At 51.7% G+C, this 57,671-nt stretch carries 48 protein-coding genes, 2 tRNA genes and 3 rRNA genes (2 of these 53 running past the window's edge); 30 read left to right on the top strand and 23 right to left on the bottom strand.

Translation table 11 applies throughout. The features are described 5' to 3' along the window. The 9 genes from udp to tatD form a co-directional block, all read left to right on the top strand. A protein-coding gene (gene udp / locus QEN31_RS23005; RefSeq protein WP_000045169.1) for a uridine phosphorylase crosses the window boundary here: on the top strand, window positions 1-566 show its 3' portion. The gene continues 196 nt to the left of window position 1, outside the view; only the last 566 of its 762 coding nucleotides appear in the window; the start codon falls outside the window, past its left edge; the stop codon is at window positions 564-566. A gap of 139 nt (window positions 567-705) precedes the next feature. Beyond that, window positions 706-2,136 (top strand): DNA recombination protein RmuC, encoded by a 1,431-nt coding sequence (rmuC, locus tag QEN31_RS23000; RefSeq protein ID WP_000355562.1) that lies wholly within the window; start codon window positions 706-708, stop codon window positions 2,134-2,136. A gap of 95 nt (window positions 2,137-2,231) precedes the next feature. After that, the gene (gene ubiE, locus QEN31_RS22995) at window positions 2,232-2,987 is read left to right on the top strand and encodes a bifunctional demethylmenaquinone methyltransferase/2-methoxy-6-polyprenyl-1,4-benzoquinol methylase UbiE (protein ID WP_000229009.1); all 756 of its coding nucleotides are present in this window, start codon (window positions 2,232-2,234) and stop codon (window positions 2,985-2,987) included. 9 nt (window positions 2,988-2,996) lie between these two features. After that, complete coding sequence (ubiJ, locus tag QEN31_RS22990; protein ID WP_001116086.1) at window positions 2,997-3,602, top strand: ubiquinone biosynthesis protein UbiJ; 606 nt, start codon at window positions 2,997-2,999, stop codon at window positions 3,600-3,602. Further along, entirely contained in the window at window positions 3,599-5,239 is a 1,641-nt protein-coding gene (gene ubiB / locus QEN31_RS22985; RefSeq protein ID WP_000187559.1) for a ubiquinone biosynthesis regulatory protein kinase UbiB, read from the top strand. Before ubiJ ends, ubiB begins: the two co-directional genes overlap by 4 nt. Window positions 5,240-5,444: 205 nt before the next feature. Continuing rightward, window positions 5,445-5,699 (top strand): Sec-independent protein translocase subunit TatA, encoded by a 255-nt coding sequence (gene tatA, locus QEN31_RS22980; protein WP_000508972.1) that lies wholly within the window; start codon window positions 5,445-5,447, stop codon window positions 5,697-5,699. Between the two features lie 3 nt (window positions 5,700-5,702). Beyond that, on the top strand, window positions 5,703-6,251 hold the full coding sequence (tatB, locus tag QEN31_RS22975) for a Sec-independent protein translocase protein TatB (protein ID WP_000459612.1): 549 nt from the start codon (window positions 5,703-5,705) through the stop codon (window positions 6,249-6,251). A gap of 2 nt (window positions 6,252-6,253) precedes the next feature. Continuing rightward, on the top strand, window positions 6,254-7,033 hold the full coding sequence (gene tatC, locus QEN31_RS22970) for a Sec-independent protein translocase subunit TatC (protein WP_000257554.1): 780 nt from the start codon (window positions 6,254-6,256) through the stop codon (window positions 7,031-7,033). A 41-nt stretch (window positions 7,034-7,074) separates the two neighbouring features. After that, the gene (tatD, locus tag QEN31_RS22965; RefSeq protein WP_000459635.1) at window positions 7,075-7,857 is read left to right on the top strand and encodes a 3'-5' ssDNA/RNA exonuclease TatD; all 783 of its coding nucleotides are present in this window, start codon (window positions 7,075-7,077) and stop codon (window positions 7,855-7,857) included. Window positions 7,858-7,864: 7 nt separating this feature from the next. Here the strand turns inward: tatD and rfaH are convergent, their stop codons facing one another. Further along, on the bottom strand, window positions 7,865-8,353 hold the full coding sequence (gene rfaH / locus QEN31_RS22960) for a transcription/translation regulatory transformer protein RfaH (protein WP_001192410.1): 489 nt from the start codon (window positions 8,351-8,353) through the stop codon (window positions 7,865-7,867). Between the two features lie 185 nt (window positions 8,354-8,538). Here rfaH and ubiD point away from each other — a divergent pair, with 185 nt between their 5' ends. The 3 genes from ubiD to QEN31_RS22945 all read left to right on the top strand — a co-directional run bounded on the left by ubiD (window position 8,539) and on the right by QEN31_RS22945 (window position 12,881). Continuing rightward, a complete protein-coding gene (gene ubiD, locus QEN31_RS22955) occupies window positions 8,539-10,017 on the top strand; it encodes a 4-hydroxy-3-polyprenylbenzoate decarboxylase (protein WP_000339764.1) in 1,479 nt (492 codons plus the stop codon). 85 nt (window positions 10,018-10,102) lie between these two features. After that, window positions 10,103-10,804 carry an NAD(P)H-flavin reductase gene (gene fre, locus QEN31_RS22950; protein WP_000209831.1) on the top strand — a complete coding sequence of 234 codons (702 nt, stop codon included), beginning with the start codon at window positions 10,103-10,105 and terminating at the stop codon, window positions 10,802-10,804. Window positions 10,805-11,057: 253 nt separating this feature from the next. Then, window positions 11,058-12,881: an aryl-sulfate sulfotransferase gene (locus QEN31_RS22945; protein ID WP_000669905.1), complete on the top strand. Its 1,824-nt coding sequence runs from the start codon at window positions 11,058-11,060 to the stop codon at window positions 12,879-12,881. Window positions 12,882-13,077: 196 nt separating this feature from the next. Here the strand turns inward: QEN31_RS22945 and fadA are convergent, their stop codons facing one another. Both fadA and fadB read right to left on the bottom strand, forming a co-directional pair. After that, a complete protein-coding gene (fadA, locus tag QEN31_RS22940) occupies window positions 13,078-14,241 on the bottom strand; it encodes an acetyl-CoA C-acyltransferase FadA (RefSeq protein ID WP_000438778.1) in 1,164 nt (387 codons plus the stop codon). A gap of 9 nt (window positions 14,242-14,250) precedes the next feature. Next, window positions 14,251-16,440 (bottom strand): fatty acid oxidation complex subunit alpha FadB, encoded by a 2,190-nt coding sequence (fadB, locus tag QEN31_RS22935; RefSeq protein WP_000965998.1) that lies wholly within the window; start codon window positions 16,438-16,440, stop codon window positions 14,251-14,253. Between the two features lie 189 nt (window positions 16,441-16,629). On the opposite strand from fadB, the gene pepQ reads away from it, so the two are divergent. From pepQ to rrf, 9 genes are all read left to right on the top strand, one after another. Further along, window positions 16,630-17,961, top strand: a complete 1,332-nt coding sequence (pepQ, locus tag QEN31_RS22930) for a Xaa-Pro dipeptidase (protein WP_000444529.1) — start codon at window positions 16,630-16,632, stop codon at window positions 17,959-17,961. Then, window positions 17,961-18,575 (top strand): IMPACT family protein, encoded by a 615-nt coding sequence (locus QEN31_RS22925; RefSeq protein WP_000378902.1) that lies wholly within the window; start codon window positions 17,961-17,963, stop codon window positions 18,573-18,575. Before pepQ ends, QEN31_RS22925 begins: the two co-directional genes overlap by 1 nt. 38 nt (window positions 18,576-18,613) lie before the next feature. Then, window positions 18,614-20,065, top strand: coding sequence for a Trk system potassium transporter TrkH (trkH, locus tag QEN31_RS22920; protein WP_000545688.1), 1,452 nt, complete (start codon window positions 18,614-18,616; stop codon window positions 20,063-20,065). 11 nt (window positions 20,066-20,076) lie between these two features. Next, window positions 20,077-20,622 carry a menaquinone-dependent protoporphyrinogen IX dehydrogenase gene (gene hemG / locus QEN31_RS22915; protein WP_000853952.1) on the top strand — a complete coding sequence of 182 codons (546 nt, stop codon included), beginning with the start codon at window positions 20,077-20,079 and terminating at the stop codon, window positions 20,620-20,622. A 377-nt stretch (window positions 20,623-20,999) separates the two neighbouring features. Next, window positions 21,000-22,541 (top strand): 16S ribosomal RNA (locus QEN31_RS22910). Between the two features lie 69 nt (window positions 22,542-22,610). After that, window positions 22,611-22,687 (top strand) — tRNA-Ile (locus QEN31_RS22905). A gap of 111 nt (window positions 22,688-22,798) precedes the next feature. Then, window positions 22,799-22,874, top strand: a tRNA-Ala gene (locus QEN31_RS22900). 180 nt (window positions 22,875-23,054) lie between these two features. After that, window positions 23,055-26,041, top strand: a 23S ribosomal RNA gene (locus QEN31_RS22895). Window positions 26,042-26,134: 93 nt separating this feature from the next. Beyond that, window positions 26,135-26,250 (top strand): 5S ribosomal RNA (gene rrf, locus QEN31_RS22890). Together the 16S, 23S and 5S rRNA genes with 2 tRNA genes alongside form the textbook arrangement of a ribosomal RNA operon. Before the next feature lie 264 nt (window positions 26,251-26,514). On the opposite strand, the gene mobB is transcribed toward rrf, so the two are convergent. Together mobB and mobA are read right to left on the bottom strand one after the other, a co-directional pair. Beyond that, window positions 26,515-27,030, bottom strand: a complete 516-nt coding sequence (gene mobB, locus QEN31_RS22885; RefSeq protein ID WP_010989085.1) for a molybdopterin-guanine dinucleotide biosynthesis protein MobB — start codon at window positions 27,028-27,030, stop codon at window positions 26,515-26,517. Then, window positions 27,027-27,611 carry a molybdenum cofactor guanylyltransferase MobA gene (gene mobA / locus QEN31_RS22880; protein WP_001046887.1) on the bottom strand — a complete coding sequence of 195 codons (585 nt, stop codon included), beginning with the start codon at window positions 27,609-27,611 and terminating at the stop codon, window positions 27,027-27,029. Before mobA ends, mobB begins: the two co-directional genes overlap by 4 nt. 69 nt (window positions 27,612-27,680) lie before the next feature. Here mobA and QEN31_RS22875 point away from each other — a divergent pair, with 69 nt between their 5' ends. From QEN31_RS22875 to dsbA, 3 genes are all read left to right on the top strand, one after another. After that, on the top strand, window positions 27,681-27,950 hold the full coding sequence (locus QEN31_RS22875) for a YihD family protein (RefSeq protein ID WP_000649858.1): 270 nt from the start codon (window positions 27,681-27,683) through the stop codon (window positions 27,948-27,950). A gap of 76 nt (window positions 27,951-28,026) precedes the next feature. Then, window positions 28,027-29,013 carry a serine/threonine protein kinase gene (locus QEN31_RS22870; RefSeq protein WP_000999249.1) on the top strand — a complete coding sequence of 329 codons (987 nt, stop codon included), beginning with the start codon at window positions 28,027-28,029 and terminating at the stop codon, window positions 29,011-29,013. A 16-nt stretch (window positions 29,014-29,029) separates the two neighbouring features. Next, a complete protein-coding gene (dsbA, locus tag QEN31_RS22865) occupies window positions 29,030-29,653 on the top strand; it encodes a thiol:disulfide interchange protein DsbA (RefSeq protein WP_000725364.1) in 624 nt (207 codons plus the stop codon). A 12-nt stretch (window positions 29,654-29,665) separates the two neighbouring features. Here the strand turns inward: dsbA and QEN31_RS22860 are convergent, their stop codons facing one another. After that, window positions 29,666-30,574 (bottom strand): acyltransferase, encoded by a 909-nt coding sequence (locus QEN31_RS22860; protein WP_000196890.1) that lies wholly within the window; start codon window positions 30,572-30,574, stop codon window positions 29,666-29,668. Window positions 30,575-30,961: 387 nt separating this feature from the next. Here QEN31_RS22860 and polA point away from each other — a divergent pair, with 387 nt between their 5' ends. Then, complete coding sequence (gene polA, locus QEN31_RS22855) at window positions 30,962-33,748, top strand: DNA polymerase I (RefSeq protein ID WP_000249972.1); 2,787 nt, start codon at window positions 30,962-30,964, stop codon at window positions 33,746-33,748. Window positions 33,749-33,914: 166 nt separating this feature from the next. Then, window positions 33,915-33,962 (top strand): spot 42 RNA, inhibition of DNA synthesis, encoded by a 48-nt coding sequence (locus QEN31_RS25500; RefSeq protein ID WP_071892919.1) that lies wholly within the window; start codon window positions 33,915-33,917, stop codon window positions 33,960-33,962. Between the two features lie 120 nt (window positions 33,963-34,082). On the opposite strand, the gene yihA is transcribed toward QEN31_RS25500, so the two are convergent. After that, window positions 34,083-34,715, bottom strand: coding sequence for a ribosome biogenesis GTP-binding protein YihA/YsxC (yihA, locus tag QEN31_RS22850; RefSeq protein WP_000183327.1), 633 nt, complete (start codon window positions 34,713-34,715; stop codon window positions 34,083-34,085). A 239-nt stretch (window positions 34,716-34,954) separates the two neighbouring features. Here yihA and QEN31_RS22845 point away from each other — a divergent pair, with 239 nt between their 5' ends. From QEN31_RS22845 to hemN, 3 genes are all read left to right on the top strand, one after another. Beyond that, window positions 34,955-35,179 (top strand): hypothetical protein, encoded by a 225-nt coding sequence (locus QEN31_RS22845; protein WP_001541209.1) that lies wholly within the window; start codon window positions 34,955-34,957, stop codon window positions 35,177-35,179. Window positions 35,180-35,297: 118 nt separating this feature from the next. Then, the gene (yihI, locus tag QEN31_RS22840; protein ID WP_000743292.1) at window positions 35,298-35,813 is read left to right on the top strand and encodes a Der GTPase-activating protein YihI; all 516 of its coding nucleotides are present in this window, start codon (window positions 35,298-35,300) and stop codon (window positions 35,811-35,813) included. 188 nt (window positions 35,814-36,001) lie between these two features. After that, the gene (hemN, locus tag QEN31_RS22835; protein WP_000003520.1) at window positions 36,002-37,375 is read left to right on the top strand and encodes an oxygen-independent coproporphyrinogen III oxidase; all 1,374 of its coding nucleotides are present in this window, start codon (window positions 36,002-36,004) and stop codon (window positions 37,373-37,375) included. A gap of 89 nt (window positions 37,376-37,464) precedes the next feature. On the opposite strand, the gene QEN31_RS22830 is transcribed toward hemN, so the two are convergent. The 4 genes from QEN31_RS22830 to glnA form a co-directional block, all read right to left on the bottom strand. Then, on the bottom strand, window positions 37,465-37,575 hold the full coding sequence (locus QEN31_RS22830; RefSeq protein WP_001578131.1) for a YshB family small membrane protein: 111 nt from the start codon (window positions 37,573-37,575) through the stop codon (window positions 37,465-37,467). 112 nt (window positions 37,576-37,687) lie between these two features. Further along, window positions 37,688-39,097, bottom strand: a complete 1,410-nt coding sequence (glnG, locus tag QEN31_RS22825) for a nitrogen regulation protein NR(I) (protein WP_001188783.1) — start codon at window positions 39,095-39,097, stop codon at window positions 37,688-37,690. 8 nt (window positions 39,098-39,105) lie between these two features. After that, entirely contained in the window at window positions 39,106-40,155 is a 1,050-nt protein-coding gene (glnL, locus tag QEN31_RS22820; protein ID WP_000146194.1) for a nitrogen regulation protein NR(II), read from the bottom strand. A 274-nt stretch (window positions 40,156-40,429) separates the two neighbouring features. Then, entirely contained in the window at window positions 40,430-41,839 is a 1,410-nt protein-coding gene (gene glnA, locus QEN31_RS22815) for a glutamate--ammonia ligase (RefSeq protein ID WP_001271699.1), read from the bottom strand. Between the two features lie 375 nt (window positions 41,840-42,214). Between glnA and typA the strand changes: the two genes are divergently transcribed. Beyond that, complete coding sequence (gene typA / locus QEN31_RS22810) at window positions 42,215-44,038, top strand: ribosome-dependent GTPase TypA (RefSeq protein WP_000572067.1); 1,824 nt, start codon at window positions 42,215-42,217, stop codon at window positions 44,036-44,038. A gap of 54 nt (window positions 44,039-44,092) precedes the next feature. Here typA and QEN31_RS22805 read toward each other — a convergent pair whose 3' ends face one another. From QEN31_RS22805 to yihS, 12 genes are all read right to left on the bottom strand, one after another. Next, on the bottom strand, window positions 44,093-44,827 hold the full coding sequence (locus tag QEN31_RS22805) for a Cof-type HAD-IIB family hydrolase (protein WP_001270592.1): 735 nt from the start codon (window positions 44,825-44,827) through the stop codon (window positions 44,093-44,095). Continuing rightward, window positions 44,812-45,690 carry an STM4011 family radical SAM protein gene (locus tag QEN31_RS22800; RefSeq protein WP_099949740.1) on the bottom strand — a complete coding sequence of 293 codons (879 nt, stop codon included), beginning with the start codon at window positions 45,688-45,690 and terminating at the stop codon, window positions 44,812-44,814. Before QEN31_RS22800 ends, QEN31_RS22805 begins: the two co-directional genes overlap by 16 nt. Then, window positions 45,687-46,928: an STM4012 family radical SAM protein gene (locus QEN31_RS22795; protein WP_001062055.1), complete on the bottom strand. Its 1,242-nt coding sequence runs from the start codon at window positions 46,926-46,928 to the stop codon at window positions 45,687-45,689. Before QEN31_RS22795 ends, QEN31_RS22800 begins: the two co-directional genes overlap by 4 nt. A 1-nt stretch (window position 46,929) precedes the next feature. Continuing rightward, complete coding sequence (locus tag QEN31_RS22790) at window positions 46,930-47,805, bottom strand: STM4013/SEN3800 family hydrolase (RefSeq protein WP_000282794.1); 876 nt, start codon at window positions 47,803-47,805, stop codon at window positions 46,930-46,932. After that, a complete protein-coding gene (locus QEN31_RS22785; RefSeq protein ID WP_014343927.1) occupies window positions 47,798-48,823 on the bottom strand; it encodes an STM4014 family protein in 1,026 nt (341 codons plus the stop codon). Before QEN31_RS22785 ends, QEN31_RS22790 begins: the two co-directional genes overlap by 8 nt. Window positions 48,824-48,835: 12 nt before the next feature. Then, complete coding sequence (locus tag QEN31_RS22780; RefSeq protein ID WP_001042093.1) at window positions 48,836-49,684, bottom strand: STM4015 family protein; 849 nt, start codon at window positions 49,682-49,684, stop codon at window positions 48,836-48,838. 156 nt (window positions 49,685-49,840) lie between these two features. Next, window positions 49,841-50,533, bottom strand: coding sequence for a porin OmpL (gene ompL / locus QEN31_RS22775; protein ID WP_000838828.1), 693 nt, complete (start codon window positions 50,531-50,533; stop codon window positions 49,841-49,843). A 67-nt stretch (window positions 50,534-50,600) separates the two neighbouring features. Further along, entirely contained in the window at window positions 50,601-52,022 is a 1,422-nt protein-coding gene (locus QEN31_RS22770) for an MFS transporter (RefSeq protein WP_000064888.1), read from the bottom strand. 45 nt (window positions 52,023-52,067) lie between these two features. After that, window positions 52,068-53,450 carry an MFS transporter gene (locus tag QEN31_RS22765; protein WP_000084251.1) on the bottom strand — a complete coding sequence of 461 codons (1,383 nt, stop codon included), beginning with the start codon at window positions 53,448-53,450 and terminating at the stop codon, window positions 52,068-52,070. A 45-nt stretch (window positions 53,451-53,495) separates the two neighbouring features. Continuing rightward, complete coding sequence (locus QEN31_RS22760; protein ID WP_099949739.1) at window positions 53,496-55,532, bottom strand: alpha-glucosidase; 2,037 nt, start codon at window positions 55,530-55,532, stop codon at window positions 53,496-53,498. 43 nt (window positions 55,533-55,575) lie between these two features. Beyond that, window positions 55,576-56,433, bottom strand: coding sequence for an aldose-1-epimerase (locus QEN31_RS22755; protein WP_001675468.1), 858 nt, complete (start codon window positions 56,431-56,433; stop codon window positions 55,576-55,578). 3 nt (window positions 56,434-56,436) lie between these two features. Then, window positions 56,437-57,671, bottom strand: the 3' portion of a protein-coding gene (gene yihS, locus QEN31_RS22750) for a sulfoquinovose isomerase (RefSeq protein WP_000870946.1). 7 nt of this gene lie beyond the right edge of the window; only the last 1,235 of its 1,242 coding nucleotides appear in the window; its start codon lies beyond the right edge, outside the window; its stop codon occupies window positions 56,437-56,439.

Here is a 57,671-nt window from a genome sequence, read left to right as displayed (position 1 = left end):
CTACCGGTATCGGTGGCCCGTCTACCTCTATTGCCGTGGAAGAACTGGCGCAACTGGGTATTCGTACCTTCTTGCGTATCGGCACCACGGGGGCTATTCAGCCGCACATTAACGTCGGCGACGTTCTGGTAACGACCGCATCCGTACGTCTGGATGGGGCGAGCCTGCATTTTGCGCCGATGGAATTCCCGGCGGTTGCCGACTTTGCCTGCACCACTGCGCTGGTTGAAGCCGCGAAATCGATTGGCGCCACGACTCACGTTGGCGTAACCGCCTCTTCCGACACTTTCTATCCGGGTCAGGAACGTTACGACACCTATTCTGGCCGCGTTGTTCGTCGCTTCAAAGGCTCTATGGAAGAGTGGCAGGCGATGGGCGTGATGAACTACGAAATGGAATCCGCTACGCTGTTAACCATGTGCGCAAGCCAGGGTTTACGCGCAGGTATGGTGGCGGGCGTTATCGTCAACCGTACCCAACAAGAGATTCCGAATGCGGAAACGATGAAACAAACTGAAAGCCACGCGGTGAAAATCGTCGTGGAAGCGGCCCGTCGTCTGCTGTAATTCTCCTCTCTTTTGCAAAGGCCGACGCGTTCGGCCTTTTCTTTTTGCGTGGCGCCTCGCAGGAAATCCCTTTTAAACTGGACGTTTATACAGCACAATTCTATTTTGTGCAGGACAGTGTGGTTCCAGGAGAGGTGTTGTGGATATTACTCTTATGATAAGCGCCGTCGTGGCGCTGGCGGCTGGGGCGGTGATTGGCTGGCTGGCGACGAAAGCGCACGCCGATCAAATCCGCGCCGATCTTATCGAAGAACGGCGTGAGCTGGATATCGAACTTAGCGCGGCCCGGCAGCAATTAGCGCAAGAAGCGCACTGGCGCAGTGAATGCGAGTTACTTAATAACGAACTGCGTAGCCTGCACAGTATTAATACCTCTCTGGAAGCCGATCTGCGTGAAGTCACGACCCGTCTGGAAGCGACTCAGCAACACGCGGAAGACAAAATCCGTCAGATGATCAACAGCGAACAGCGTTTAAGCGAGCAGTTTGAAAATCTGGCGAACCGTATCTTTGAACACAGTAATCGTCGCGTAGACGAACAAAACCGACAAAGCCTGAATAGCCTGCTGACGCCGCTGCGTGAGCAACTGGACGGTTTTCGCCGCCAGGTTCAGGAGAGTTTTGGCAAAGAAGCGCAGGAGCGGCATACGCTGGCGCACGAAATTCGTAATTTGCAGCAGCTTAACGCGCAAATGGCGCAGGAAGCGATCAACCTGACGCGCGCCCTGAAAGGGGACAATAAGGCGCAAGGAAACTGGGGCGAAGTTGTGCTGGCGCGGGTGCTGGAGGCATCCGGACTGCGTGAAGGCTACGAATACGAAACCCAGGTCAGTATTGAGAACGATGCGCGCTCACGGATGCAGCCGGATGTCATCGTCCGCTTGCCGCAGGGCAAAGATGTGGTCATCGACGCTAAAATGACGTTGGTCGCCTACGAGCGTTACTTTAACGCTGAAGATGACTACACGCGCGAGGCCGCTTTACAAGAGCACATCGCCTCGGTGCGCAATCATATTCGCTTACTGGGGCGTAAAGACTACCAGCAGCTTCCCGGCCTCCGCTCGCTGGACTATGTTCTGATGTTTATCCCCGTAGAACCCGCTTTCCTGCTGGCGTTAGATAAACAGCCCGAACTGATAACCGAGGCGCTGAAAAATAACATTATGCTGGTAAGCCCCACGACGCTGCTGGTGGCGTTACGGACAATCGCCAACCTGTGGCGCTATGAACACCAGAGCCGCAATGCGCAGCACATCGCAGACAGAGCCAGTAAGCTCTACGATAAAATGCGGTTGTTCGTTGATGATATGTCAGCGATCGGTCAGAGTCTGGATAAAGCGCAGGATAACTACCGCCAGGCGATGAAAAAACTTGCGTCGGGGCGTGGCAACGTTTTGGCGCAGGCGGAGGCCTTCCGGGGGCTAGGCGTGGAAATCAAACGCGAGATTAATCCGGATTTAGCGGAACAGGCCGTTACGCAAGATGAAGAATATCGTTTACGATCGATCCCTGAAGGGCGGCAGGATGAACATTATCCCAATGATGAACGGGTGAAGCAGCAGTTAAGTTAACCCATACGGAGTAGTTTAGTCCTGGCGCAGAGTAGGGCAAATTGGCCCAATCTGTTACACTTCTTGAACATTTTTATCGATAAGCAGGCACTGAGATGGTGGAAGATTCACAAGAAACGACGCACTTTGGCTTTCAGACCGTCGCTAAAGAGCAGAAAGCTGACATGGTGGCCCACGTTTTTCATTCTGTGGCGTCAAAGTACGATGTGATGAATGACTTAATGTCATTTGGCATTCATCGTTTGTGGAAGCGCTTCACCATTGATTGCAGTGGCGTGCGTCGTGGACAAACCGTTCTCGATTTAGCGGGTGGTACGGGCGATCTTACCGCGAAATTTTCACGTATGGTCGGGGAAACTGGCAAAGTTATCCTGGCGGATATTAATGATTCCATGCTCAAAATGGGGCGTGAGAAGCTGCGTAATATCGGCGTGATCGGCAACGTAGAGTATGTGCAGGCGAATGCCGAAGCTCTGCCTTTCCCTGATAATACGTTTGATTGCATTACCATTTCGTTTGGTTTGCGCAATGTAACGGAAAAAGAAAAAGCGCTGCGGTCAATGTTCCGTGTGTTGAAACCCGGCGGACGTTTACTGGTGCTTGAATTTTCCAAGCCTATCATTGAGCCGCTGAGTAAAGCGTATGACGCCTATTCTTTCCATATTTTACCGCGTATTGGCTCGATGGTCGCAAACGATGCGGATAGCTATCGGTATCTCGCGGAATCCATCCGTATGCATCCCGATCAGGATACCTTAAAAGCCATGATGCAGGACGCCGGATTTGAGAGCGTGGATTATTACAATCTGACGGCGGGCGTTGTGGCATTGCACCGTGGTTATAAATTCTAGGAGGGTGGAATGCCTTTTAAACCCTTAGTGACCGCAGGAATTGAAGGTCTCCTCAATACGTTTCTGTATCGTTCGCCAGCGCTGAAATCAGCCAGAACGCGCTTACAGGGAAAAGTACTGTGTGTGAAACTAAAGGGATTTTCGATGCCATTAGTCCTGGTATTCAGTGAACGCCAGGTTGATGTGCTGGGGGCATGGGAAGGCGAAGCGGACTGTACGGTAATCACTCAAGCTAGCGTTTTGCCAAAACTACGCGATCGTCAGCAGTTGGCCACGCTTATTCGCAGCGGCGAACTGGAAGTGCAGGGCGATATTCAGGTCGTGCAAAATTTTGTGGCGCTCGCCGATCTCGCCGAATTCGATCCTGCGGAGCTGTTGGCGCCATACACGGGTGATATTGCGGCGGAAAGTATCGGTAAGGTCGTGCGTGGCGGGGCTAAATTCCTGCGCCACGGGTTTCAACGCCAGCAGCGTTATGCCGCTGAAGCGATCACTGAAGAGTGGCGTATGGCGCCTGGCCCGCTGGAAGTCGCATGGTTTGCCGAAGAAACCGCGGCTGTTGAGCGCGCCGTAGATTCTCTGACCACACGGCTGGAAAAACTGGAGGCCAAATGACGCCAGGTGAAGTACGGCGCCTATATTTCATCATCCGCACGTTTTTAAGCTACGGCCTTGATGAACTCATCCCCCGAATGCGTCTTACACTGCCACTCCGATTATGGCGCTATTCGCTGTTCTGGATGCCAAACCGGCATAAAGATAAATTGCTGGGTGAACGATTAAGACTGGCGTTGCAAGAGCTGGGACCGGTCTGGATCAAATTTGGTCAGATGCTCTCCACGCGCCGTGACCTGTTCCCGCCGCAAATCGCCGATCAGCTCGCTTTGCTCCAGGATAAAGTCGCGCCATTCGATGGTCGGCTGGCGAAAGCCCAGATTGAAGAGGCGATGGGGGGGCTACCTGTCGAAGCCTGGTTTGACGACTTTGATATCCAGCCTTTAGCGTCGGCGTCAATCGCCCAGGTACATACCGCGCGATTGAAATCAAACGGTAAAGAAGTGGTTATTAAGGTCATTCGCCCGGATATTTTGCCGGTAATTCAGGCAGACCTGAAACTGATTTATCGCCTTGCTCGCTGGGTACCACGCCTGTTGCCGGATGGGCGTCGTCTGCGCCCGACGGAAGTGGTGCGTGAGTATGAGAAAACGCTGATCGATGAGCTGAATCTGCTGCGGGAATCGGCCAACGCGATTCAGTTACGCCGCAATTTTGAAAATAGTCCCATGCTGTATATCCCGGAGGTGTACTCCGATTACTGTAGCCAGAACATGATGGTGATGGAGCGGATATACGGCATTCCTGTTTCGGATGTGGCGGCGCTGGAAAAGAACGGCACCAACATGAAACTGCTGGCGGAACGCGGGGTTAAAGTTTTCTTCACCCAGGTTTTCCGCGACAGCTTTTTCCATGCGGACATGCATCCGGGAAATATTTTTGTCAGCCATGAACACCCTGAAAACCCGCAATATATCGGCATTGACTGCGGTATCGTCGGGTCGCTAAACAAAGAAGATAAGCGTTATCTGGCTGAAAACTTTATCGCGTTTTTTAATCGCGATTACCGAAAGGTGGCAGAACTGCATGTCGATTCAGGCTGGGTTCCGCCAGATACCAACGTTGAAGATTTTGAGTTTGCCATCCGCACCGTCTGTGAACCTATCTTTGAAAAGCCGCTCGCGGAAATCTCGTTTGGTCATGTGTTGTTAAACCTTTTCAATACAGCGCGTCGATTTAACATGGAAGTCCAGCCGCAACTGGTGTTGTTGCAGAAAACATTATTGTATGTTGAAGGGGTTGGGCGGCAACTTTATCCTCAGCTTGATTTGTGGAAAACGGCGAAGCCGTTTCTTGAGTCCTGGATCAAAGATCAGGTGGGTATTCCGGCTCTCACGCGGGCTCTTAAAGAAAAAGCGCCGTTCTGGGTCGAAAAAATGCCAGAAATACCTGAACTGGTGTACGACAGTTTGCGCCAGGGCAAATATTTACAGCACAGTGTTGATAAGATTGCGCGCGAGTTACAGGTAAACCATGTGCGCCAAAGTCAGTCTCGTTATTTATTGGGAATTGGCGCAACGCTGTTACTGAGCGGGTCATTCTTACTCGTCAACCGCCCTGAATGGGGATTGATGCCTGGCTGGCTCATGGTCGGCGGCGTAGTTGTCTGGCTGGTTGGCTGGCGTAAAACTCGTTGAGATTTTTTATCGCTCAACGCCGGTTGTGTCACGCAGGTACATATTATCACTCGAGGCAATACTCAGGCCGCAAGTCAATGTCGTCCCGGTCGTATGTAAAAGTATGTGAATAGGGCGGGCGAAAGCGGCTAACAAAGAGGCAGCGTGAAGGATAATGTGTATAATGCGGCCCTAATAATTCATCATCTATCACAGAGGAACATGTATGGGTGGTATCAGTATTTGGCAGTTGTTGATTGTTGCCGTTATCGTCGTACTGCTGTTCGGCACCAAAAAACTCGGTTCCATCGGTTCCGATCTTGGCGCGTCTATCAAAGGCTTTAAAAAGGCCATGAGCGATGATGATGCCAAACAGGATAAAACCAGTCAGGACGCTGATTTTACCGCTAAATCTATCGCGGATAAGCAAGGCGAAGCGAAAAAGGAAGACGCTAAAAGCCAAGATAAAGAGCAGGTATAATCCGTGTTTGATATCGGTTTTAGCGAACTGCTGTTAGTGTTCGTTATCGGCCTCATTGTGTTGGGGCCGCAACGATTGCCAGTAGCGGTAAAAACGGTAGCGGGCTGGATTCGCGCGTTGCGGTCCCTTGCGACAACGGTTCAGAATGAACTGACTCAGGAACTGAAACTTCAGGAGTTCCAGGACAGTCTGAAAAAAGTCGAAAAGGCGAGCCTGGAAAATCTGACTCCCGAACTGAAAGCATCTATGGATGAACTGCGTCAGGCGGCGGAGTCGATGAAACGCACCTACAGCGCTAACGATCCCGAACAAGCGAGCGATGAAGCGCATACCATCCATAATCCGGTGGTAAAAGGGAACGAAACGCAGCATGAGGGCGTCACCCCTGCCGCCGCTGAAACACAGGCGAGCGCGCCGGAACAAAAGCCGGAGCCCGTTAAAGCTAACGTGCCTGAGTCGACGGAAACCGCTTCCGTAGCCACGATAGACGCCGAGAAGAAATCCGCTGCGCCTGTTGTCGAATCTTCCCCCTCGTCGAGTGATAAACCGTAAACATGGCTGTAGAAGATACTCAACCGCTTATCACGCATCTGATCGAGTTGCGTAAGCGCCTGCTAAACTGCATCGTCGCAGTACTTCTGATTTTTCTGGCGTTAATTTATTTCGCCAATGATATTTATCATTTAGTCGCCGCACCGCTGATTAAACAGATGCCGCAAGGGGCGACAATGATTGCGACGGATGTGGCGTCGCCGTTTTTTACGCCTATCAAACTCACCTTCATGGTGTCTTTGATCTTATCCGCGCCTGTCATTTTGTACCAGGTTTGGGCCTTTATCGCCCCGGCGCTGTATAAGCATGAGCGTCGTCTGGTCGTACCTCTGCTGGTATCCAGCTCGCTGCTTTTCTATATTGGTATGGCCTTCGCCTATTTTGTCGTATTCCCTTTGGCCTTTGGTTTCCTGACGCATACGGCGCCGGAAGGGGTACAGGTTTCGACAGATATCGCCAGCTATCTTAGCTTTGTCATGGCGCTTTTTATGGCCTTTGGCGTAGCCTTTGAAGTGCCGGTGGCGATTGTGTTGCTGTGCTGGATGGGCATCACCACGCCAGAAGATTTGCGTAAAAAACGGCCTTATATCCTGGTCGGGGCATTCATTGTGGGAATGCTGCTTACGCCGCCAGATGTTTTCTCGCAAACGTTGCTGGCGATACCGATGTACTGCCTGTTTGAAATTGGCGTTTTCTGCTCACGCTTTTATGTCGGTAAGCGACGGACGCGCGACGAAGATAACGAGGCCGAAACCGAAAAGGCCGAGCACACTGAAGACTAAACACAACCGCCCGCCAGGGCGGTTGTCATATGGGGGCAAGCATGTTTGATATTGGCGTTAATTTAACCAGTAGCCAGTTTGCAAAAGATCGTGATGATGTGGTCGCCCGTGCGTTTGCGGCGGGAGTAAAAGGTATGCTACTGACCGGAACGAACATCCATGAAAGTCAGCAGGCGTTAAAACTGGCGCGGCGCTACCCCCATTGTTGGTCGACGGCTGGCGTCCATCCCCATGACAGCAGTCAGTGGTCACCCGCGTCTGAAGACGCCATTATTGCGCTGGCGAACCAGCCGGAAGTCGTCGCTATCGGTGAGTGCGGGCTGGATTTCAATCGCAATTTTTCCACGCCGCAGGAGCAGGAGCGTGCCTTTCAGGCGCAGCTACAAATTGCCGCCGAATTGCAGATACCAATCTTTATGCACTGCCGGGACGCGCATGAGCGATTTCTGGTATTGCTTGATCCCTGGCTGGATAGTCTTCCTGGTGCAATACTGCACTGCTTTACCGGTTCACGCCAGCAAATGCAGGCCTGTGTGGATAGAGGGCTCTATATCGGTATTACCGGGTGGGTTTGCGACGAACGACGCGGGCTTGAGCTACGTGAACTCTTACCGTTTATTCCAGCGGAAAAGCTACTGATAGAAACCGACGCGCCGTATCTGTTGCCTCGCGATCTTACGCCGAAACCAACGTCACGACGCAACGAGCCCGCGTATCTGCCTCACATCCTGGAGCGCATAGCGCTATGGCGTGGTGAAGATCCGCAATGGTTAGCGGCGATGACAGATGCCAACGCCAGAACCTTATTTGAGGTTGTATTCTGAACGATCGCTAAATCTTGCGAAAACCGGTGTTTTTTACGCTCTGCTTCACTTCTTTATTGAGTAAATTAAGCAGTAACATCGAACGCGTTTCGCCATCCGGTTCGGTAAAAATCGCTTTCAGCCCTTCAAATGCGCCTTCCGTGATGATGACGCTATCGCCGGGATAGGGGGTTTCAGGATCGACAACGCCTTCGGGCTTGTAGATAGAAAGCTGATGAATAACGCTGGAAGGCACGATCGCAGGATGCGCGCCAAAGCGCACAAAATGGCTGACGCCGCGCGTGGCGTTGATTGTAGTGGTATGTATCACTTCCGGATCAAATTCAACGAACAGATAATTAGGAAAGAGCGGTTCGCTGACGGAGGTACGTTTTCCGCGTACCATTTTTTCCAGGGTGATCATCGGTGTCAGGCAACTTACCGCTTGTCTTTCGAGGTGTTCCTGAGCACGCTGAAGTTGCCCGCGTTTGCAGTACAGTAAATACCAGGATTGCATAATGACTCTTATCCGCTTGTTCGGGGCGCAAGCATAGCAAAAGCCATGCGCGAAGTTAATTATACACTTCATCCTTTAAGCCGTATCTGGATTAGCGTTGGTTGCCAGAGTTCACGCTAATTTAACAAAAATACAGCATCCCGATGATGAACGCCGTATAATGATGCGCTTACCAAGAGGCTACAATGGACGCCATGAAATATCACGATTTACGCGACTTCCTGACGCTACTTGAGCAGCAGGGGGAACTAAAACGCATCACGCTACCTGTGGATCCTCATCTGGAAATCACGGAAATCGCTGACCGCACGCTGCGTGCCGGTGGACCGGCGTTGCTGTTTGAAAATCCTAAAGGTTACGCCATGCCGGTGCTGTGCAACCTTTTTGGCACGCCAAAACGCGTGGCGATGGGCATGGGGCAGGATGATGTTTCCGCCTTACGGGAAGTGGGTAAATTATTAGCGTTTCTTAAAGAACCTGAGCCGCCGAAAGGCTTTCGCGATCTGTTTGACAAGCTGCCGCAGTTTAAGCAAGTGCTGAATATGCCGACGAAACGGTTACGCGGCGCGCCTTGCCAGCAGAAAATCGCGTCTGGCGATGATGTCGATTTAACGCGTCTTCCTGTCATGACCTGTTGGCCGGACGACGCCGCGCCGCTGATTACCTGGGGACTGACGGTAACGCGTGGTCCGCACAAAGAGCGGCAAAACCTGGGCATTTATCGTCAGCAGTTGATAGGTAAAAATAAGCTGATTATGCGCTGGCTGTCTCACCGCGGCGGCGCGCTGGATTTTCAGGAGTGGTTAGCCGCGCGTCCGGGTGAACGTTTCCCGGTCTCCGTCGCATTGGGCGCCGATCCGGCGACGATACTTGGCGCCGTGACTCCTGTTCCCGATACTCTGTCGGAGTATGCCTTTGCGGGCCTGCTGCGCGGCACGAAAACTGAAGTGGTTAAATGCCTTTCTAACGATCTGGAAGTGCCTGCCAGCGCCGAGATTATCCTTGAAGGTTACATTGAGCCGGGAGAGATGGCGCCGGAAGGACCGTATGGCGATCATACGGGCTATTATAATGAAGTGGATAGCTTTCCGGTCTTTACCGTCACGCATATTACACAGCGTGAGGATGCCATCTATCACTCCACCTATACCGGGCGTCCGCCCGATGAGCCTGCGGTATTAGGGGTGGCGCTCAATGAAGTCTTCGTGCCTATTCTGCAAAAACAGTTTCCGGAAATCGTCGACTTTTATCTGCCGCCGGAAGGGTGTTCTTACCGCCTGGCGGTAGTGACGATGAAAAAGCAGTACGCTGGTCATGCGAAACGCGTCATGATGGGCGTCTGGTCGTTTTTGCGCCAGTTTATGTATACGAAATTTGTTATCGTTTGCGATGATGACGTTAACGCACGCGACTGGAATGATGTGATCTGGGCGATTACCACCCGTATGGACCCTGCACGGGATACGGTGCTGGTTGAAAATACGCCGATTGATTACCTGGATTTTGCCTCGCCGGTCTCCGGGCTGGGTTCAAAAATGGGGCTGGATGCCACAAACAAATGGCCGGGCGAAACCCAACGCGAGTGGGGTCGTCCTATTGTTAAAGATCCTGAAGTTACCGCGCGTATTGATGCGATTTGGGATGAGCTGGCTATCTTTAAATAACTGAAAGCGGACATCGACATTTCAGGCTGCGGCGACTCAGCTTGAAAAATGTCGGTATTGACCCGACACCCGACAGAGGGAGCGCATGACAACCTTAAGCTGTAAAGTGACCTCGGTAGAAGCTATCACCGATACCGTATATCGGGTTCGTTTAGTGCCGGACGCGGCGTTTTCATTCCGCGCTGGTCAGTATTTGATGGTCGTAATGGACGAGCGTGACAAACGCCCGTTTTCGATGGCTTCAACGCCGGACGAGAAAGGGTTTATTGAATTACACATTGGCGCCTCCGAGCTCAATCTGTATGCGATGGCGGTCATGGATCGGATTCTGAAAGACCGGGAAATCGTCGTCGATATTCCGCATGGCGACGCCTGGCTACGTGACGATGAAGAGCGTCCGTTGATTCTGATCGCGGGCGGTACGGGCTTTTCTTATGTGCGCTCCATCCTGTTGACGGCGTTAGCGCGCAACCCGGCCCGCGATGTTACCATTTACTGGGGCGGCCGCGAAGAAAAGCACCTCTATGATCTCTCTGAGCTGGAAGCACTCTCTGTTAACCATCCGAATTTGCGTATTGAACCTGTTGTCGAGCAGCCGGAAGAAGGCTGGCGTGGACGTACAGGAACGGTACTTACGGCGGTATTGCAGGATTATGGTACGCTGGCGGGGCACGATATTTATATTGCCGGACGTTTTGAGATGGCGAAAATCGCCCGCGATCTGTTCTGTCATGAGCGTAACGCGCGGGAAGATCGTCTGTTTGGCGATGCGTTCGCATTTATTTAACTATTTTATGGGACGCAGTAGCGTCCCTTTTTACGTTAGCCTACCTAAAAGTCCTCTTAAATATTAATTAATCGTCAACTATAAAACCTTATGATATTGAATATCTACAGGCTTTGTATTGCGTGTAATAAATTAAGTAATATTATGTCCTGAGGCTATCAATAAAAATAGTTAATTATATATGCTTCATTTATTTTTATAAAAGAAACATAAAATGGAAAGTTAGTTATTTATTTATAAGATGGAGAGTGTTATGAAATTTAAATATGCTTTAACTTCTCTCGCATTATCTGTTGCAATTTTGTCATCAGTACCTTCTACTGCTTTCGCCATCGGCGGCGCCAGCGGCGCTAAAGTGGACTATCAGGTCCAGGGAAAAATTGGCGAAGTTGTTATGAACCCCTATGATATCGCGCCGCTAACCGCCGTTATTCGTAATGGCGGTTACCAGTTACGTGACGTGCATGTACGGATTGTACCCAAAGAAAATGGCCAGGAGATCGCGTATAAAGTTAATAATAAATACCTTTTAACGTATGGCGGTATTCCCGTCTTTGGTCTTTACCCGGATTATGTCAATACCGTTGAAGTTGAATATACAAGTATCCAGGGTAGTAAAACCGAAAATGTAAAAGAAAGCTATAAAATGTATGCACCGCCTGCCTATATTGAATCAGCGGGTACAAAAGAAGAACAATCAGCACTCTTTACTATCGATGTTAAAAAGGTTTCCCCAGAATTTAAAGATCGCTTGTATCTTTTGAATAATACGAAAGATAAGTCTGGGAATGGAACGCGTACTGTCTGGAACAACCCTACTGGGGGTGCATTAGAATGGAACTTCACTACAGCTAACGCTATTATCGACACCTCCGGTGATATTCGTTGGTTTATGAATCCAAGTTCAATTTATGATTTAAAGTCAATTTATCGTGCTGGCGTTATGATGGGCTTTAAACAAAACCAGGATGGCGCACTATCGTGGGGCTACGGTCAGCGTTATGTGAAATACGATATCATGGGGCGTGAAATCTTTAACCGCCGCCTGCCGGATAATTATAACGATTTTTCACACTCAATGGATAACGCGGCCAACGGTCACTACTTCCTGCGTGTAGCCAGCTCTAACTATAAACGCCCTGATGGGAAAAATGTTCGTACCGTGCGTGATGTGATTGCCGAAGTTGATCAGAACGGCGTGGTAGTGGATGAATGGCGTCTGTTTGATATCCTCGATCCTTATCGTGATGTGATAATGAAAACCCTCGATCAGGGCGCTGTGTGCCTGAATATCGACGCCAGCCAGTCCGGCCATACGTTGAGCGAAGAAGATCTGGCGGCGCTGGACTCCTCCGACAAATTCGGGGATATCGTGGGTAGTGGGGCTGGCCGCAACTGGGCGCATGTCAACAGCGTCGACTATGACAGTGAAGATGATTCCATCATCATCAGCTCCCGCCACCAGAGTGCGATTATCAAAATCGGCCGCGATAAGAAAGTGAAGTGGATACTGGGTACGCCTGCTGGCTGGAAAGCGCCATTTAATGCCGCAATTCTGACGCCTGTGGATAGCAAAGGCCAAAAAATCGCCTGCCAGGACAGTGGCTGCGAGGGTGACTTCGACTGGACATGGACGCAACATACGGCCTTTAAAATTGATAGTAAGAGTAAAGGCGATATCTTATACCTTTCCGCTTTCGACAATGGCGATGGCCGCGGCTTAGAACAGCCTGCTATGCAGAGTATGAAATACAGCCGCTCCGTGATTTACAAAATCGACCAGAAAAACAAGACAGTCCAACAGATCTGGCAATACGGTAAAGAGCGCGGGAACGAGTGGTTTAGCCCGGTAACCTCTATCACCGAGTACCAGACTGACAAGAATTCTGTGTTCGTGTATTCCGCAACAGCAGGTGGTGCGTTTGATTTATCGGTAGGCGCATTTACCAGCTTGCCTAATCCGTATCTGGAAGAGTTCAAATGGGGAGAAAAAGAGCCTGCGGTTGAAATGCAAATACATGGTGCGCGTGGATATCAGGCTATGCCATTTAGCCTGACCAAAGCGCTTACTGAGTAGAGCAGGCCATACGGTGAAAAAACCCGCCCCTGACGGGCGGGAAAAACGGCAACTAAACTGTTTCCCGTCATAATTCGCGCAGCCTCTTTGTTGGCTGCCTTTGCTCACCCCGGGCACATAGTTATCTATGTGCCCGGGGATTCGCTCAGTTGCCGCTGCGCTGCAATGCGAGTTATTTAGGGGATATTATCTTTGATTAAACCCGCTCAAACACCGTGGCGATGCCCTGACCCAGACCAATACACATCGTCGCCAGACCAAACTGCGCGTCTTTGCGCTCCATCAGGTTGATAAGCGTGGTGCTGATACGTGCTCCGGAGCAGCCGAGCGGATGACCAAGCGCGATCGCACCGCCGTTGAGGTTGATCTTCTCGTCTATCTGCTCCATCAATCCCAGATCCTTAATGCATGGCAGGATCTGTGCGGCAAACGCTTCGTTCATCTCAAACACATCGATATCGCTGGCTGACAGTCCCGCTTTTTTCAACGCCAGTTTTGACGCCGGAACCGGCCCGTAACCCATAATTGACGGATCACAACCCACCACTGCCATTGAGCGAATACGGGCGCGAGGTTTCAGACCCAGCTCACGGGCACGACTTTCGCTCATTACCAGCATGGCGGCTGCGCCATCGGAAAGCGCGGATGAGGTGCCCGCCGTGACCGTGCCACTAACCGGATCAAATGCCGGACGCAGCGTTGATAGCGCTTCGACCGTGGTTTCCGGGCGGATCACTTCATCGTAGTTAAACTGCTTCAACACGCCGTCTGCATCATGACCGCCAGTCGGGATAATCTCCGTTTTGAATGCGCCAGACTGGGTGGCGGCCCAGGCGCGAGCGTGAGAACGCGCGGCGAACTGGTCCTGCATTTCCCGGCTAATGCCGTGCAGGCGGGAGAGCATTTCCGCCGTTAGCCCCATCATCCCTGCCGCTTTGGCGACGTTGCGACTCAGACCCGGGTGAAAATCCACGCCGTGGCTCATCGGCACGTGCCCCATATGCTCCACGCCGCCAACCAGACAAACCTGCGCATCGCCGGTCATGATCATTCGCGCTGCATCGTGTAACGCCTGCATCGAGGAACCACACAGACGGTTGACGGTGACCGCCGGTACCGAATGGGGAATTTCTGCCAGCAGCGCGGCGTTACGGGCAATGTTGAAGCCTTGCTCCAGCGTTTGTTGTACGCAGCCCCAGTAAATATCATCGAGGGTCGCCGCTGTAAGCGACGGATTACGCGCCAGCAGGCTACGCATTAAGTGGGCGGAGAGATCTTCTGCTCGCACGTTGCGAAACGCGCCGCCCTTCGAACGGCCCATCGGGGTGCGAATAGCATCGACAATGACAACCTGTTCCATTGTGACTCCTTAAGCCGTTTTCAGAGAACCAACCGGACGGGCTGGTTCAACCGGGGGATAATACGGTTCGTTATGGCGCGCTTTATTACGCAGCCCTTCCGGCACCTCATACAGCGGGCCGAGGTGTTGATACTGCTGCGCCATATCAAGATATTTCGCGCTGCCCTGTGTATCCAGCCAGCGGAATGCGCCGCCGTGGAACGGAGGGAAGCCCAGGCCGTAGACCAGCGCCATATCGGCTTCCGCCGGGCTTGCGATAATGCCTTCTTCCAGACAGCGAACCACTTCGTTAATCATCGGGATCATCATACGGGCGATTATCTCGTCGTCGCTGAAGTCGCGTTTCGGCTGGCTGACGCTTGCCAGCAGGTCATCCACCGCGGCATCTTCTTCTTTCTTCGGCTTACCCTTGCTGTCTTCTTTATAGCGCCAGAAGCCCAGACCGTTTTTTTGCCCAAAACGGCTGGCGTCAAACAATGCGTCGATCGCGTCGCGGTAATCTTTCTGCATACGCTGTGGGAAGCCTGCCGCCATTACTGCCTGCGCGTGGTGGGCGGTATCAATACCCACCACGTCGAGCAGATAGGCCGGGCCCATCGGCCAGCCGAACTGTTTTTCCATCACTTTATCGACTTTGCGGAAATCCGCGCCGTCGCGCAGCAGTTGACTGAAACCGGCGAAATAGGGGAACAGCACGCGGTTAACAAAGAAGCCGGGGCAGTCGTTGACTACAATCGGTGTCTTGCCCATTTTGCTGGCCCAGGCGACGACTTTGGCAATGGTTTCGTCTGAACTCTTCTCGCCGCGAATGATTTCAACCAGCGGCATCCGGTGTACCGGGTTGAAGAAGTGCATTCCGCAAAAGTTTTCCGGACGTTCCAGGGCGCTTGCCAGTTCGCCAATTGGGATGGTGGAGGTATTTGAGGCCAGCACGGTTTCCGGGCGCACTTTCTGCTCGGTTTCCGCCAGTACCGCTTTTTTGACTTTCGGATTTTCGACTACTGCTTCGACAACAACATCTACGCGATCGAAACCGGCATAATCGAGAGTCGGGTGGATGGTCGAAATGACGCCCGCCAGCTTCAGACCGTCGATCTTGCCGCGCTCCAGCTGTTTGTTCAGCAGCTTGGCCGCTTCGGTCATGCCGAGGTTCAACGATTTATCGTTGATATCTTTCATGATGACCGGTACGCCTTTCCAGGCCGACTGGTAAGCGATACCGCCGCCCATAATGCCCGCGCCCAGTACGGCTGCCTGTTTCGGCGTCTCAATATCTTTGGTCAGCTTTTTGGCTTTACCTTTTACATATTGATCGTTGAGGAAGATACCGACCAGCGCACGAGCCTCATTGGTATGCGCCAGCGGAACAAAGCTTTTATTTTCCAGATTCAGCGCTTCTTCACGACCAAAACGCGCGGCGGCTTCAATGGTTTTCACTGCGGTCATCGGCGCCGGATAATGTTTACCCGCCGTTTGTGCGACCATGCCTTTAGCGATGGTAAAGCTCATCGCTGCTTCAATCTTACTGAGTTTCAACGGTTCCAGTTTCGGCTGGCGTTTAGCTCTCCAGTCGAGATCGCCGGTAATGGCCTGGCGTAACACCGCTATCGCGCCTTCAATTAGCTTCTCTTGTTTGACCACGCCGTCCACAAGGCCGATTTTCAGCGCGTGCTCAGCACCGACATCTTTACCTGCCGCGATAATCTCCAGCGCGCTGTCTGCGCCCAGCATACGCGGCAGACGAACGGAGCCGCCGAAACCCGGCATGATGCCCAGTTTAGTTTCCGGCAGACCGATACGGAGGTCTGGCGTCGCCAGACGGTAATCGGTGGCCAGCACGCATTCGCACCCGCCGCCCAGCGCATAGCCGTTTACGGCGGCAAGGGTCGGTACGGGTAAATCTTCCAGACGGTTAAAGACGCTATTAGCGAAATGCAGCCATTGGCTTAACTGCTCTTCGGGGACGAGGAACAGTGAAAGAAATTCGGTGATGTCCGCGCCGACAATAAAGGCCGCTTTATTAGAGCGCAGCAGCAGCCCTTTTAAATCGTGTTGCTTTTCCAGCACCTCAAGCGCCTGGCCGAGGCTGGCGACGGTTGCGGTGTCGAGTTTATTGACCGAGCCTGGAGCATCGAACACCAGTTCGGCGATGCCATCTTCCAGCCAGTCGAGGTACAGGGTGTCGCCTTTATAAAGCATGTCAGTCTCCTGAATCCACAAAGTGATCTGGTCGTACCAGATGAAGCGAAGTGTGTATTTTGTGTTAAAAAAATGCAAATAAATGATTAAAGAAATGCCGATGTGATCACGCTCGGCAGAGATCACGCTCTCGTGGGGCGATGTGCTAAGATGCGGGAACTTGAGGTCAAAAAAACAGAAGGGTAAAAAATGGAATCACTGGCCGCGCTCTATAAAAATCATATTGTTACCTTACAAGAACGGACGCGCGATGTTCTGGCGCGCTTTAAGCTGGATGCGTTACTTATTCATTCTGGCGAGCTTTTCAACGTCTTTCTCGACGATCACCCTTATCCGTTTAAGGTCAATCCACAGTTTAAAGCGTGGGTGCCGGTAACTCAGGTTCCAAATTGCTGGCTGTTGGTCGATGGCGTCAACAAACCCAAATTGTGGTTTTATCTGCCGGTCGATTACTGGCATAACGTTGAACCGCTGCCAACGTCCTTCTGGACAGAAGAAGTCGAGGTCGTCGCCTTACCGAAAGCGGATGGCATCGGCAGCCAACTGCCTGCCGCGCGTGGCAATATCGGCTATATCGGCCCGGTTCCTGAGCGCGCGCTACAATTGGATATCGCCGCCAGCAACATCAACCCGAAAGGTGTTATCGACTATCTGCATTACTACCGCGCCTATAAAACGGATTATGAACTGGCCTGTATGCGCGAAGCGCAGAAAATGGCGGTGAGCGGTCATCGGGCGGCGGAAGAGGCCTTCCGTTCCGGCATGAGCGAGTTCGACATCAACCTGGCGTACCTGACCGCCACGGGACATCGCGATACCGATGTTCCATACAGCAACATTGTGGCGCTGAACGAACATGCCGCCGTGCTGCATTACACGAAACTGGATCATCAGGCACCGTCTGAAATGCGCAGTTTCCTGCTGGATGCGGGCGCGGAATACAACGGCTACGCGGCGGATCTGACGCGGACCTGGTCGGCGAAAAGCGATAACGACTACGCCCACCTGGTGAAAGATGTTAACGACGAACAGTTGGCGCTGATCGCTACCATGAAGGCGGGCGTCAGCTATGTGGATTATCATATTCAATTCCATCAGCGCATCGCGAAGCTGCTGCGTAAACATCAAATCATTACCGACATGAGTGAAGAGGCGATGGTGGAAAATGATCTCACCGGGCCGTTTATGCCGCACGGTATTGGTCATCCGTTGGGTCTGCAGGTACACGATGTGGCCGGGTTTATGCAGGATGATTCCGGTACGCATCTCGCCGCGCCGTCCAAATACCCGTATCTGCGCTGCACGCGTGTGTTACAGCCGCGAATGGTGTTGACCATCGAACCGGGGATTTACTTCATCGAATCGCTGTTAGCGCCATGGCGCGAAGGCCCGTTCAGCAAGCACTTCAACTGGCAGAAAATTGAAGCGCTCAAGCCTTTCGGCGGTATTCGCATTGAAGATAACGTGGTCATCCACGAAAACGGCGTGGAAAACATGACGCGGGATTTAAAACTGGCGTAATGGACAGTTGGTTAATCCCTGCAGCGCCGGTCACCGTTGTTGAAGAGATCAAAAAAAGCCGCTTTATTACGCTATTGGCGCATACCGATGGCGTAGACGCGGCGAAAGCGTTTGTTGAGTCAGTCAGAGCTGAGCATCCTGATGCGCGCCACCATTGTGTGGCGTGGGTGGCGGGTGCGCCGGACGACTCACAGCAACTGGGCTTTTCAGACGACGGCGAACCGGCGGGAACGGCAGGCAAGCCGATGCTTGCGCAATTGATGGGCAGCGGCGTCGGAGAAATTACTGCCGTCGTCGTGCGCTACTATAGTGGTATTCTGCTGGGTACGGGCGGGCTGGTAAAAGCCTATGGCGGCGGTGTGAATCAGGCATTACGTCAGCTTGCCACACAACGCAAGACGCCATTAACCGAATATACTTTGCAGTGTGAGTACGGTCAGTTGGCCGGAATCGAAGCATTATTAGGACAGTTTGCCGGGAAGATCGTTTCCAGCGATTATCAGGCGTCTGTTCGGCTCAGGGTGGCGCTTCCTTTTGCTCATGTGAATGCATTTTCCACAAAACTGGCGGATTTTAGCCGTGGTTCATTGCAATTGTTAGCGATTGAAGAATAATCCCCACCTCATTTTTAAGAATAAAGGAAGCGGCAGAGATGCATTTTCGCGCCATTACCCGAATCGTTGGACTACTGGTTATCTTATTTTCGGGGACAATGATTCTCCCGGGACTGGTAGCGCTAATATATCGTGATGGCGCAGGAAGAGCGTTCACGCAGACCTTTTTTGTCGCGCTGGCGATCGGTTCCATACTGTGGTGGCCGAACCGTAGGGAAAAGGGCGAGCTGAAATCCCGCGAAGGATTTCTTATCGTGGTGCTGTTCTGGACCGTGCTGGGCAGCGTGGGTGCGCTGCCGTTTATTTTCTCGGAAAGCCCAAACCTCACCATTACCGATGCTTTTTTTGAATCGTTCTCCGGGTTAACCACCACGGGCGCCACTACTCTGGTGGGGCTGGATTCATTACCGCACGCCATTCTCTTTTATCGTCAGATGCTGCAATGGTTTGGCGGTATGGGGATCATTGTGCTGGCGGTGGCGATTCTCCCTATCCTCGGCGTCGGGGGGATGCAGCTCTATCGGGCGGAAATGCCGGGGCCGCTCAAAGATAACAAAATGCGCCCGCGTATTGCCGAGACGGCGAAAACGCTGTGGCTTATCTATGTCTTGCTAACGGTAGCCTGCGCGCTGGCGCTATGGTTTGCAGGGATGCCCGCGTTTGACGCTATCGGACACAGCTTCTCCACTATCGCTATCGGCGGCTTCTCAACGCATGACGCCAGCGTAGGCTATTTTGATAGTCCCACTATTAATACCATCATCGCTATTTTCCTGCTGATCTCCGGTTGTAACTATGGCCTGCATTTCTCTTTATTAAGCGGGCGTAGCCTGAAAGTATACTGGCGCGATCCGGAATTCCGCATGTTCATCGGCGTACAGTTGACGCTGGTGGTGATCTGCACGCTGGTACTGTGGTTCCATAATATCTACGACTCGGCGCTGACAACGCTAAATCAGGCGTTCTTCCAGGTCGTGTCGATGGCGACAACGGCAGGGTTTACCACGGACAGCATTGCGCGCTGGCCGCTGTTTTTGCCCGTCTTGCTGCTATGTTCCGCGTTTATTGGCGGTTGCGCCGGGTCAACGGGCGGGGGGTTAAAGGTCATCCGTATTCTGTTGTTGTTTAAACAGGGGAACCGCGAACTCAAACGTCTGGTGCATCCGAATGCCGTTTACAGTATTAAGCTGGGGAACCGGGCACTGCCAGAACGTATTCTGGAAGCCGTCTGGGGATTCTTTTCTGCCTACGCGCTGGTATTTATCGTCAGTATGCTGGCCATTATCGCTACAGGCGTAGATGATTTCTCGGCTTTCGCCTCGGTAGTGGCTACGCTTAATAACCTGGGACCGGGGCTGGGGGTGGTTGCTGATAACTTCGCCAGTATGAATCCGGTTGCGAAATGGATACTAATCGCCAACATGCTATTTGGTCGTTTGGAAGTATTCACTTTGCTGGTACTTTTTACCCCGACTTTCTGGCGTGAATAATGGAGTAACACGTGAAAACATTGATTCTTTTCTCTACCCGGGACGGACAAACGCGCGAAATTGCCTCTTATCTGGCTTCTGAACTCAAAGATATGGGGATCTGGGCCGATGTCGTTAATCTGCATCGCGCAGAAGAGCCTGACTGGGATAGCTATGATCGCGTAGTGATTGGCGCGTCTATTCGTTATGGTCATTACCACAGCGCCTTTCAGGAGTTTGTTAAGAAATATGCCACGCGGTTGAACGGAATGCCGAGCGCCTTTTATTCCGTTAACCTGGTGGCGCGTAAAGCTGAAAAACGGACGCCGCAGACTAACAGCTACGCGCGGAAGTTTTTAATGAGCTCTCCGTGGCGACCTGACTACTGTGCCGTCATTGCAGGCGCGCTTCGCTATCCCCGTTATCGCTGGTATGACCGTCTGATGATCAAGCTTATTATGAAGATGTCGGGCGGCGAAACGGATACCAGTAAAGAAGTGGTGTACACCGACTGGGAGCAGGTTGCGCACTTTGCCCGTGAAATAGCCCATTTAACCAACAAATCGTCGGCAAAATAAACGCAAAGAATAAAAAGTGCGCACTCAGAAAATTATTTTAAATTTCCTCTTGTCAGGCAAAAATAACTCCCTATAATGCGCCACCACTGACACGGAACAACGGCACACAGGCCGCCGGGTCAGCGGGGTTCGGACCAGAACCTCACGGAGAAAAGCGAAAATAAACGCTTGACTCTGAAGCGGGAAAGCGTAATATGCACACCCCGCGCCGCTGAGAAAAAGCGAAGCGGCACTGCTCTTTAACAATTTATCAGACAATCTGTGTGGGCACTCGAAGATACGGATTCTTAACGTCGCAAGACGAAAAATGAATACCAAGTCTCAAGAGTGAACACGTAATTCATTACGAAGTTTAATTCATTGAGCATCAAACTTTTAAATTGAAGAGTTTGATCATGGCTCAGATTGAACGCTGGCGGCAGGCCTAACACATGCAAGTCGAACGGTAACAGGAAGCAGCTTGCTGCTTCGCTGACGAGTGGCGGACGGGTGAGTAATGTCTGGGAAACTGCCTGATGGAGGGGGATAACTACTGGAAACGGTGGCTAATACCGCATAACGTCGCAAGACCAAAGAGGGGGACCTTCGGGCCTCTTGCCATCAGATGTGCCCAGATGGGATTAGCTTGTTGGTGAGGTAACGGCTCACCAAGGCGACGATCCCTAGCTGGTCTGAGAGGATGACCAGCCACACTGGAACTGAGACACGGTCCAGACTCCTACGGGAGGCAGCAGTGGGGAATATTGCACAATGGGCGCAAGCCTGATGCAGCCATGCCGCGTGTATGAAGAAGGCCTTCGGGTTGTAAAGTACTTTCAGCGGGGAGGAAGGTGTTGTGGTTAATAACCGCAGCAATTGACGTTACCCGCAGAAGAAGCACCGGCTAACTCCGTGCCAGCAGCCGCGGTAATACGGAGGGTGCAAGCGTTAATCGGAATTACTGGGCGTAAAGCGCACGCAGGCGGTCTGTCAAGTCGGATGTGAAATCCCCGGGCTCAACCTGGGAACTGCATTCGAAACTGGCAGGCTTGAGTCTTGTAGAGGGGGGTAGAATTCCAGGTGTAGCGGTGAAATGCGTAGAGATCTGGAGGAATACCGGTGGCGAAGGCGGCCCCCTGGACAAAGACTGACGCTCAGGTGCGAAAGCGTGGGGAGCAAACAGGATTAGATACCCTGGTAGTCCACGCCGTAAACGATGTCTACTTGGAGGTTGTGCCCTTGAGGCGTGGCTTCCGGAGCTAACGCGTTAAGTAGACCGCCTGGGGAGTACGGCCGCAAGGTTAAAACTCAAATGAATTGACGGGGGCCCGCACAAGCGGTGGAGCATGTGGTTTAATTCGATGCAACGCGAAGAACCTTACCTGGTCTTGACATCCACAGAACTTTCCAGAGATGGATTGGTGCCTTCGGGAACTGTGAGACAGGTGCTGCATGGCTGTCGTCAGCTCGTGTTGTGAAATGTTGGGTTAAGTCCCGCAACGAGCGCAACCCTTATCCTTTGTTGCCAGCGATTAGGTCGGGAACTCAAAGGAGACTGCCAGTGATAAACTGGAGGAAGGTGGGGATGACGTCAAGTCATCATGGCCCTTACGACCAGGGCTACACACGTGCTACAATGGCGCATACAAAGAGAAGCGACCTCGCGAGAGCAAGCGGACCTCATAAAGTGCGTCGTAGTCCGGATTGGAGTCTGCAACTCGACTCCATGAAGTCGGAATCGCTAGTAATCGTGGATCAGAATGCCACGGTGAATACGTTCCCGGGCCTTGTACACACCGCCCGTCACACCATGGGAGTGGGTTGCAAAAGAAGTAGGTAGCTTAACCTTCGGGAGGGCGCTTACCACTTTGTGATTCATGACTGGGGTGAAGTCGTAACAAGGTAACCGTAGGGGAACCTGCGGTTGGATCACCTCCTTACCTTAAAGAACTGTTCTTTGCAGTGCTCACACAGATTGTCTGATGAAAAACGAGCAGTAAAACCTCTACAGGCTTGTAGCTCAGGTGGTTAGAGCGCACCCCTGATAAGGGTGAGGTCGGTGGTTCAAGTCCACTCAGGCCTACCAAATTTTCCCTGAATACTGCGTTGTGAAATAACTCACATACTGATGTATGCTTCGTTATTCCACGCCTTGTCTCAGGAAAAATTATCGGTAAAGAGGTTCTGACTACACGATGGGGCTATAGCTCAGCTGGGAGAGCGCCTGCTTTGCACGCAGGAGGTCTGCGGTTCGATCCCGCATAGCTCCACCATCTCGTGAGTGTTTACGAAAAAATACTTCAGAGTGTACCTGAAAGGGTTCACTGCGAAGTTTTGCTCTTTAAAAATCTGGATCAAGCTGAAAATTGAAACACAGAACAACGAAAGTTGTTCGTGAGTCTCTCAAATTTTCGCGACACGAGAATGTTTTACGAAACATCTTCGGGTTGTGAGGTTAAGCGACTAAGCGTACACGGTGGATGCCCTGGCAGTCAGAGGCGATGAAGGACGTGCTAATCTGCGATAAGCGCCGGTAAGGTGATATGAACCGTTATAACCGGCGATTTCCGAATGGGGAAACCCAGTGTGATTCGTCACACTATCATTAACTGAATCCATAGGTTAATGAGGCGAACCGGGGGAACTGAAACATCTAAGTACCCCGAGGAAAAGAAATCAACCGAGATTCCCCCAGTAGCGGCGAGCGAACGGGGAGGAGCCCAGAGCCTGAATCAGCATGTGTGTTAGTGGAAGCGTCTGGAAAGGCGCGCGATACAGGGTGACAGCCCCGTACACAAAAGCGCATGTGCTGTGAGCTCGATGAGTAGGGCGGGACACGTGGTATCCTGTCTGAATATGGGGGGACCATCCTCCAAGGCTAAATACTCCTGACTGACCGATAGTGAACCAGTACCGTGAGGGAAAGGCGAAAAGAACCCCGGCGAGGGGAGTGAAAAAGAACCTGAAACCGTGTACGTACAAGCAGTGGGAGCACCCTTCGGGGTGTGACTGCGTACCTTTTGTATAATGGGTCAGCGACTTATATTCTGTAGCAAGGTTAACCGTATAGGGGAGCCGGAGGGAAACCGAGTCTTAATTGGGCGTTAAGTTGCAGGGTATAGACCCGAAACCCGGTGATCTAGCCATGGGCAGGTTGAAGGTTGGGTAACACTAACTGGAGGACCGAACCGACTAATGTTGAAAAATTAGCGGATGACCTGTGGCTGGGGGTGAAAGGCCAATCAAACCGGGAGATAGCTGGTTCTCCCCGAAAGCTATTTAGGTAGCGCCTCGTGAATTCATCTCCGGGGGTAGAGCACTGTTTCGGCTAGGGGGCCATCCCGGCTTACCAACCCGATGCAAACTGCGAATACCGGAGAATGTTATCACGGGAGACACACGGCGGGTGCTAACGTCCGTCGTGAAGAGGGAAACAACCCAGACCGCCAGCTAAGGTCCCAAAGTCATGGTTAAGTGGGAAACGATGTGGGAAGGCCCAGACAGCCAGGATGTTGGCTTAGAAGCAGCCATCATTTAAAGAAAGCGTAATAGCTCACTGGTCGAGTCGGCCTGCGCGGAAGATGTAACGGGGCTAAACCATGCACCGAAGCTGCGGCAGCGAACGTATCACTTAAAGCGATTCAGCGGGTTACGATTGACGGAGCGAAGCGACGTCAAAGCGTATACAAAGTCGAGTCGGTTTAAGGATACGTTCGTTGGGTAGGGGAGCGTTCTGTAAGCCTGTGAAGGTGGCCTGTGAGGGTTGCTGGAGGTATCAGAAGTGCGAATGCTGACATAAGTAACGATAAAGCGGGTGAAAAGCCCGCTCGCCGGAAGACCAAGGGTTCCTGTCCAACGTTAATCGGGGCAGGGTGAGTCGACCCCTAAGGCGAGGCCGAAAGGCGTAGTCGATGGGAAACGGGTTAATATTCCCGTACTTGGTGTTACTGCGAAGGGGGGACGGAGAAGGCTATGTTGGCCGGGCGACGGTTGTCCCGGTTTAAGCGTGTAGGTGTGTGTTCCAGGTAAATCCGGTTCACTTTAACACTGAGGCGTGATGACGAGGCACTACGGTGCTGAAGCAACAAATGCCCTGCTTCCAGGAAAAGCCTCTAAGCATCAGGTAACATCAAATCGTACCCCAAACCGACACAGGTGGTCAGGTAGAGAATACCAAGGCGCTTGAGAGAACTCGGGTGAAGGAACTAGGCAAAATGGTGCCGTAACTTCGGGAGAAGGCACGCTGACACGTAGGTGAAGTGATTTACTCATGGAGCTGAAGTCAGTCGAAGATACCAGCTGGCTGCAACTGTTTATTAAAAACACAGCACTGTGCAAACACGAAAGTGGACGTATACGGTGTGACGCCTGCCCGGTGCCGGAAGGTTAATTGATGGGGTCAGCGCAAGCGAAGCTCCTGATCGAAGCCCCGGTAAACGGCGGCCGTAACTATAACGGTCCTAAGGTAGCGAAATTCCTTGTCGGGTAAGTTCCGACCTGCACGAATGGCGTAATGATGGCCAGGCTGTCTCCACCCGAGACTCAGTGAAATTGAACTCGCTGTGAAGATGCAGTGTACCCGCGGCAAGACGGAAAGACCCCGTGAACCTTTACTATAGCTTGACACTGAACATTGAGCCTTGATGTGTAGGATAGGTGGGAGGCTTTGAAGCGTGGACGCCAGTCTGCGTGGAGCCGACCTTGAAATACCACCCTTTAATGTTTGATGTTCTAACGTGGACCCGTGATCCGGGTTGCGGACAGTGTCTGGTGGGTAGTTTGACTGGGGCGGTCTCCTCCTAAAGAGTAACGGAGGAGCACGAAGGTTGGCTAATCCTGGTCGGACATCAGGAGGTTAGTGCAATGGCATAAGCCAGCTTGACTGCGAGCGTGACGGCGCGAGCAGGTGCGAAAGCAGGTCATAGTGATCCGGTGGTTCTGAATGGAAGGGCCATCGCTCAACGGATAAAAGGTACTCCGGGGATAACAGGCTGATACCGCCCAAGAGTTCATATCGACGGCGGTGTTTGGCACCTCGATGTCGGCTCATCACATCCTGGGGCTGAAGTAGGTCCCAAGGGTATGGCTGTTCGCCATTTAAAGTGGTACGCGAGCTGGGTTTAGAACGTCGTGAGACAGTTCGGTCCCTATCTGCCGTGGGCGCTGGAGAACTGAGGGGGGCTGCTCCTAGTACGAGAGGACCGGAGTGGACGCATCACTGGTGTTCGGGTTGTCATGCCAATGGCACTGCCCGGTAGCTAAATGCGGAAGAGATAAGTGCTGAAAGCATCTAAGCACGAAACTTGCCCCGAGATGAGTTCTCCCTGAGACTTAAAGTCTCCTGAAGGAACGTTGAAGACGACGACGTTGATAGGCCGGGTGTGTAAGCGCAGCGATGCGTTGAGCTAACCGGTACTAATGAACCGTGAGGCTTAACCTTACAACGCCGAAGATGTTTTGGCGGTTGAGAGACGATTTTCAGCACTGATTCAGATTACATCAGAACGTAAAAACGGTCTGATAACAGAATTTGCCTGGCGGCACTAGCGCGGTGGTCCCACCTGACCCCATGCCGAACTCAGAAGTGAAACGCCGTAGCGCCGATGGTAGTGTGGGGTCTCCCCATGCGAGAGTAGGGAACTGCCAGGCATCAAATAAAACGAAGGGCCCTGTCGGAAGACAGGGCCTTTTGTTTTATCTGTGGTCTGTCGGTGAGCACTCGTTGCGCAGCAACGGCCCGGAGGGTGGCGGGCAGGACGCCCGCCATAAACTGCCAGGCATTAGTTTAGTGAAGAAGCCCATCCTGACGGACGGGCTTTTTTGCGTGTGCGGTAACTGTAAAACCGTAGGCCTGATAAGCGCAGCGCCATCAGGCAACCGGCACTGCCGGATGGCGGCTCCGCCTTATCCGGCCTACAAGGAACGTGCTTTCTCTAACCACCGCAAAATGAAGGCAGAAATCTGCGATACATCATTAAGATCCAAAACGGGTACCGCTACGGCAAGTGGAATATCACTGGCAACCGCAATAACATGCTCATCAAGAATTAATTCTTCCTCGCTGTGCCCACATCCCTGACGAAAAAGTAAGATCTTCGCAACTGCCTCGTGTTTAAACCCTTCTACCAGCACCATATCTAGCTTTGATGCATCCATCCGGCTCACCAGCCATGCCAGATCCAACTCTTCTTGCCCCGGCGTTTCAGTCATTAACGCCCAGCGCTGCTGACTGGCAACCAGCGTCTGTGCCGCCCCGGCTTTACGTAATTCGTAGCTATCTTTACCCGGTTTATCAACATCCATATCATGATGGGTATGCTTAATCAGCCCTGGCCGAATACCGTGCGCACAAAGTGCTGGGATCAGTTTTTTCAGCAGTGTTGTTTTTCCCGTGCCGCTCCACGCGGCAATGGCGAGTAGCGGTATCATGGTCTCTTTTGCCATTGCGCGAGTTCCTCCGGCGTGTTGACGTTCACAAATGCCTCCTTACAATCGCTGAAATCAACGGCGTGTCCGCCTACCTGGCGCATAAAAATCATTACCCGCCGCTCGCCTGCTTGCAAATAAGCTGTCAACTGGGGCTCAACGGCACGATTAATCAACGCGATCGTTGGATGATCGCGCTCTCCATCATGAACCCAAACCACGGGTGCACCATGACGCTGCGCTGCTAAACGATCGACCAGGTTGTGGGGGATACAGGGATTGTCACAGGGACAAAACAGAAACCAGTCGCCTGCTACCTGCTGAAAAACGGAAAGCATACCCGCCAGCGGACCGGGAAAGTCAGCAATTGAATCCGGAATGACTTTCAGGCCGCTGGCCTGGTAGATATCCAGATGGCGATTAGCACTAATGACGACCGTAGCAAGTTGTGGCGCGAGCGCGTCGGCAACGTGTCGCCAGAGCGGTTTCCCGCCCAGTTCAAGCAGACCTTTATCCGCACCTCCCATCCGCCTGGCTTTACCGCCTGCCAGCACCACGCCGGTTATTACTTCATCCAGATTCACCGATATCGCCTCTTTTATTGTGGGATTGACCCTGCTACCGTGTCTGTATCAAGAATAAGGAGCACAGCTATGAAATGTAAACGCCTGAATGAAGTCATTGAACTCCTCCAGCCAGCCTGGCAGAAAGAGCCTGATCTTAATCTGACGCAATTTTTGCAGAAACTGGCGAAAGAGTCAGGTTTTGACGGCAAACTGGAAGATTTAACTGATGATATCCTGATCTACCATCTGAAAATGCGCGATTCCGCCAAAGACGCCGCCATTCCAGGGATTCAAAAAGACTATGAAGAGGACTTTAAAACGGCGCTTTTACGCGCCCGCGGCGTTATTAAAGAGTAAAACCTTGTAAGCGGCGCCACCGAAATCGCCACGAAATGATATCCTGAATCATTCGTAGTATTTTCCGGATGATGGGATGAACGACAACGCTTTTACTTTCCAGACGCTACACCCGGAAACCATCATGGATGCGCTGTTTGAACAGGGGATCATGGTGGATTCCGGGCTAACTCCACTAAACAGTTATGAAAACCGCGTCTATCAGTTTCAGGATGAAGACCGTCGACGTTTTGTCGTTAAGTTTTATCGTCCTGAACGCTGGTCTGTTGATCAAATTCGGGAAGAACATCAATTCGCGCTTGAACTGGTGAAGGATGAGGTTCCGGTTGCTGCTCCGCTCGCGTTTAATGGCCAGACGCTGTTAGCGCATCAGGGCTATCATTATGCCATTTTCCCCAGCGTAGGCGGTCGTCAGTTTGAAGCAGACAATATCGATCAGATGGAGGCGGTAGGGCGTTATCTTGGCCGATTGCATCAGACGGGGCGAAAACGTCCTTTCACTTTCCGGCCTGACATTGGGCTTGCGGAGTATCTTTTTGAACCTCGCCAGGTATTCGAAGATGCCGCACTGATTCCCTCCGGGCAAAAAGCGGCTTTCCTGAAAGCCACTGATACTCTACTGTCTGCAGTTACCGAATGCTGGCGCACCGATTTCGCCACGCTGCGATTGCACGGCGATTGTCATGCCGGCAACATTCTATGGCGTGATGGACCGCTGTTTGTCGATTTAGATGATGCCCGTAACGGTCCGGCGATACAGGATTTATGGATGCTGCTGAACGGCGACAAAGCCGAACAGCGAATGCAGCTTGAAACCATTATTGAAGCTTATGAAGAAGTTAGTGAGTTCGATACGGCTGAAATTGGTCTCATTGAACCTTTACGCGCCATGCGTTTAGTTTATTATCTTGCCTGGTTGATTCGTCGTTGGGGCGATCCTGCGTTTCCAAAAAACTTTCCCTGGTTAACAGGGGAAGATTACTGGCAGCGACAGACAACGACTTTTATTGAGCAGACTAAAATTTTGCACGAACCCCCTTTACAATTAACGCCAATGTATTAATCGGAGAGAGTTGATCATGAAAAAGATTTGGCTGGCGCTGGCTGGTATGGTTTTAGCTTTTAGCGCCTCGGCAGCACAGATCAGCGACGGTAAACAGTATATCACGCTGGATAAACCGGTCGCTGGCGAACCCCAGGTACTGGAGTTTTTCTCCTTCTACTGCCCACATTGTTATCAGTTTGAAGAAGTGCTTCATGTGTCTGACAATGTGAAGAAAAAGCTGCCGGAAGGCACCAAAATGACCAAGTACCACGTTGAGTTCCTGGGGCCGTTGGGCAAGGAGCTCACCCAGGCATGGGCGGTGGCGATGGCGTTGGGTGTAGAAGATAAAGTCACGGTCCCGCTGTTTGAAGCCGTACAGAAAACCCAGACAGTACAATCTGCCGCGGATATCCGTAAAGTGTTCGTTGATGCGGGCGTCAAGGGCGAAGATTACGATGCGGCATGGAACAGCTTCGTGGTGAAATCACTGGTTGCGCAACAGGAGAAAGCCGCGGCTGACCTGCAACTGCAGGGCGTTCCGGCGATGTTCGTCAATGGCAAATACCAGATTAACCCACAAGGCATGGATACGAGCAGCATGGATGTTTTTGTTCAGCAGTATGCTGATACTGTGAAATATTTGGTTGATAAAAAATAAAAAGAACGCCGGTCACTGACCGGCGTTTTTATAAGATGTTTTAATCTCTTCTATCTGTATATCTTTCTTATCCCACAGCGTATTAAGCCAACGTTGAAAACGGCGTTTGAATGTTTTGTCGTTCACGTAATCGCCGTGCAGTTCTTCATTTATGGGTTCCAGTTGCACCCGAACAACAATACGCGTCAGCCTACCGCTTAGCATATCGTAGAAAGGGTGACGATCGTTGTTTGGGTAACACAACGTAATATTAAGCAGCTTATCGAACTGTGAGCCTAAAACATTAATCGCCATTGCAATACCGGCTGCTTTTGGCGGCAACAAATGTTGATAAGGTGAATGCGTTTGCTGACGTTTCTCATGCGTAAATCGCGAGCCTTCAACAAAGTTAACGATAGTGGTGGGATACCGACGAAACTTTTCGCAAGAGCGACGAGTTGTTTCAACATCTTTGCCGCGTCGATCGGGGTGTCGGAGCAGGTAGCTACGGGAGTAGCGCTTCATAAACGGCATATCTAATGCCCAGCACGCCAGGCCGATGAACGGCACCCAGGCCAATTGCTGTTTAAGAAAGTACTTATTCATTGGGATATGCTTGCGGAACAGAACGCAAAGCACAACGATATCGGCCCAGCTGCGATGATTACAAATCAGTAAATACCAATTTTTCTTGCTCAGCCCTTCTAACCCTTCTACATCCCATTGCAAGTGCGGATTAAGGCGTAACAGCGCTGCAAGACCAGCACACCAGCAATACATCATGAAATTGCAGAAAATGGAGACCTTGCGCCAGATACCGGGAACAGGCAAAAGAAGCTTTACCATACCGGCAATGATGATCGGTACTGAGCAAACAATAGTGACCAGGATGGTCAATACGATACTCAATGGGAGCGTGATAGCCGCGAGTATTCTCGTCATAATAAATTATTCAAAAGTTAGCCATAAACGGTGCGCGAAAAGGGCGCAAGGGGCTGATTCTATCAGAAAACGATGCTAATGATGGCGCTGAGTGAAATAGAAACACTCGTAACAACTATCCACATTATGATAACGGCATGAATCAGATAATCAGAAAAACGTGATGTTAACAACTCATTGAAAATAATGGGTAATTATTAAGACGAGAAGGCTATCGCGCTGATTTTAAAGTAATGGTAAGAATTTACACACAAAGTTATCCACAGGTTATTTTGCGAGCGATCCTGAAGATCGACAAAACTTTTCCGCAAATGCGGCGAAAAACTCAAGTTTTCCTCCTGTATGTGGCATCCTTTAACCATAATCTGTTAAACAGGCACGGACATTATGGTTCAGATCCCAGAAAACCCACTTATTCTCGTAGATGGCTCATCCTATCTCTATCGCGCCTATCATGCGTTTCCGCCGTTAACCAACAGCGCGGGAGAACCTACGGGCGCAATGTATGGTGTCCTCAACATGTTGCGCAGCCTGATCATGCAGTATCAGCCGACGCATGCTGCGGTGGTGTTTGACGCCAAAGGAAAAACCTTCCGTGATGAGCTCTTTGAACACTACAAATCGCATCGTCCTCCAATGCCGGATGATCTTCGTGCGCAAATAGAGCCGTTACATGCCATGGTTAAAGCCATGGGGTTACCTCTGCTGGCGGTCTCTGGCGTAGAAGCGGATGACGTTATCGGTACACTGGCGCGAGAAGCGGAGAAGGTGGGGCGTCCGGTATTAATCAGCACCGGCGATAAAGATATGGCACAGTTGGTGACGCCGAATATTACGCTGATCAACACCATGACTAACACCATCCTCGGCCCGGATGAAGTCGTTAATAAGTACGGCGTGCCGCCTGAGCTGATTATCGACTTTCTGGCGCTGATGGGGGACTCCTCGGATAATATTCCGGGCGTACCAGGCGTGGGTGAGAAGACGGCGCAAGCCTTGCTTCAGGGATTGGGCGGCCTGGATACGCTGTACGCCGAGCCGGAAAAAATTGCCGGTCTCACTTTCCGCGGCGCCAAAACGATGGCCGGTAAATTAGCGCAGAATAAAGACGTAGCGTACCTGTCTTATAAACTCGCCACCATTAAAACGGATGTTGAGCTGGAGCTGACCTGCGAACAGCTTGAAGTGCAGCAGCCGATTGCGGATGAACTGCTGGGCCTGTTTAAAAAATATGAGTTTAAGCGCTGGACGGCGGACGTTGAGTCAGGCAAGTGGCTACAGGCAAAGGGCGCGAAACCGGCGGCCAAACCGCAGGAAACGGTCGTTATTGATGAATCGCCCAGCGAACCGGCAGCGGCGCTCTCTTATGAAAATTATGTCACGATTCTGGACGACGTTACGCTGGAAAGCTGGATTGAAAAGCTGAAAAAAGCGCCAGTTTTTGCTTTCGACACGGAGACCGACAGCCTGGATAATATCGCCGCCAACCTGGTGGGCCTCTCGTTTGCCATCGAACCTGGCGTTGCCGCGTATGTACCTGTCGCGCATGATTATCTGGACGCTCCGGATCAAATCTCCCGCCAGCGTGCTCTGGAACTGCTGAAGCCGCTGCTGGAAGATGAAAAAGTGCGCAAAGTGGGGCAAAACCTCAAGTACGATCGCGGCGTCTTGCAAAATTACGGTATTGAGCTGCGCGGTATCGCCTTCGATACCATGCTTGAGTCTTACATTCTGAACAGCGTCGCCGGACGCCATGATATGGACAGTTTGTCCGATCGTTGGCTGAAGCACAAAACTATCACCTTTGAAGACATTGCCGGTAAAGGTAAAAACCAGCTCACCTTTAACCAGATCGCACTGGAGGAAGCGGGGCGCTATGCGGCAGAAGATGCGGATGTCACGTTACAGTTGCATCTCAAAATGTGGCCTGAGCTCCAGCAGCACAAAGGCCCGCTGAATGTTTTCGAAAACATCGAAATGCCGTTGGTGCCTGTACTGTCACGCGTTGAGCGCAATGGCGTAAAAATCGATCCTGCCGTCCTGCACAAACATTCGGAAGAAATCACGCTACGTCTGGCGGAACTGGAAAAGAAAGCGCATGACATTGCGGGCGAGGCGTTCAACCTGTCCTCGACGAAGCAGTTGCAGACCATCCTGTTTGAAAAGCAGGGTATTAAGCCGCTGAAGAAAACGCCTGGCGGCGCGCCGTCAACGTCGGAAGAGGTGCTGGAAGAGCTGGCGCTGGACTATCCGCTGCCGAAAGTGATTCTGGAGTATCGTGGTCTGGCGAAGCTAAAATCCACCTATACCGATAAGCTGCCGCTGATGATTAACCCGAAAACCGGGCGCGTCCATACGTCCTATCATCAGGCGGTAACGGCGACGGGACGTTTATCGTCCACCGATCCGAACCTGCAAAATATTCCGGTGCGCAATGAAGAAGGCCGCCGCATTCGTCAGGCATTTATTGCGCCTGAGGATTATCTCATCGTGTCTGCGGACTATTCACAGATTGAGCTGCGTATTATGGCGCATCTTTCCCGTGATAAAGGACTGCTCACGGCGTTCGCCGAAGGGAAGGATATTCACCGCGCAACGGCGGCGGAAGTCTTTGGCTTGCCGCTGGATAGCGTGACCGGGGAACAGCGCCGAAGTGCGAAAGCCATTAACTTTGGCCTGATTTACGGGATGAGCGCCTTCGGTCTTTCTCGCCAGCTTAATATTCCGCGTAAAGAGGCGCAGAAGTATATGGATCTCTACTTCGAACGCTATCCTGGCGTGCTGGAATATATGGAGCGCACCCGCGCTCAGGCAAAAGAACAAGGCTATGTGGAAACTCTGGAGGGGCGCCGCCTTTACCTGCCGGATATTAAATCCAGCAACGCGGCGCGGCGCGCGGGGGCGGAACGCGCGGCGATCAATGCTCCCATGCAAGGAACGGCTGCCGATATCATCAAGCGCGCCATGATTGCCGTCGATGCCTGGCTACAGGCCGAGCAGCCACGCGTGCGGATGATTATGCAGGTACACGATGAATTAGTGTTCGAGGTGCATAAAGACGACTTAGATGCGGTAGCAAAACGTATCCATCAGTTGATGGAAAACTGCACGCGTATTGATGTGCCGTTGCTGGTGGAAGTCGGTAGCGGGGAAAATTGGGATCAAGCGCACTAAGCATTTAAGGAATAACGCGCTTTTTTCGTAATTAAGCAACATAAGCACGGGGGTTTTGTGATGGGTATTAGAATTCCCTATGTAAAGAATGAAAAAAAATTACGAAAAGGTCTTTCTGTGTTGCTCAAAAAAGAGTAAAGTTATTCACGTAGGGTACAGAGGTAAGATGTTCTATCTTTCAGACCTTTTACTTCACGTAATCGGATTTGGCTGAATATTTTAGCCGCCCCAGTCAGTTTATGACTGGGGCGTTTTTTATTGTGCGCAAGAAAAGTTTCGCTCACACCGTAGGCCGGATAAGACGCGCAGCGGCGCCATCCGGCATAGCGGGTGATTATTCCCCGTCCTGAATCTCTTCGACCGGTGCCAGTTCACTAAACCAGCTATCCAGCTTCTGACGTAACTTATCCACGCCCTGCTTTTTCAGCGAGGAAAACGCTTCTACCTGCACATCGCCATTAAAAGCCAGCACGGCTTCACGTACCATATTCAACTGCGCCTTGCGCGCGCCGCTGGCCAGTTTGTCCGCTTTGGTCAGCAGAACCAGAACCTGGATATTGCTCTCTACAGCCCACTGGATCATCTGTTGGTCGAGGTCTTTCAACGGATGGCGGATATCCATTAAAACGACTAAGCCCTGTAGGCTTTGACGTTTCTCCAGATATTCCCCCAGCGCGCGTTGCCACTTGCGTTTCATCTCTTCCGGGACTTCCGCGTAGCCATAGCCCGGCAGGTCGACCAACCGTTTGCCATCTACGACTTCAAACAGGTTAATCAATTGGGTACGGCCCGGCGTTTTAGAGGTGCGCGCCAGGCTTTTTTGGTTGGTCAACGTGTTCAGGGCGCTGGATTTGCCTGCATTGGAACGGCCAGCAAAAGCCACTTCAATTCCGCAATCGGAAGGTAAATGGCGAATATCAGGCGCACTCATCACAAAATGCGTCTGTTGATAATTCAGGTTAGTCAAAGCGGTCGTCTCCGTCAGTCAAAGCATTGTGGCGATTATACCTGAACGCCAGCAAAAGACGGATTTTTCGGCGCATCGGTGCTGTAAGTAAAAGCCATACGCTTTGTGAGACATTGACCATTGCACTTATGCGACATGACAGAGTCGTTGTCAGGCTCAAAGCCAGTTAATATAGTTAAATCATGAATTTATAGAAAGGTAATTGTCTGAAAAAAAGGGATTTGCCGTGTCGGTATCTTGTGAGTTTACCCCAAAAGAGTAAAGTAATGCACATAGCGAGGACGCTAACAGGATCAACGACTCAGGATGAGGGTCAGGAGCGCCAGGAGGCGAAGACACAGGATTGTCAGGAAGACAAACGTCCGGAGACGTTAGTAAAAGGAAATGGAAACAACATGGAATGTTCCAGGCTAAGGGAAAAACAGGGCGTGTTGATAGCCAACAGGGATGGTGGAACCCGTTAAGGGTCGTGAGTCAAGAAAAAAGGCGGCAGATTACTCTGTCGCCTTTTTTCTTTGCTTGCTTTCTGCTAGATTCCGCCTCAATTCTATACTGAATAAAACGGCTTAAAGATCTGACATCATGAAAAAACCAACCTCTGCACCGCGCAGTAAAGCCTTTGGCAAACAGCGTCGTAAAACGCGTGAAGAGTTAAACCAGGAGGCGCGCGACCGTAAACGCCTGAAAAAACATCGCGGTCATGCGCCGGGAAGTCGCGCGGCGGGCGGCAATTCCGCTTCGGGCGGCGGCAATCAGAATCAACAAAAAGATCCACGTATTGGCAGTAAAACACCTGTTCCATTGGGCGTGACTGAAAAAGTGACCCAACAGCATAAACCGAAAAGTGAGAAACCTATGCTTTCACCGCAGGCGGAGTTGGATTTACTGGAAACGGATGAGCGCCTGGATGCGCTGTTAGAACGTCTGGAAGCGGGCGAAACCCTGAGTGCGGAAGATCAAGCCTGGGTAGATGCCAAACTGGATCGTATTGATGAACTGATGCAGAAGCTTGGTCTGTCTTACGATGACGACGAAGAAGACGACGAAGAGGACGAGAAGCAGGAAGATATGATGCGCCTGCTAAGAGGCGGCAACTAACGGGTTTACACCGTGGGCTTGCCCGTCCTGCTTATAACCCTTCCGGTTATATGTTATCTGGTGTGGTTATTCGTTAAACTACAGCGATTGTCGCGGCGACAGAAATGGCTGCGCAGCCGGCTTGCCGCCCGTCATGGCGTGAAGCCGGTACGCCGTACCCGCCAGAGACGCCATCGGAAGGAGTGAGCATGTCTGAACAGCAAATAGACTGGGATCTGGCCCTGATCCAGAAATATAACTATTCCGGGCCACGATATACCTCGTACCCAACCGCGCTGGAGTTTTCTGAAGACTTCGAGGACGCCGCATTCTTGCAGGCTGTGGCGCGTTATCCTGAACGTCCGCTCTCGCTGTATGTGCATATCCCGTTTTGTCACAAGTTGTGTTATTTCTGCGGCTGCAACAAGATTGTCACCCGCCAACAGCATAAAGCTGACCAGTATCTTGACGCGCTTGAGCAGGAAATTCGTCATCGCGCGCCGCTGTTTGCAGACCGTCATGTCAGCCAGCTTCACTGGGGCGGCGGTACGCCTACTTACCTGAATAAAGCGCAAATCAGCCGCTTAATGACGCTGTTGCGTGAAAATTTCCACTTTAATACCGACGCGGAAATCTCGATCGAAGTCGATCCCCGTGAAATTGAGCTGGATGTGCTCGATCATTTACGTGCGGAAGGTTTTAACCGCCTGAGTATGGGCGTGCAGGACTTTAATAAAGAGGTGCAGCGCTTGGTTAACCGCGAGCAGGATGAAGAATTCATCTTTGCGCTGCTTAATCACGCCCGCGATATCGGCTTTACCTCGACCAATATCGATTTGATCTACGGTCTACCGAAACAGACGCCAGAAAGCTTCGCTTTCACGCTGAAGCGTGTGACGGAACTGAACCCCGATCGTTTGAGCGTCTTTAACTATGCGCATCTGCCAACGCTTTTTGCCGCCCAGCGTAAAATTAAAGATGCTGATTTACCCAGCGCGCAGCAGAAACTGGATATTTTGCAGGAGACGATCGTATCGCTTACCCAGGCTGGTTATCAGTTTATCGGGATGGACCATTTTGCCCGTCCGGACGACGAACTGGCCGTCGCGCAGCGCGAAGGCGTGTTGCACCGTAATTTTCAGGGCTATACGACCCAGGGCGATACCGATCTGCTGGGGATGGGGGTTTCTGCTATCAGCATGATTGGCGATGGCTACATGCAGAACCAGAAAGAGCTGAAGCGTTATTACCAGCAAGTGGATGAGCGGGGCAATGCGCTATGGCGTGGTATTACGCTGACCCGTGATGATTGCATTCGTCGCGATGTTATCAAGGCGCTGATTTGTAACTTCCGCCTGGATTTTAACGCTGTCGAACAGCAGTGGGGTTTGCATTTCGCTGAGTATTTTGCCGAAGATTTGCAGTTACTGTCGCCGCTGGCGAAAGATGGGCTGGTGGATATTAGCGAGAAGGGAATTCAGGTGACGGCGAAAGGTCGTTTGCTGATCCGCAATATCTGCATGTGCTTTGACGCGTATCTGCGCCAGAAAGCGCGGATGCAGCAGTTCTCGCGCGTCATTTAGCCGGGTTGCCCGGTGGCGCTGCGCTTACCAGGCCTACACGTTGCGACAACCTGTAGGCCGGATAAGCATTAGCGCCATCCGGCACATTGTCAGCTGAACAGTCCCACCAGCGCGGCACACAACACGGCGGCTAGCGCAGTTTGTGGCGTGTGGCTGTCGACCGCTCCACTCGATACCAGATTAATAATAGATTCTAACATAATGAATCCCCCCGTTTGCCGGGCATGATCATACTGAACTCATCGGAACAGTAAAGCGCAAAATAGCAGCGTTTTGCGCTCAATTATTAATCTTTACACTCGCGGGTAATGTTTACTCCATTCCCAGCTCTTTCAACTTCCGCGTTAGGGTGTTTCGCCCCCAACCGAGCAGCCTGGCGGCTTCCTGTTTATGACCCTGCGTATGGCGTAATGCCGTGGTCAGTAGCGTTCTCTCCAGTTCTGGCTGCGCTTCAGAAAGCAGGTTTTGATGACCGGATCGCAAGGCGCGGTCCGCCCATTGTGCCAGTAATGTAGCCCAGCTATCCGGCGGCAGGTGGGACGGGCTATCCGGCGTCGAGGCTTCAAACAGTTCGCCCGGTAAATCCTGGATCAATACCTCCTGTCCGGCGGCCATGACGGTGAGCCAGCGGCAGGTATTTTCTAACTGACGCACGTTACCAGGCCATGCCAGGCGCGTTAACGCCGTTTCGGTTTCCGGATGTAATAATTTGGCTTCCACGCCTAATTCACGGGCGGCGACCTGCAAAAAATGGCGCGCCAGGCGCGGAATATCCTCACGGCGTTCACGCAACGGCGGAAGATGGATACGAATCACGTTCAGGCGGTGGAACAGGTCTTCGCGGAATTTCCCTTCCTGAACGCGTCGTTCGAGGTTCTGGTGGGTGGCGGCGATAATGCGCACATCGACTTTTACCGGCGCGTACCCGCCCACGCGGTAGAACTGTCCGTCAGCCAGCACGCGTAACAGACGAGTCTGGACATCCAGCGGCATATCGCCAATTTCGTCCAGAAACAGCGTGCCGCCGTCAGCCTGCTCGAAACGGCCCTGCCGGATGGTATTCGCCCCGGTAAAAGCGCCTTTCTCATGGCCAAACAGTTCGGATTCAATCAAATCTTTCGGGATGGCCGCCATATTGAGTGCGATAAACGGCGCTTTGGCGCGTGGGCTATGGCGGTGAAGCGCATGGGCGACCAGTTCTTTACCGGTCCCTGATTCGCCGTTAATCAGCACGCTAATCGAAGAACGCGACAGCCGACCAATAATGCGAAACACATCCTGCATGGCGGGCGCTTCGCCTATCATGTCTGTTGTCGGGCCGTTAACCTCGATATTACGCGGCTGTTGCTGCTCCTGATAGTGGCTAATCGCGCGCTCGACCAGAGCGACGGCTTCATCAATATCAAACGGTTTAGGCAGATAATCAAACGCCCCCTGCTGATAGGCGCTCACGGCGGCATCTAAATCGGAATGCGCGGTCATAATGATGACCGGAAGCATCGGGTGACGCTGTTTAATCTGCTTTAATAGCGCCAGCCCGTCCATTCCCGGCATTCGGATATCCGACAGCAAGACGTCCGGCGTTTTACTGGCCAGCGCAGCCAGTACTTCATTACCATTCTCAAAGGTGGTACAGGTCAACCCTGCCCCGGCGAGAGCACGCTCAAGCACCCAACGGATGGAACTATCATCATCGACGACCCAGACTATTCCTCGTTGCATAAACACCTCTATTTCCGAATCGGCAGGTAAACCGAAAACTCGGTATGCCCCGGCCAACTGGTAAATTCAATTTTGCCGGCGTGTTGATCGATAAGATTGCGGGCGATAGATAACCCAAGCCCGGTGCCGCCTTCGCGACCGCTGACCATCGGGTAGAACAGCGTATCCTGTAAATGGGGAGGAATGCCCGGCCCATTGTCTTCAACGTCTATACGCGCCGCCAGGCGATAGCGTTCGCCATGCAGCGTTAACTGGAAGGCGGTACGGGTACGCAGCGTAATTTCGCCGCCTTCCGGCCCCAGCGCCTGCAAGGCATTGCGGACAATATTCAGCAGTACTTGCTCAATTTGTTCCGGGTCGTGCGGCAGTTCTGGCAAACTGGGGTCATAATCGCGGATAAGCCGGACATTATCCGGCAGTTCCATCGACACCAGCGCCACCACGCGCTCCGCGACTTTATGTATGCTCTCGGTAATGTGCATTCCCGGGTGCTGCGGCCCCAGCAAACGATCGACAAGGTTGCGTAGCCTGTCGGCCTGTTCAATGATGACTTTGGTATATTCCGTTAGCGCCGGGTCGGGCAGCGCCTTGCTGAGTAGCTGCGCCGCGCCGCGCAGGCCGCCGAGCGGATTTTTGATTTCGTGCGCCAGACCGCGCACCAGATCGCGGGCGGCGATTTGCTGCGCGTGCTGCAACTGCTCCTGACTCAGACGACGCTGGTTATCCATCGGCGCCATTTCGAGCAGTATAAAATCGTCGGGCAGACGTTGGGCGGTCAAAGAGAGAATATGCGAGCGACTATCAATCACCAGCGTCACTTCGTTATCGGTAAAGCCTTGCCCTGCCGCTAAACTTTCGCGCATCAGGTCAATGTTTAACGAAAAATAGCTCAACAGTTCAGGTAACGGCGTCCCGAACAGTTTGCGTGAGCTTTGCGCGAGCAACTGCTGCGCGGCAGGATTGGCGTAATGGATTGCCAGCGCGTCGTCGACCACCAGCACGCTGTTGATTAACGAATTGAGGATCTGCCCAGCATCGGGCTGTATGCCGCTTGCCATTCAGCAGTCTCCTGGAAAAGGTTGCACCATTTTAGTGCATTATAGCTTTTTACCACTAAAAAGCGCGTGAGATCAGATTGTTGGTGGAGAAAAAAGCCCATCCTGGGATGGGCTGAAAGTTTCCACGGCAACTCAAAAACTCCTGACGCCTTTCACGCTGCTGCTGCGTTGGCTGCCTTCGCTTACCCCAGTCACATCGCTATCTATGCTCCTGGGGATGTGCTCAGTTGCTGCCTTGCAGCAACGCGAAATTTGTCGGATTTTTAATATACGATTAAACGCTGTAGTACAGCTCAAACTCTACCGGGTGCGGGGTCATACGCACGCGGTCATCTTCTTCGCGACGCAGCGCAATATACGCATCGATCGCTTCATCAGTGAACACGCCGCCTGCTTTCAGGAACTCGCGGTCCAGGTCCAGCGCGTTCAGCGCTTCTTCCAGAGAACCCGCTACCTGTGGGATCTCTTTCGCTTCTTCCGGCGGCAGGTCATACAGGTTTTTGTCCATGGCTTCGCCCGGGTGAATCTTATTCTTAATCCCGTCCAGACCGGCCATCAGCAGGGCGGCAAAGCACAGATACGGGTTAGCCGCCGGGTCCGGGAAGCGAACTTCGATACGGCGCGCTTTCGGAGACGCCACCACCGGAATACGGATGGAGGCGGAACGGTTACGGGCGGAGTAGGCCAGCATCACCGGCGCTTCGTAACCCGGGACCAGACGCTTGTAGGAGTTGGTGGTCGGGTTCGCCAGGGCGTTGATGGCTTTGGCGTGTTTGATGACGCCGCCGATGTAGTACAGCGCTTGTTCAGACAGGCCGGCATATTTGTCGCCAGAGAACAGGTTGGTGCCGTTCTTCGCCAGAGACATGTGGCAGTGCATACCGGAACCGTTATCGCCGAACATCGGTTTTGGCATAAAGGTCGCGGTCTTACCGAAGCGGTGAGCCACGTTATGCACGACATATTTGTAAATCTGAATTTCGTCGGCTTTTTTGGTCATGGTGTTAAAGCGGGTCGCCACTTCGTTCTGACCTGCGGTCGCTACTTCGTGGTGGTGCGCTTCAACGACCAGGCCCATCTGCTCCATGACCAGACACATTTCAGAACGGATATCCTGCGCGGAGTCAACTGGCGGAACCGGGAAATAACCGCCTTTCACGCCCGGACGATGGCCTTTGTTGCCGCCTTCGTACTTGGTAGAGGAGTTCCAGGCGCCTTCAATATCGTCAATCGCCACATGTGAGCCGGAGATAGATGCGCCGAAGCGGATGTCGTCGAACAGGAAGAATTCAGGTTCCGGCCCAAACAGGACGGTATCGGCGATACCGGTCGCGCGCAGGTAGTCTTCCGCACGTTTTGCGATGGAACGTGGGTCACGGTCATAACCTTGCAGAGTGCCAGGCTCCAGGATGTCACAACGGATAATCAGGGTGGAGTCCGCGAAGAACGGGTCGATAACCGCAGTGGACGCATCGGGCATCAGCACCATGTCGGATTCGTTAATGCCTTTCCAGCCGCCGATAGAGGAGCCGTCAAACATTTTGCCTTCTTCAAAGAATTCGGCATTTACCTGATGAGCAGGAATCGTGACGTGCTGTTCTTTGCCTTTGGTATCGGTGAAGCGCAGATCGACAAACTTCACTTCGTGCTCGTTCAGCATCGTCAAAACGTGTTCAGCGGACATACTTGTACTCTCCCGGATTGGTCATGGTCGGTCGTCGTGGTAACGAGATCTTCAATTCTGCTGGCCGTGTCGCCGTAAAAATATAAAGCGAAATCTGTGCCAACTTTCACATTGCCCCCAAAAGGCGTTATCATGCGCACCATCGTGCAAAAGGGCTGCACCACGGTGACTATGTTGCACCAAAATAGTGCTTTAATGTGAACATTAAGCACCACATTGGTGCAACAGAACGCAAGCCACCCTTTTAACGCTCCGTGAAAGCGATCACAAAGAGACTCTGCAATACTTGTTTGCGGAGGATGTTTGTGATCCTGTTTTGTAGTGCGATTAATCCGTGTACAATAACGCGCTATTTCTAATGCCTGAGGCAAAGTTGTGATCGAAAATTTGCGTAACATCGCCATCATCGCGCACGTTGACCATGGTAAAACTACCCTGGTTGATAAGCTGCTCCAGCAATCCGGTACGTTCGACGCGCGTGCCGAAACTCAAGAGCGAGTGATGGACTCCAACGATTTGGAGAAAGAGCGTGGTATTACTATCCTCGCTAAAAACACCGCTATTAAATGGAATGATTACCGTATCAACATCGTTGATACTCCCGGGCACGCTGACTTCGGTGGTGAAGTAGAGCGCGTCATGTCCATGGTTGACTCTGTGCTGCTGGTGGTTGACGCATTTGACGGCCCGATGCCGCAAACGCGCTTCGTGACCAAAAAAGCCTTTGCTCATGGCCTGAAACCCATTGTGGTTATCAACAAAGTTGACCGTCCTGGCGCGCGCCCTGACTGGGTTGTTGACCAGGTATTCGACCTGTTTGTTAACCTCGACGCGACCGACGAACAGCTGGACTTCCCGATCATCTACGCTTCGGCGCTGAACGGTATCGCGGGTCTGGACCACGAAGATATGGCGGAAGACATGACCCCGCTATATCAGGCGATTGTTGATCATGTTCCGGCGCCGGACGTTGACCTCGATGGTCCGTTGCAGATGCAGATCTCCCAGCTGGACTACAACAACTATGTTGGCGTTATCGGCATTGGCCGTATCAAACGCGGCAAAGTGAAGCCGAACCAGCAGGTCACTATCATCGATAGTGAAGGGAAAACCCGTAACGCGAAAGTAGGTAAAGTGCTGACGCATCTGGGTCTGGAGCGTATCGACAGCAATATCGCCGAAGCGGGCGATATCATTGCGATCACCGGTCTGGGCGAGCTGAACATTTCCGACACCATCTGCGACCCGCAGAACGTTGAAGCGCTGCCGGCGCTGTCCGTTGATGAGCCGACCGTGTCTATGTTCTTCTGCGTTAACACCTCGCCGTTCTGCGGTAAAGAAGGTAAGTTTGTGACTTCTCGTCAGATTCTTGACCGTCTGAACAAAGAGCTGGTGCATAACGTGGCGCTGCGCGTTGAAGAAACCGAAGATGCGGATGCGTTCCGTGTATCCGGTCGTGGCGAACTGCACCTGTCCGTGCTGATTGAAAATATGCGTCGTGAAGGTTTCGAACTGGCGGTTTCCCGTCCGAAAGTTATCTTCCGTGAAATCGACGGTCGTAAACAAGAGCCGTACGAAAACGTGACGCTGGACGTCGAAGAGCAGCACCAGGGGTCTGTCATGCAGGCGCTGGGCGAGCGTAAAGGCGACCTGAAAAACATGAATCCGGACGGTAAAGGCCGCGTACGTCTCGACTACGTGATCCCAAGCCGTGGGCTGATTGGTTTCCGTTCAGAATTCATGACCATGACTTCCGGTACGGGTCTGCTGTACTCCACCTTCAGCCATTACGACGATATTCGTCCGGGTGAAGTGGGCCAGCGTCAGAACGGCGTACTGATCTCCAACGGTCAGGGTAAAGCGGTGGCGTTTGCGCTGTTCGGTTTGCAGGATCGCGGTAAGCTGTTCCTGGGTCACGGCGCGGAAGTTTATGAAGGCCAGATTATTGGTATTCACAGTCGCTCCAACGACCTGACGGTAAACTGCCTGACCGGTAAGAAACTGACCAACATGCGTGCGTCCGGTACGGATGAAGCGGTGATTCTGGTTCCGCCAATTAAAATGAGCCTTGAGCAAGCGCTGGAGTTCATTGATGACGACGAACTGGTAGAAGTCACCCCAACCTCTATCCGTATCCGTAAACGTCACCTGACGGAAAACGATCGCCGCCGTGCGAACCGTGGTCAGAAAGAAGAGTAATTAACGCTCTTACGGATAAAAACCCTGCCGAAATGAAAGCTCGGCGGGGTTTTTTTATTCACGTTGAGAAAGGGATAAGGTTGCCAAAAAATCAGCAATCGCTGGCGTATTATGCCGACCAATGACGCTATCCGCATACACCTTTGCCCGAGCGCTGGCATTCCCCATCGCGACGCCCAATCCGGCTAAACGTAGCATTTCCGCATCGTTATCATTATCGCCAAACGCCATCACTTCGCGCATTGCGATATGCTGTTGCTGTGCATATCTGGCGAGGCTTTGTCCTTTGCTACACCCCTTCTGGAGAATATCCAGTTGATGATGCCAGGACCAGGTACAGCTTAGATGTAATTCATGCTGTATAAACTCAGCAATATTTTGTAGTTGTTTTATGTGCCGATGAACGATGCTGATTTGCCAGATATTCTCCCTACTGCTTAGCTCATCAGCCTGAAAGATTATTTTATCATCAGCACGAATTGTCGGTTTAAGCGGATATACCCGCGCCAGTATTTTTTCCGTTTGTAAGTGCGTCAGCGGCAGCGGGTGAAGGATCTGCTGTTGAGCCGGTTGATAAATATAGCTTCCGTTACAACAGATCATCGGTTCGGTGAGCGCCAGCGTTTGATAATACGCATAGGCTTCACGATGAGAGCGGCCGGTGACAAGCATTATTCGGCAGCCCATGTCCTGCATCTGACGGATGGCGGTTAGCGACTCTGGCAGAATTTGTTTATTACGGTTTAGCAGCGTTCCATCAAGATCAAAAGCGATTAAACGATATCGCATGAGCGTCCGATCCTAAAACAGCGTGAGGCATCCAGGTGATTCAGCAATGGAATATCGAGACGGTGCTGATAAGCGAGAAAACAGTGGCATTGCTTTGCCTGGCTGGCGGGAGAATTGAGCCGTTGTTGATATAAATTACCCATTTTAATTTTGCTGATATGACAAGCAAAAAGATCGCCTTCTGCATTCATAAAAATACTTTTTCTTCCTGCGGTACAGATATCCAGCTGCGCTGGCCACTGCTGCGTTTCAATCACATACAGCGGATCGAGTTCGCCGAAGGCGATGGTTTCCTCAACGGTATGCCGGGTATTGGCACACTCGTTGGCGTTAAACCAAAAATAATTCTGGTCAGGCAACTGCTGGCGGAGCCAACGAAACTGGTCGATATCTTTCATACTGGCGACAGCCCCCGCGCACCAGGTTATTCCGGCGGCAGAGAGCGCTAAACACTGCTGGAGAAAGCGCTCAGCGGTAATTTGTGAGGGATGAAAAGAACACCATAACCGAAGCTTTGAGATATCTCCGCCGCCAGCACGAAATGATTCCAGCAATGACATTAACGAAAAAGAGGCGTTAGTTTGTATGCCGACCGCCTGAACATGAGGATAGCGGCTAATTTCTGCCAGCGCCGCCATGTAATAACGCAAGCGTAGCGCCTCGCCATAAGGCGTAATCATCACATTCAACGGCGTACCTAAAAGAGGCAAATGGTCAACCATGCGCCATAGCGCGGCTTCGTCGCGTTTTTTATCGTTACGGGCGTGTTTATGGAACGGGCAATAGCCGCAATGATAATTACACGATTTAAGATAGCCGCGATAAAACAGCGTGTGAATATCGCGCAGGGCGGGGGCGCTCATCGCTGCCGATTCTCCCGTAGCATCACCTCAGGCGAAACGAACACAGGAGCAAGGCAATCGGATAATGCCATACCGGTCTCCGTTAGCCGGAGGCGACTGCCATTCTGATAGCAGTAACCCTGCCGTATGAAGCGTTCAAGGTCGGGGAAATCCCTTAGCGCATCGCTGGCAAAATATTGCTGATAATCGCTAAGAGAAAGTCCCTGCCAGAAAAATAGATTTTTAATGATAAAGCGGCGTTTCATTTCATCAGGGGGAAGCAGATAACCGTGATTAATGACGGTTTTATCCGGGCTGTCGATAAACGCCTGAATGATTTTTCGTGATGTTTGCAGGTTCGACGACCACGGTGAACAGTAATGCAGATTGCCAAGATAACTTCTGCCGCCCGCGCCGAGCGCCAGTGAGTTTTCAAATCCGCAGCTTTCCGCCGCGGCGGATGGCGCTGGATTAAGGACGAAACGGCGCATGGACGTTTGGGTGTAGCCCGCGTTGCGTAAAAGATCGCGGGCTAAAACGTAGTAGCTATGCATATTTTCCTGGCGAGGCATATTATAAAGCGGATAAAGAAACAGCTCTTCCGGTTGATAAACGAGCGCCTGATGTAATGATTCCGTCAGGCTTGCGTGAGTCTGTCCGGGAATGCCATAAATAATATCAATATTGAGTGATGGAAAATGACCCGCCTTTAGCCATTCCAGCGCCTGGTGCGCGCTGGCGGCATTGTGGCGGCGGTGCAGCGTATGTAACTCGCTATCATGAAAACTTTGTACGCCAATACTGACGCGATTAACGGAAAAGGCGTTTAATAGCGCTACTTTTTCTGCTGTGGTATCCGTAGGGGAAGTTTCAATCGTTTTATAAATATTCCAGTCAACATTGAGCACATCAAAGACGGAAAAAAATAACTTCTCTAATTGCGCAATATTTAATAGCAGAGGTGTGCCGCCGCCTACGGTAAAGCTTGCCCAGTGGGCGGGCGCCAGCGCCATTTGTCGGCCCTGGGTAATAATCGCGTCGATATAGCTATCAATGAACGTATTATCTGCGCCAGTGCAGGTAAATAAATTACAGAACCCGCAGCGACTTTGACAAAAGGGCATATGAACATACAGATGTGTGTCGTGCTCGTAAATGCGCGGTTTTACTTCGCTAAAGCTGACGTTCTCCAGCTCCCGATAAGCCGTCTTATGCGGATAACTGTACATATACTGACGATAAATATCATTGTTATTCATATTAATGATTACAGCTCAGCAAGAAATGCATATAGGGAACGGTATTAACGATCGGATGATTAAAACTATGGAAATATTTCCCGTCTTCGCCATAGCAGGTACCGTGATCGGAACAGACAATAACGAACGTTTCGCCGCCAGTTTGGCGGAAAATGTTCAGTAATCCGTCGATGCGGGCGTCGATATAGCGTAGCGCGGCGGCATGGGTCTCAACGGTATCGCCAGGGGCCGCGCCCTCAACGTAAAAATGGTTAGGGTAATGAATCGTGTCGATATTGATATACATCATGACCGGTTGGCTGCCAGCACGCTCGGCCATGATTTTCTGGATATAATGGATCTGGTTATCCATACTCTCTTTAACCGTACAGGCAAAGCGTGGATGCCAGTAACTCTCTTTAAACATCGACGGGAACACTTTTCCCATGCCGGAGCGGTTATTAAAGAAAGAGACGCCGCCAATACAGATGGTCTGGTAGCCTTTATTTTCCAGACTTTTTATCCATGTTGCGTCATCAAAGGCAAATGCATTTTTCGGGCCTTTACGACCAAGTCCGATATCTTTTGGGAAAAACAGCATGGTCTGATTAACGGTATCATCAATAGGTTTTGGCATAAAACCTGAAAACATGGCGTGATGCGAAGGCCAGGTAAAATTACCGGCCGCTTCGCATTTCGTCCATTGTCCATAATGATTAAGGTTGGGCGTATTTCCGGCGGTTTGTTCCTGAAGCGCAATGTCGTAGCGTAACGAGTCCAGCACAATAAAAAGAATATGAGCGTTATTACTAATTAGCGCATTCATATCGAATTCGCCATCGCCTGTGTCAATCGACGCGTGCAGCGAGACGGGGACTTCATCCATTGAATTATACATTTTGCTTCCTCATGGCCCGGATTTGCGCCTGATAAATTAGATTATTCTGCTGCGCATCCTGATAAATCAAATCACCCTGGCCATTAATTTCAATAATATACGGCGTCAGGCTGGTGGTAAGTAAAACATCAATACCCGCTAAGCGAATGCCAGGGAAAAGTCGCATGGCATTTTGACAGAGCGTATCGATCTCAGTCACTTTTGCGGCAGATAACTCCAGACTTTCGAAGCAGTAAGCCTGGTTTTGCAGATGTAAGTTAGTAATGGGCTGCGAGGAGGTTCTGACCACTCGCCAGATAATTTCGCCATCCAGGCAGACGATGCGTAAATCATAGGTTTTATGCTTTACGCTGGCTTTGGGCAGCCACTGTTCGACGAGGTTTTCCTGCTGAAGAACGCCATTAATAATGAGCTGGATATCTTCTTTCTGACGATACTGTTGGATTTTTTTGCTGTTAAATAGCTGTTGTCCTGATATGACAATCGCGCTGTAAAGCACCTGCTTTATGCCATCAGGGTGGCGGCGCAAAGCGATAACGCCCGCCGCGCCAGAACCCAGCGAGGGCTTAATGAACACGCTGGCGACCCTTTTTTCCTCCATGATGGCGGTGAGCTGTGCAAAACTTTTTACGTCTTCCGCTACCAACGGCGGCGTGGGGATGCCGTGTTCCAGTAAGCGCCGCTTGCAGCGTTTTTTATCCAACAGGTGAATGAGGCCCGCCGGATGGTTAAGCCAGGTGACGCCAGGACGCGCCGCCATGTTCTGCAAAAAATGGATATAGTCCAGACCGATCGCGTTTATTTTGCGGATGTCTGTTTCACTGTGTACTGGCGGGTCGATTTTAACGATGCCAGAGGTCAGCGAAGCGTCCAGCGCTTGCGGATGAGTCAGCGCCGTGACGGGTTCCCCAAGTACGGCGGCAGCCTGCATAAAATAATGCGTGCGCTTGCTCTGATGGGGGCCAATGAGCGTAATCACAATAAATCCCTTTATCGTTGAGTAGGGGAATGTGCACATTCCCCTACTCAATCACTCGGTGTACATCGCATTCATATAAATATCGCCATCGTAATCATCAGGCTCCAGAGCTTCTGAAAGATTCAGGTTTATCGGCAGTGTGGCTTTTAGCTTTTCCTGCATCTCCGGCGTCAAATAGTGGTGGTGGAGATCGAGTGTTTCCAGATGCGCAATTCGGTCTTTATGCTCCAGCAGCGCCTCTGCGCCGTTGTCCGTTAAGGTACCGCATGAGAGTTCCAGCACGTTAAGCTGCGGCAGGATATTACTTTCCAGCACCCGGCGGGCGATATCATCCTGCTCTTCGCTGTTCATCAACCCCAGATGGGTGAGCTGAGGGAAAAGATCTTTCGATGCCAGCGCCATCACGTCATCCAGCGAACCGTCAAAACCGTATCCCTCTACGCCCAGGAAGAGCTTCAGCGTTTTTAATGCAGGGAGCTGCGCATTTTGTAGTTCGGCAAGTACGTTAGAAGGGATGCCGCCGGAAATGATTTCCAGGTGCTCCAGTTTCTCATGATGTATAGCGCCCAGTCGCAGATCCGACGCGCCTTTAATAATCAGTTCTTTCAGATTGGGTAACGCCGCATAGAGCCTGGAATAGTCACCTTGTTTAATCCAGGAGATCTCGCAGTCTTCGCTCTCCATATCACCGATAAACAGTGATTCCAGGTGAGTAAAGCGGGAGGCGTTCTCCACAATCATATCAATAATAGGCTGGCAGGTTTCGTCTTCCCAACAATCACCCCAGTTACCAATGGTCAGTGAGCGAAGCTTTGGCAGATCTTCATCGGTTAAAATCAAATTAATGAGCTGTTCCTGGGTTAATTCATTGTCCCAATCAATATTAAATCGCTTATTCATTTGTTTCCCTTCTCTATAAGCATGAATATGGTAAAACGCTTTGCGAATATTATCATGGCGCTTAGGGGCGGGATATCGGGAGTCTGATTCAGGATGAATGAGCGGGCAGAACAACTACCCGCTGTGATGCTGATTCGTAAAATAGAGGCAATAATATCAGAAGAAATACTTCGCCCCGATACGAATCTGGTTTTGCTCTCTATGGTAGGGGCCCACGTTACGATCTAACCAGCGTAATTCAAAGTAGGGCAACCAGTGTTCATTGATACGATAACGGAAGGTATTAGTGATTTCCCAATGATGCTTCGTACCATTACTACTATTAAAATCATTAACGTTATAAAAATAGTGTGGTTCAAAGGTATAAGAAAATTTATCGGTAATGATAAAATTCCAATAGTTACCGATTTCATAGCTGTCATTATTATCCAGTTCGCCATTCAAATCGGTTGAACTATAATTATTGTGATTATATCGGTTACGTACCGTAAGATTAAACCACGGGGTAAATTTATAGTTAACATCCAGATAGACGGCGCCGCCGGAACCAATGCTTTTGTCGTTTATTAACCCCCCAGGCTGGATGGTTAATTTATCTGTAGGTTTAAATAATGGATACCAGCCCTCAATCTCATTATAACCGTGCTTTAATTCATCATCACGCTGTAGCGTATAGGTATTGGTCAACATAATTCCGGCCCCCATATCGGAGTTATAGCCGACGCGCAGCATAAACTCCATTTGGTCAGACGCCAGGTTATAGGCCTCACGGTTTTCTACATAAGCGCCAGCAAAAACAGAGGTGGATATTACTGAAGTTAATATCACTAGAGTATTCAGAGATTTCATAATAAATCCATTTTTCAAATATAGGGAAGCCGCCATCCATCGGGATGGATAAAGCGGCAAGCGTCGTTTAATTATTTACAGTAGAAATACTTTGTTTATTATTAGTCGCGACAATTTGATTACCTGTTTTCTTTCGTTGGGCAATTTCCTCGATAATAAAAGCGAAACGTTGTTCATTGAGCTTATAAAAAAAGCCCATCGTTAGTGCTGCGATAATGGCAAGACCGCAAGGCCATAAAAAAATGAGCTGACGCAAACCAAGCAACGTGGTGTCACTTTGAGCTATGTTGGGGATATAACCGATTTGCGTCAGCATAATACCTGGCAAAAAGCCAGCAAGCGCAGCGGAAATTTTGCGGGAAAAGGTATAACCCGTATACACCGAGCCTTCAGCGCGAATACCCGTTTTCCATTCACCGTAGTCAACCGTATCCGGAACCAGCGCCCAGTTCAGGCTGTTGACGAAAGCGGTACCGAAGAAGGCGATACAAGAGAAAATAACAAACAGGAATGACGTTCCACCCCAGATAAAATTCAGGATATCGCCAACGGCCCACAATATCAGACCACCAAGATAAACCTGTTTTTTCCCGAAGCGTTTTACCGCAGCAGGTACTAATAAAACACCAATCAGGATACAGCCCATGCTGAAAAAACCCATCCATGACAACAAATGAATATCGTTCAGCACGTACTGAGTGTAATAAACCTGAATGGCCAGCTTGATATTAAAGGCGGCCAGCGTGCACAAATTGGCAACGCAGAGCACCAGCAGCGGCGGATTACGAAAAATCGCGCAGAAGGACTTCAATATGCTGGGTTTATGCGTGTCAGGTACGGTTTCGATATACCGTTCTTTTACCCCGCTAAAGCACCACCACATGCTGAACAGCCCGCAGACCGAAAAGATGACTGCTGCAATCAGATAACCCAGCGAAGGGGAACGGGTAAACAGCGCCTGAATGGGCATAAAACCTACGGTACAAAGAAGAAGGCCAATGGTAGCGCCGCCTTGTCGCCATGCGGCGAGCTGGGCGCGCTCATGCGGATTTTTGGTAATAGCGGGTACCATCGCGCCGTATGAGCAGTTCATCAGGCTGTAGAACAGACCGAACAACATAAACAGCACCGTCGCGAAGGCTGTTTTAACGGGTAAAGTAAAGTGAGTGGCAAAGAATTGCGCAGTAGCAACCAGAGCGACTGGAAATGACGCATACAGAATAAAAGGCCGAAACTTTCCTTTTGCGCCAATATTACGGCGTGAGTCCAGCAATACGCCGGTGAGCATATCGGTAAAAGCGGTGAAGAATTTCGCCACCAGAAAGATAATTCCACCGTAATATGCAGGCATCCCGAGTTCATCGGTATAAAACTTCAGTAGATACAGCGTACCGATACACAGCATCAGATTTGAGCCGAAATCGCCCACGCCATAGGCGCATTTTTCCCGCAGGCTCAACTTTAGCGTTAGCGGATCATGATTAGACATAATCGCCTCTCAAAACGCCCCGCAGGGCGTTATATTTTATTGTTGTTAAACCGTATGTTTCCGGGCCTCAATCTCTTCCACAATTCGCACGTACATCTTCTCGTTGAGGTTGTAGAAACAGCCCATCGCAATAATGGTGATGACCGCCAGCACGCAAGGATAAATAAAGATCAACTGGCGTAGGCCTTCGACGGTGCCTGCCGATTGCACCACATTCGGGATATAACCGATTTGCGTTAGCATCCAGCCGGGGAAGAACCCTGCCAGCGCCTGGGAGACCTTACGGAAGAACGTGAAGCCGGTGTAAACCGTCCCTTCCGAGCGGACGCCGGTGCGCCATTCACCGTACTCCACCGTGTCGGAAACCAGCGCCCAGTTCAGGCTGTTGACGAAGGCGGAACCGAAGAACGCCAGGCAGGAGAAGGCGACAAAACTGACCGAGCCGCCGCCAAAGAAGTAGTTGAGCAGATCGCCTGCCACCCATATTAACAGCCCGCCGATATAGACTTTCTTCTTGCCAAAACGCCTTACAGCGCCGGGCATCAAAAAAACGCCGATAAAAATACAGCCCATGCTAAAGAAGCCCATCCAGGAGAGGAGGATCGGGTCGTTAAGAACGTACTGGGTGTAATAAACCTGAATCGCCAGTTTGACGTTGAAGGCGCCAAGAGTACAAAGGTTGGCGATACACAGAATAAACAGCGGACGGTTACCGGCGATGGCGCGGAACGACTGCAATAATCCAGGCTTTTGCGCGCTATCGACAGGTTTCACTTCGACGTAGCGCTCTTTAACGCCGGCGTAGCACAGCCACATAAATAGCAGGCCAAACAATGAAAATAGCGTGGCGGCGAAAATATAGCTGAGTTGGGCATTGCCTTCGATCAGGTTCATGACCGGCACAAAGCCAACGGTACACAGCAGCAGGCCGAGAGTGGCGCCGCCCTGACGCCAGGCGGCAAGCGAGGCGCGTTCATCCGGGTTCTTGGTAATCGCGGGTACCATCGCGCCATACGAGCAGTTCATCATGCTGAAAACCAGCCCGTACAGCATAAACAGCATCGTTGCGACGACGGTTTTTCCCGTCACCTCAAACGGTGTGCCGACAAAGTTAGCAATCGCCAGTAGCGTTACCGGAAATGCCGCGTAAAGCACGAACGGGCGGAATTTGCCCTTCGGACCAATTTTACGCCGCGAGTCGAGCATAATGCCGGTACCCATATCGGTAAATGCGGTAAAAAATTTGGCGATCAGGAAAATGATCCCGCCGTAAGTCCCTGGTAAACCCAGCACATCGGTATAAAATTTGAGTAAATAGAGGGTTCCGATATCTAACAGGATATTAGAACCTAAATCCCCCAGTCCATAGGCAAGTTTTTCTTTAAACGGCAAGCGTAGGGTTGCCGGATTCGATGATGTTTGACTCATTATTCTTCTCCATCTGCCCGCAGGTTTCCCTGCGGGCGAGCCGTATTAGATATTCCGTAAAGAAGCAAAAAGTGAAGCCCACTCGCTCTTCGCGCGATAGAAGACCGGCGGCTTGCCAATGGGCGCATCCACGGTAATTTCACCGCCGTGGTGAGCTTCGCCGGTCCAGATATTCACCCAGTGATCTTCCGGCAGGTACAGCGTCCAGTCGCAACGCCCCTGCTCGTGAACCGGCGCGACCAGCAGATCCTGACCGAGCAGATATTGATATTTCAGGGTGTAGGTTGCGGCATCGTTCTCGTAATGCAGGAATAGCGGACGCATGACCGGCAGACCGGTAGCCGCGTTTTGCGCCACCGCCTGCTTGAGATACGGTTTCAGCGTGGTAAAGACGGTGGTCATGCGGGCAAAGTGGGCAATAGTTTCCGCGTCGCCGTCGAACTGCCAGTTATCGCCGGGGCGGTTGCCTTCATGGGTGCGCATCATCGGCGTAAAGGCGCTGAAATCGCACCAGCGCAGCAGCAACTCTTTGCTGCGTTTCATGTCAAACAGGGTGGTGTAGCCGCCGATATCGCTGTGATGCAGACCATGGCCGGTCATTGCCAGCGACAATGCCGCAGGCACGACAGAGGCCAGACCATCATCAAGGCTCCAGTCAACGTTCTGGTCACCTGCCCACATCATGGTGGAATATTTCTGACTGCCGGTGTAACCCGCACGCATAAAGAACAGGATCTCGCCGAGCTTGCCGGTCTCCTGTAGCGCTTCGTAGTTACATTTCGCCCAGAGCGCAGGCCAGGCGTTATGCATGATCTCGGCGCTGACGCCGTTGTGCAGATACGTGTCGGTCGGCAGATATTCGCCGAAATCCGCCATCCAGCCGCTGCAGCCGAGCGCGATCATGCTCTTTTTGATGACGTCTTTGAACCAGTCGTAAGCTTCAGGATTGGTCAGATCGACCACGCCGCCATAGAATTCGCCAAACTCGACCAGATAGTCGCCGCCCGTGGCGTCTTTCGCCAGATAGCCGTGTTTCGCCGCCTCGGCGCAGAGGTCTTTATCACTGGCGACGTATGGGTTGATATAAGAGAGGAACTGGACGCCTTCTTCTTTCCACTGTTTGATACGGCTATCCAGCTGTGGATAGTTGTCGCTATTCCACTTCCAGTTCCACATCACGCGCTTGCCAAAGGAGGTCATGCGGATACCGGACCAGTCCTGCGCCCAAATACCGTTCACTTTTACGCCTGCGTTGCGCATGGTATCCAGTTTTTGCTGGCAAACTTCCGTACCGCCCTGAATGCCTAGCGTGACGCCGTCGTAAACCCAGTCCGGCAGCTCCGGCTGGCGACCTAACAGCGCAGTCAGTTTTTCCAGCAGGGCGATGTAGGTGTCGGCACACTCAAAACGTAGCGTAGTTTTATCTTCCCACAGCGCCAGTTCGTGATACTCCGGCGCGCTGAAGTCGAAATTCATATAGCAGCTATTATCGACGTGGCAGTAATACTTCTGCGTGCTGACAAAGGTCGGTTGCGGGAAGAAGGTCCAGTAATAGTCGCCGCCGGCGTTCTCTTTACAGTCTGCCTGCCAGGTGACATAGCTGGTTTTATTACGGCCAACGCCCTGTTCGCTGGTCCACAGCGGGAACGGCTTGCCGCGCAAATCGAAATAAGAGAACTGTTCGTCGCAGCCGTAGATATGGTCGTCTGGATTAGCTGCGAGACGTAACCAGATACGGTTATGGTGCAGGTCGTCGTTTTGCAGATCCAGCTGCAGGCGTCCCGCTTCATCGGCGGAGATGCGAAGGGTGGCGCTAATTGTTGCGCCACGGCTGAATTGTACCAGCCAGCCGTCAGGTAGCTCGCTGACGGTGGCCTCCGTTAATGCAATCTTTTCGTTAAGTTTGTCTTTGATGCTAAAGTTGCCGCGAAACATGTCAATGTCGGCAACGCCCGCGCCAATCCACAGACAGGGATTTTCGGTGCTGTGGCGTAAAATCAGGCGCTGTTGCCAGCTAAGCGCAAAACCATCCTGTGATGTTGTCAGTTCAAAATCGGTTGACCGTTGTGGTAGAGAATTCATTGTAATCTCCGTGAATGTAGGGTAATTCGGTAATCCATTTGGGCTAGTCGCAGCCGATGGAAAAATGCAGTTGATGGATCGCTTTTGGGGCAAGATGAATCAGTGCGATCCCGGAATTAAATGCATCGGGCGGGCAGCTCATAGGCTCTACCGCGAGACCTTTTCGGCTGAGTTTTTCGCCGGTATAGATCTGTAACCAGGGCTGGGTGCTGCGTAAAAATGTGGACATGTTCTGCGTTGGGCTGGTAAGTCTGACCTCCCACTCAGCCGGGGTAGTCGCGGTCTTAACCGCATGATCAAGGCGCGTTTCGCCGAGCAGGCATGATGCGGAAAAATCCCTGCCTGCGGGCAATTCTTCGCTTGCAGGCAGTGTTAATACACAGCTATCGATGCTTTGCAGATTGCAAGTCAAATAAGGATGCGCGCCCGCGCCATAAGGGGCTGATTCATCGCCAATGTTTTGCGTACGAATCAATACGTGCAGCCCACTGGCGGCATCTAACCGATAAATCACTTCCGATATCAACGCAAAGGGATAGCCGTAAGAGGGCGGCAGAAAAATCGTTAGCGACGCTTCCGTCGCCGACTGATAATTAATCTGCCAGTCTCGCCAGGCTAACAGACCGTGAATGGCGGTCTGCGAAACCGGGTCGTTAACGGCAAGCTGGAAAACCTTGCCGTTATAGGAGTAGCAGCCATTTGTCACGCGATTTGGCCAGGGAATCAATACTTTCCCCAGATGCGCCATGGGTATTTCTTCCGGTTTATGCGGGATGACCACATGGCGTCCATGATGGGTCAGTTCCGCCAGACCTGCGCCAACCGTGACGATTTTCGCCTGGTAATGGCCCGCATTAAGCTGAATAGTTTTTCCACCGCTGTGCATGGCTGCCATCCTCATGACCTATTTCGCGTTGATATCCAGGAGACCCGCCGCGACCGCCGGAGCCAGGCCCGGCGCCAGTGGCAGACGAGGAATGACCAGACAGTGCAGCAGATGGTAAATATCTTGCTTGCCGTCCCACACTTTGGTGGTCACTTTGTTATCGGCGTCCAGCTCTTGCCACCAGGAACCATTTTCATAGTCCATCAGGTACTTAATGCAGTAGTCCCACCATTTCTGATACCACTCTTCATACTGGCTATCGTCCGTCAGGGTGTAGAGGGCGTAGGCCGTACCCATCGCTTCCACAATCGGCCAGCGCACGCGTTCACGTACGATAGGTTTACCGTCCCAGTCGACTGAGTAGACAAAGCCGTCTGCGCCATCTGGCGCCCAGGCGTCGCGGATAGTGGCATGGAACAGACCTTTCGCATCCTCCAGCAGCCAGGCGGGTGGCGTTTCGAAGCGGGCCTCCAGCGCAGCATGGAGATGGAGCATCAGACGGCCCCACTCAATCCAGTGACCGGGCGTACCGCCGTAGGCGCGGAAACGGTGGGCAGGATTATCTTTGTTATAGTCGCGGATAGGGTTCCACTGTGAATCGAAGTGTTCATTGACGCGGTAATCACCGTTGCGCGCCACATCATGAATAATTACCGACGCGATACGCAGCGCGCGATCCAGCCATTTTTTGTCATGGGTAACGTCATAAACAATCAGGAACGCTTCGACGGCGTGCATATTGGCGTTGCCGCCACGGTAGTCTTCCGTCTGGCTGAAGGCTTCATCCCAGGACTCCAGGCACATCTGCTCTTCTTCACTCCAGAAGTATTTCTCAATCACTTCTATGGTGTAATCCAGCAATTTCCTGGCTTCAGGATGCCCGGTCGTGACGGCGCTGGCCGCGCCCAGCAAGGCGAAGAAGTGTTGATAACCCTGTTTAGAGGCATCTACCACGCCCTGATCGTTAACGCAGGCATACCAGCCGCCGTATTTTTTATCGCGCAGCGCGCCGTTCATGGCTTTGATGCCGTGATCGACCAGATCATAAGCGCCCGGTCGGCCCATCGACGCCGCCACGGAATAAACGTGCAGCATACGCGCCGTGATCCAAAGATGGGTGCCCATCTCTTCTTTGATTTGCCCTTTATTTCCCAGCCAGCCGAAGCCTGTCGGCACCACGGCGTTTTTACCGAAATTAAAGATGCGGTCGGTTTCCTGCTCCAGCCAGCGGTTGTGGCTCAACGTGTTAAACC

Origin of the sequence: Salmonella sp. SA15303, assembly GCF_029962125.1 — a bacterium.
GTDB lineage: Bacteria > Pseudomonadota > Gammaproteobacteria > Enterobacterales > Enterobacteriaceae > Salmonella > Salmonella enterica.
Note: the sequence above shows the minus strand (reverse complement) of the source record. Positions and strands in the feature narration are given on the sequence as shown.

What these genes read in the sequence shown, in the direction of transcription:
- ubiE (WP_000229009.1), top strand. Translation starts at nt 2,232, where the DNA reads ATGGTGGAAGATTCACAAGAAACGACGCACTTTGGCTTTCAGACCGTC.
- ubiJ (WP_001116086.1), top strand. Translation starts at nt 2,997, where the DNA reads ATGCCTTTTAAACCCTTAGTGACCGCAGGAATTGAAGGTCTCCTCAAT.
- ubiB (WP_000187559.1), top strand. Translation starts at nt 3,599, where the DNA reads ATGACGCCAGGTGAAGTACGGCGCCTATATTTCATCATCCGCACGTTT.
- tatA (WP_000508972.1), top strand. Translation starts at nt 5,445, where the DNA reads ATGGGTGGTATCAGTATTTGGCAGTTGTTGATTGTTGCCGTTATCGTC.
- tatC (WP_000257554.1), top strand. Translation starts at nt 6,254, where the DNA reads ATGGCTGTAGAAGATACTCAACCGCTTATCACGCATCTGATCGAGTTG.
- tatD (WP_000459635.1), top strand. Translation starts at nt 7,075, where the DNA reads ATGTTTGATATTGGCGTTAATTTAACCAGTAGCCAGTTTGCAAAAGAT.
- rfaH (WP_001192410.1), bottom strand. Translation starts at nt 8,353, where the DNA reads ATGCAATCCTGGTATTTACTGTACTGCAAACGCGGGCAACTTCAGCGT.
- ubiD (WP_000339764.1), top strand. Translation starts at nt 8,539, where the DNA reads ATGGACGCCATGAAATATCACGATTTACGCGACTTCCTGACGCTACTT.
- fre (WP_000209831.1), top strand. Translation starts at nt 10,103, where the DNA reads ATGACAACCTTAAGCTGTAAAGTGACCTCGGTAGAAGCTATCACCGAT.
- QEN31_RS22945 (WP_000669905.1), top strand. Translation starts at nt 11,058, where the DNA reads ATGAAATTTAAATATGCTTTAACTTCTCTCGCATTATCTGTTGCAATT.
- fadA (WP_000438778.1), bottom strand. Translation starts at nt 14,241, where the DNA reads ATGGAACAGGTTGTCATTGTCGATGCTATTCGCACCCCGATGGGCCGT.
- fadB (WP_000965998.1), bottom strand. Translation starts at nt 16,440, where the DNA reads ATGCTTTATAAAGGCGACACCCTGTACCTCGACTGGCTGGAAGATGGC.
- pepQ (WP_000444529.1), top strand. Translation starts at nt 16,630, where the DNA reads ATGGAATCACTGGCCGCGCTCTATAAAAATCATATTGTTACCTTACAA.
- QEN31_RS22925 (WP_000378902.1), top strand. Translation starts at nt 17,961, where the DNA reads ATGGACAGTTGGTTAATCCCTGCAGCGCCGGTCACCGTTGTTGAAGAG.
- trkH (WP_000545688.1), top strand. Translation starts at nt 18,614, where the DNA reads ATGCATTTTCGCGCCATTACCCGAATCGTTGGACTACTGGTTATCTTA.
- mobB (WP_010989085.1), bottom strand. Translation starts at nt 27,030, where the DNA reads ATGATACCGCTACTCGCCATTGCCGCGTGGAGCGGCACGGGAAAAACA.
- QEN31_RS22875 (WP_000649858.1), top strand. Translation starts at nt 27,681, where the DNA reads ATGAAATGTAAACGCCTGAATGAAGTCATTGAACTCCTCCAGCCAGCC.
- QEN31_RS22870 (WP_000999249.1), top strand. Translation starts at nt 28,027, where the DNA reads ATGAACGACAACGCTTTTACTTTCCAGACGCTACACCCGGAAACCATC.
- dsbA (WP_000725364.1), top strand. Translation starts at nt 29,030, where the DNA reads ATGAAAAAGATTTGGCTGGCGCTGGCTGGTATGGTTTTAGCTTTTAGC.
- QEN31_RS22860 (WP_000196890.1), bottom strand. Translation starts at nt 30,574, where the DNA reads ATGACGAGAATACTCGCGGCTATCACGCTCCCATTGAGTATCGTATTG.
- polA (WP_000249972.1), top strand. Translation starts at nt 30,962, where the DNA reads ATGGTTCAGATCCCAGAAAACCCACTTATTCTCGTAGATGGCTCATCC.
- yihI (WP_000743292.1), top strand. Translation starts at nt 35,298, where the DNA reads ATGAAAAAACCAACCTCTGCACCGCGCAGTAAAGCCTTTGGCAAACAG.
- hemN (WP_000003520.1), top strand. Translation starts at nt 36,002, where the DNA reads ATGTCTGAACAGCAAATAGACTGGGATCTGGCCCTGATCCAGAAATAT.
- QEN31_RS22830 (WP_001578131.1), bottom strand. Translation starts at nt 37,575, where the DNA reads ATGTTAGAATCTATTATTAATCTGGTATCGAGTGGAGCGGTCGACAGC.
- glnG (WP_001188783.1), bottom strand. Translation starts at nt 39,097, where the DNA reads ATGCAACGAGGAATAGTCTGGGTCGTCGATGATGATAGTTCCATCCGT.
- glnL (WP_000146194.1), bottom strand. Translation starts at nt 40,155, where the DNA reads ATGGCAAGCGGCATACAGCCCGATGCTGGGCAGATCCTCAATTCGTTA.
- glnA (WP_001271699.1), bottom strand. Translation starts at nt 41,839, where the DNA reads ATGTCCGCTGAACACGTTTTGACGATGCTGAACGAGCACGAAGTGAAG.
- QEN31_RS22805 (WP_001270592.1), bottom strand. Translation starts at nt 44,827, where the DNA reads ATGCGATATCGTTTAATCGCTTTTGATCTTGATGGAACGCTGCTAAAC.
- QEN31_RS22800 (WP_099949740.1), bottom strand. Translation starts at nt 45,690, where the DNA reads ATGAGCGCCCCCGCCCTGCGCGATATTCACACGCTGTTTTATCGCGGC.
- QEN31_RS22795 (WP_001062055.1), bottom strand. Translation starts at nt 46,928, where the DNA reads ATGAATAACAATGATATTTATCGTCAGTATATGTACAGTTATCCGCAT.
- QEN31_RS22790 (WP_000282794.1), bottom strand. Translation starts at nt 47,805, where the DNA reads ATGTATAATTCAATGGATGAAGTCCCCGTCTCGCTGCACGCGTCGATT.
- QEN31_RS22785 (WP_014343927.1), bottom strand. Translation starts at nt 48,823, where the DNA reads ATGTGCACATTCCCCTACTCAACGATAAAGGGATTTATTGTGATTACG.
- QEN31_RS22780 (WP_001042093.1), bottom strand. Translation starts at nt 49,684, where the DNA reads ATGAATAAGCGATTTAATATTGATTGGGACAATGAATTAACCCAGGAA.
- ompL (WP_000838828.1), bottom strand. Translation starts at nt 50,533, where the DNA reads ATGAAATCTCTGAATACTCTAGTGATATTAACTTCAGTAATATCCACC.
- QEN31_RS22770 (WP_000064888.1), bottom strand. Translation starts at nt 52,022, where the DNA reads ATGTCTAATCATGATCCGCTAACGCTAAAGTTGAGCCTGCGGGAAAAA.
- QEN31_RS22765 (WP_000084251.1), bottom strand. Translation starts at nt 53,450, where the DNA reads ATGAGTCAAACATCATCGAATCCGGCAACCCTACGCTTGCCGTTTAAA.
- QEN31_RS22760 (WP_099949739.1), bottom strand. Translation starts at nt 55,532, where the DNA reads ATGAATTCTCTACCACAACGGTCAACCGATTTTGAACTGACAACATCA.
- QEN31_RS22755 (WP_001675468.1), bottom strand. Translation starts at nt 56,433, where the DNA reads ATGAGGATGGCAGCCATGCACAGCGGTGGAAAAACTATTCAGCTTAAT.